The sequence below is a fragment of the Aliiroseovarius marinus genome, assembly GCF_004360145.1.
In the GTDB taxonomy this organism is placed as follows: domain Bacteria; phylum Pseudomonadota; class Alphaproteobacteria; order Rhodobacterales; family Rhodobacteraceae; genus Aliiroseovarius; species Aliiroseovarius marinus.
Genome location: NZ_SAIT01000016.1, coordinates 56,791 through 100,433 on the forward strand (window position 1 = coordinate 56,791; position 43,643 = coordinate 100,433).

Below are 43,643 nucleotides of genomic sequence, written 5' to 3' on the forward strand. Positions count from 1 at the left end.
AACCAGACGCCAAGGGTGCGGTTGGCCAGATCAGCGGGCGAAGAAATGCCCACGTCGCCCCAGCAGGTCAGCATCATGCCGGACGAGGCGAAGGGCTGGGCAATGTTCACCAGCGGAAGGCCTTTTTCACGTGCAGCCAAGGCGGCTGGCATCCATTCGACGACCACATCTGCGCTGCCGCCTGCAATCACCTGTGTGGGGGCGATGTCTGGGCCGCCGGGCAGGATGGTGACGTTCAGGTCTTCATCAGCGTAATAGCCGTTTTCGAGCGCCACATAGTAGCCCGCGAACTGGCCCTGCGTGACCCATTTCAGCTGAAGCGTGACGTCGTCTGCCGCGGATGCCGCGCTGGCGCTGACGGCAAGGGCAGCTGCGCCGATCAGTGATTTAAGTTTCATGGTTCTCTCCTTGTTGAATTCTTTTTTAGTTTGGTTTTGCGGGCTGATTTGCTCAGCCTCGTTGTGATGGGTGCCAGAAGGTCACCTTTTTCTCGATAAATGCGACGATGCCGTAAAAGGCAGTGCCCGCAAGGGCGGCGACGACGATCTCGGCCCAGACCAGATCAATCGACAGGCTGCCGACACCTGTTGAAATTCGGAACCCCATCCCACGGGTGGGCGATCCAAAGTATTCAGCCACAATTGCCCCGATCAGGGCAAGCGTCGCGGCCACTTTCAGCCCGTTGAAGATAAAGGGCATGGCGGCAGGGATGCGCAGTTTAAGCAGCGTTTTGACGTAACCGGCAGCATAGGTTTTCATCAGGTCGCGCAGCATCGCATCGGTCTCGCGCAGGCCTTGCACGGTGTTCACCAGTACCGGGAAGAACACCATGACGACGACCACGGCGGCCTTGGATTGCCAGTCAAAGCCGAACCAGCTGACCAGAATGGGGGCGACGCCGACGATGGGCAGGGCCGCCACGAAGTTGCCGATGGGTAGAAGCCCGCGTGTCAGGAAGGGTGAGCGGTCGATCAGGATCGCGACGACGAAGGCCGCGAGCACGCCGAAGATATAGCCGCGCAACGCGCCTCTCAGGACGGTCTGAACGAAGTCCTCCCACAACATGCCGGTCGAGTTGACGAACCGATCCGCAACGGCGGACGGCGCAGGCAGAATTGCAGGCGAGATGGCGAAGGAGTGGACGACAGCCTCCCACAACACAACGATGGTCAGGCCAAACAGGATCGGCACGGTGTATCGCACCGCCGTCGTATCGGATAGACGCGAGCGGACCAGAGCGACATTGGTGCCCCAGGCGAACACCCAAAAGACAAGGGCAAGGATCATCCAGCTCATGTGCGCATCCCCATTTTGTTCAGCAGAACGTGCTGGATCCGGTCAATTAGTGTGACCAGCACGCCGGCAAGAATGGCCGCGGCAAACAGCGCTGCCCAGATCGCCAAGGGGGTTCCGAACTGATCCCCGATCAGGATCCGCGCGCCCAGCCCACTGATGGCCCCTGTCGGCAGTTCGCCCACGATGGCGCCAACCAGTGCGGCGGCGATGCCGATCTTCAGCGAGGTGAAAAGGTAGGGCAGGGAGGCGGGCACACGCAGTTTCAGAAACTGCTGCTGGCCCGAGGCCGAGTAGGTTTTCAGAAGGTCCAGCTGTTCAGCATTGGGGGCGCGCAGCCCTTTGATCATGCCGACCATGACCGGGAAGAAACACAGATAGGACGCGATCAGCGCTTTCGGAAAGCCGCGCCCCTCGATCCCGATTTGCGAGGACAGGACGATGATCATCGGGGCCAGCGCCACGATGGGCACGGCTTGCGAGATGATGGCCCACGGGACCAGCGACATTTCAAGCACGCGGGATTTCACCACCAACACGGCACCAAGGATGCCGACCGAGGTGCCCAGAAGGAAGCCCCAGAAGGTCGATTGCAGCGTGATCCACCCGTGATAGATCAGCGACCGTTTCGACCATGTGCGACCCTTCAGGACCATCGCACCCGTGGTCTTCCACAGCTCTTGGCCGACCTGTGTTGGGGTCGGCAGGCGCGGACGGTCCAGATCATAACCGCCCGCGATATGGCTGCGGTTGTTCAGAAGAAGCGACAGGGTCGAGGCTTCGCGCCGTTCGACGGCCTCGGCGGGGACGACGTCGCCACCAGCGCGGGCGGCCTGATCCAGCGTGACGCGGATGTTCATCGGTGCCACCGCCAGAAACCAGATCACTAGAATGCCGAACAGCACCGTCAGGACAGGAAACAGCGTTCTAGTCATAGGAATGCCCCGCGCGTAGTCCCTCGCGGACCCGGTGAGCGACGTCCAGAAATTCCTGCGTGTCTCGAATATCCAGCGGGCGTTCGGCGGGCAGGGGGCAGTCGATCACGTCGGAAATCCGGCCCGGACGAGGGGACATGACGACGATTTTGGTCGACAGATACACGGCCTCGGGGATTGAGTGGGTGACGAAGCAGATCGTCTTCTGCGTCTTGGCCCAAAGCTTCAGAAGCTGTTCGTTCAGGTGATCGCGCACGATTTCGTCCAACGCACCGAAGGGCTCGTCCATCAACAAGATGTCGGCGTCAAAGGCCAGCGCGCGGGCAATGGACGCCCGCTGCTGCATCCCGCCGGAAAGCTGCCACGGGAACTTTTTCTCGAACCCGGCCAGATCGACCAGCTCAAGCACGCGCTTGATCCGCTCGTCTTGCTCGGCCTTCGGATAGCCCATGATTTCCAGCGGCAGGCGCACATTGCGCCCGATGGTGCGCCACGGGTACAGCCCTGCGTGCTGGAAGACATAGCCATAGGCGCGCGAACGGCGGGCCTCGTGCGGGGTTACACCGTTAACGGTGATTTTCCCGCCGGTGGGCGTTTCCAGATCTGCCATGCAGCGCAGGAAGGTGGTTTTGCCACAGCCCGAGGGGCCGATGAAGCTGACAAAATCGCCTTTCTTGATGTCCAGCGACACGTCTTTCAACGCATGCACTGGCCCATCATTGGTCTGAAAGGTCAGATCAAGGTTCTCTGCCTTGATTACCGTATCCGAAGTCACGTGTTTTAAACTCCCGTTGCAGGAATGCCTGTCCGTTTGACAGGTTGAGGGGCTGTCAGTTCTTTCCACTTGGAAAGTGCGGTGTTGACGGTTGCATTTGGTTCGCGGGCGACAAATTCACCGTGGCCTTCCTGCGTGCGGATTTCCCCGTCATGCACGGCCACCTGACCACGAGTCAGGGTGAATCGCGGCAGGCCTTTAACCTCGTGCCCTTCGAAGACGTTGTAGTCGATGGCGGATTGCTGGGTGCCCGCCGTAATCGTTTTCGACTTCTCGGGATCCCAGACCACGAGGTCCGCATCGGCGCCGACCAGAACCGCCCCCTTGCGCGGGTAGCAGTTCAGGATTTTCGCGATGTTGGTCGAGGTCACAGCGACAAACTCGTTCATCGTCAGACGACCCGTGGCGACGCCGTGAGTCCACAGCATCGGCATCCGATCCTCAAGCCCGCCGGTCCCGTTGGGAATTTGGGTGAAGTCGCCCACGCCAAAGCGTTTCTGTTCGGTCGTGAAGGCGCAGTGGTCGGTGGCCACGACGGACAACGAGCCCGACTGCAGACCCGCCCACAGGCTGTCTTGGTGTTTCTGGTTGCGGAAGGGGGGCGACATCACGCGACGTGCGGCGTGGTCCCAATCTTTGTTGAAATATTCGCTTTCATCCAGCGTCAGGTGCTGGATCAGCGGCTCGCCCCAGACGCGTTTACCCTGCATACGGGCGCGGCGGATGGCTTCGTGGGCTTCCTCGCAAGAGACATGCACCACGTAAAGCGGCGCACCCGCCATATCGGCGATCATGATCGCGCGGTTGGTGGCCTCGCCTTCGACCTGAGAGGGGCGGGAATAGGCGTGTGCCTCGGGTCCGGTGTTGCCCTCGGCCAGCAGCTTGGCGGACAGCTCGGCGATTACATCGCCGTTTTCGGCATGGACCATCGGGGTCGCGCCCAGCTCGGCCAGACGGCTGAAAGACGAGTAAAGCTCGTCGTCATTTACCATCAGCGCGCCCTTATAGGCCAGGAAGTGCTTGAATGTGTTGATGCCGCGCTCCTGCACAACGGTCTGCATGTCGTTGAACACCTGCTCGCCCCACCAAGTCACCGCCATGTGGAACGAATAGTCACAATTAGCGCGGGTCGATTTGTTGTCCCACCGCTTCAGCGCGTCCAGCAGGCTTTCGCCTTGGTTGGGCAGGCAGAAATCAACCACCATCGTGGTGCCGCCCGCCAGACCGGCGCGCGTACCGCTTTCGAAATCATCCGACGAGTACGTGCCCATGAACGGCATTTCGAGGTGCACATGCGGGTCGATCCCGCCGGGCATGACATAGCAGCCAGTGGCATCGAGCACCTCGTCGCCCTTCAGGTTCGGCCCAATCTCGATGATCTTGCCGTTATCGATCAGGACGTCTGCCTTGTAGGTCAGATCTGCAGTGACGACGGTTCCGTTTTTGATGACTTTGGTCATTTGTTATCTCCCTGTTCAAGGCGCCCGATTTCCCAAGTGCCTTCGCGTTTCCACGCGTAATGGCCGAATTCAAGATCTCTCAAAAACTCAAGGCCTGGTTCCCATTCATAAAGATGTCCTAGTCCGACAATCTTTCCTTCACACTTTCCGTCTCGATGATTGAGGGCGCAAATAGCTTGCGGTCCATCCTCCTCGTTTGCGACGTAGTTCAGCTCTCGTTCGCGATTGAACACGCCTTCACACATAACCAAGGCCGTGTTGTTCGGAAGATCACCGAGTGTAGATTTGGTCACTCCACAATCTCCGCCGTTTCCAACACCGCGTGCAGCAACACATCCGTGCCAGCCGCGGCCCAGTCCTTCGAGATATCCTCGGCTTCGTTGTGGGACAGGCCGTCCACGCAGGGGCACATGATCATTGCGGTGGGTGCGACGTCGTTGATCCAGCAGGCGTCGTGGCCCGCGCCCGAGACGATATCCATGTGGCTATAGCCCAGCTCCTCCGCCGCATCGCGCACCGCTTTCACACAGGTCTCGTCAAAGGCGGGCGGGTCGAAGGTGCCGACCATTTCCCAGCTCATCTCAACCCCGATATCGGCGCAGAGCTTCGGCGCACGTTCATCAAACTCGGCAATCATCGCGTCGATCACCTCTTGCAAGTGCGAGCGGAAATCGACGGTGCAGACCACCTTGCCGGGGATGATGTTGCGCGAGTTCGGGTAGACGTCGATATGGCCGATGGCCCCCACCGCGTTGGGCTGGTGCTTCATCGCGATCTCGTGCACCAGTTCGGTGATCAGCGCCAAACCACGACCCGCGTTGATGCGCATATGCATGGGGGTCGAGCCGGTGTGGCTTTCCTTACCCGTGATGGTCACTTCCAGCCAGTTCAGGCCTTGACCATGGGTGACAACACCGATGTCCCTGCCCTCGGCTTCCAGAATGGGGCCTTGTTCGATGTGCAGCTCGAACATCGCATGCATCTTTCGGGCGCCGACCTCTTCATCGCCAACCCAGCCGATACGTTTCAGTTCGTCTCCGAACTTCTTGCCCTCGGCATCTTCGCGGTCGTACGCCCAGTCTTGCGTGTGCTTGCCCGCAAACACGCCGGACGCCAGCATGGCCGGCGCAAAGCGTGTGCCTTCTTCGTTGGTCCAGTTGGCGATGACAATCGGGTGTTTGGTTTTGACGTTCAGGTCATTCATCGTGCGGACGGCTTCCAGCCCGCCCAGCACGCCAAGCACGCCATCATACTTGCCGCCCGTCGGCTGCGTATCCAGATGCGAGCCCATATAGACGGGCAGGGCGTTCGGGTCCTCGCCGGGGCGGGTGGCAAACATGTTGCCCATCGTGTCGACGCCCATGGTCATACCGGCGGCTTCACACCATGTCTGAAACAGCGCGCGGCCTTCTGCGTCTTCGTCGGTCAACGTCTGGCGATTATTGCCGCCTGCAATGCCGGGGCCGATCTTGGCCATCTCCATCAGACTGTCCCACAGCCGATCCGGGTCAATCCGCAGGTTCTTGCGATTGGTCATATTCATCTCCCTTTGGGTACACATGAATGTGCATGTGGAATTTAGATTCCATCTTTCCCTCAGGCTGGCGGATTTCTGCACGATCGGTCAATGTTTTTCTGAACGATCGTGCGAATTGTTCTGTTTTCTGAGGAAATCTCGTGCGAAAAGGGAAAACACTGCGCGAAAGTTACGCAGAATTAAGGTGTGAAGTGTTGACGTAAGCATGGCGACAAAAGGCATTCAAAGCCGTAACAGGCAGGAAGTTACCGGGCGGATTCTTTCCGCCGCTGAACGTGTGTTCGCCGAGTTCGGATATGCGGGCGCTTCGATCAGTCGGATTGCGGCGCAAGCGGGCATTCCGAAATCCAACGTGGTCTATTACTTCGAGACCAAGGAACTGCTCTATCGTCGCGTGGTGGGCGAGATCTTTGACATCTGGCGCGCGGCGGCGGACAGCATCACTGTCGACAATGACCCGATTCAGGCGCTGGGCGACTATATCGACACGAAGCTCGATCTGGCGCGGACGCGGCCTTATGGCTCGAAGGTTTGGGCGAATGAGATTATTCAGCGCGCGCCCATCGTGCAGGACTATCTGGAAGACGAATTGCGGTCCTGGACCGAGGATCGGATCGTGGTGATCGAGGCGTGGATCGAACACGGAAAGATCCGCCCTATCAGTGCGCGCCATTTGCTCTATGCGATCTGGGCGACCACCCAGCACTATGCGGATTTTACCCATCAAATCACCACGCTGAACGAGGGCGTCGAGCTGACGAACCGCCAGTGGGACGAGACGAAGACGGCAGTGAAAGACCTGCTTCTGCGTGGCGTTGAAAAACACGGTGACGCGTAATGGCGCGAGCAGGGACCACAGCGCGCAAGACGCGCAATCAGATGGAGAAGCGGCAGGCGATTTTTGAGGCTGCTTTGGATGTATTCTCGGAAAAAGGCTTGCGGGGCGCGACGTTAGAGCAAGTCGCCAAGGCTGCCGGGCTGTCTAAGCAAAACGTGGTCTATTATTTCGCTGGCAAGGACGAGATTTACGCTGAGCTTCTGGAGAGCCTGCTGGAAAAATGGGTGCAGCCTCTGCATGACCTGACAGCGGATGGCGACCCTTTGGACGAGATTCTGACCTATGTTTCGCGCAAGGTTCAGATGTCACGCAACATGCCCCGCGAAAGCCGTTTGTTTGCGACTGAAATCCTGCACGGCGCTCCGCGTCTGGGCGAGGTGCTTCCGACGGATCTGAAGACCTTGGTCGACGAAAAAGCGGCCATCATTCAGGGCTGGATGGATGCTGGAAAACTGGCACCGCTCGACCCGCATCACTTGATCTTCTCGATCTGGGCGATGACGCAGCATTATGCCGATTTCGACGTGCAGGTGCGGTCCGTGTTGGGGCCCGAGCGCTCGGCCTCGCGGTTCGAGGATGCCGAGCAGTTCATCAAGGACATGCTGATCAGAACGCTTCGGCCCTAAGCAGCATCAGCAGCGCCAAAAGCGTGGCCAAGACCCCAAGTAGCAGCATCAGCGGCTGGGTTTTGCCATGCAGCAAAAGATCCCACAGCACGACCCAGCTGGGCACCAAATAGGTATAGGCCATGACCTTACCTGCGGGCAGGCGCTGGGCGGCGTATTGCAGCAGGAAGAAGGATCCGGCAGTGGCAGCGACGGCCAGATAGATGATCACCAGCCAGACGGCGGGGCGCAGCGCGGCATAGTCCGTCGCGATCAGGTCCGGGGCGCCATAGATCGCCGTGACGACGAGCGCGCCCAGAATGGTTCCGATCGAGGTCTGAACGGGTTTCACATCATGGGCCAATTTGCGGGCAAGCGCGGGGACCATCGCATGGGCGAAGGCGCCGACGGTGAACAAGGCCTCGCCAAACCCGATTTCAAACCTGAGAAGCGCGTTCAGATCGGCACGGAAAATGACCCAAATCGCGCCCATAGCGCCGATAGTTAGGGCCATTAGGGTCCAGCGGCTGGCGTATTGGCGCGCGATGACATAGCCGAAGCCAGCAGCCATCAGGGGCGTTAGGGTAAAGACAGCGGCGGTGGAGACGGCCGAGGTGACGCGCAGCGCTTCGAACATTGTGATGAAATAGATGGCCATCAGCGCACCCATCAGGCCGAAACGCCAAAAGCGGTGAAACACGGGCGCAATCGGCACCCGCATCACCTTGGCGACCGCCATCAACAGCAGCGCGGCCAAGGCAAAGCGCACGGTGGACAGCGCCGCTGGAGCCATGTCGCGGGCCACGATATGTCCAAAGGTGAAGGACAGCGACACCAGCATCGAAAAGCTGAGCATCGCCACATGGCCCTGCCACGCAGGCGGCAGGGCCGAGGGGTGCTTACTCCGCAGCGGTTGCGCTGGGGTTGTTGGGGTGGGTCGTCCAGTTTGCATACTCATCCGCAACAGGCTTTCCGGTCCGTTCATCCATGGCGCCGGGCGCGATGGTTTCCATCGTGATACAGCCTTCGACGGGGCAGACATTGACGCACAGGTTGCAGGCAACGCATTCGTCGTCTTTCACATCAAAGACACGGTCTTCGGACATGGTGATTGCCTGATGCGAGGTATCTTCGCAAGCAGCAAAGCAACGGCCACATTTGATGCAGTCCTCTTGGCTGATCCGTGCCTTGGTGACGTGGTTCAGGTTCAGATACTGCCAGTCGGTGACGTTCGGAACGGCACGGCCGACAATTTCATCAATCGAATTGTAACCCTGCTCGTCCATCCACTGGCTCAGGCCCGAGATCATCTCTTGCACCACTTTGAAACCATAGGTCATAGCGGCAGTACAGACCTGAACGTTGCCCGCGCCAAGCGCCATGAACTCTGCCGCATCGCGCCATGTGGTCACACCGCCAATGCCCGAGATGGGCAGACCATGCGTACCGGGGTTGCGGGCGATCTCGGCCACCATGTTCAGGGCAATAGGCTTCACCGCCGGACCGCAATAGCCGCCATGCGTGCCTTTGCCGTCGATCATGGGCTCGGGCGACATAGCGTCCAAGTTCACGGACGTGATCGAGTTGATCGTGTTGATCAGGCTGACCGCATCCGCGCCGCCATCCTTGGCGGCCTGCGCCGGGTGCAGGATGTTGGTGATGTTCGGCGTCAGTTTCACGATCACCGGCAGGTCGGTCGCGGCTTTACACCAGCGGGTGACCATCTCGATATATTCGGGAACCTGACCAACCGCGGATCCCATGCCGCGTTCGGCCATGCCGTGCGGACAACCGAAGTTTAGCTCAAACCCGTCACAGCCGGTTTCCGCGATACGCGGAATGATTTCCTTCCACGCGTCCTCTTCACAGGGCACCATGACCGAGGCGATCAGCGCGTGATCAGGATAATCCTTCTTTACGCGGGTCATTTCCTCAAGATTCACTGATAGCGGTCGGTCGGTGATCAGCTCGATATTGTTCAGACCCAGAAGGCGACGATCCGCGCCGTGAATGGCGCCATAGCGCGGGCCGTTCACATTGACGACGGGCGGGCCCTCGGCACCGAGGGTTTTCCAGACAACACCGCCCCAACCGGCCTCGAAAGCGCGGCGGACGTTGTATTCCTTGTCCGTGGGCGGGGCCGAAGCCAGCCAGAACGGGTTGGGAGATGAAATTCCAAGAAAGTTTGATGTCAGATCAGCCATTAGCGTGCTCCCATCAATGTAGCGTGAATATCCATGGCCGCATCGCGACCTTCGGCAACGGCGGTGACGGTCAGGTCATCCCCACCCGAGGCACAGTCGCCCCCGGCCCAGACGCCTGAAACGCTGCTGCGTTGCGCGTCATTGACCTTGATCTTGCCGCCCTCCAGGGTCAGCGCGTCGGGCGTATCGCCCAGCTTTTGACCGATGGCTTTGAATAGCTGATCAGCGGGCAGGGTGAAGGTCTCGTCCAGTGTGACCAGCTTGCCGTCTTGCGTTTCGGTATAGGCGAAAGTGACACCGGTCAGCGATCCATTGCCCTCGACGCCCACGGGGGTCGCGTTGCAGATCAGGGTGACCCCCTTCTGCTGTGCAAGCTCTTGTTCGAATGTCGAGGCCGCCATCGCCTCTTGCCCACGGCGATAGACGATGGTGACGTCTTCCGCGCCCAGAAGCTTTGCCTGTACGCCGGCGTCAATCGCGGTCATGCCGCCGCCGATGACGACGACGCGGCGACCGACGGGCAGGGCGGTTAGATCGGATGCCTGACGCAGATCTGAAATGAAATCAACGGCGTCCGAGACGTTGTCCTTGTCTTCGCCGTCCATGCCCAGAGCATTCACGGCGCTTAGACCCATGCCCAAGAAAACCGCGTCAAAGTCGCTTTGCAGTGCGCCCATGGTGATGCCGTCACCCAGCGATTGGCCATAGCGGATCTCAATTCCGCCGATGGAGAGAAGCCAGTTCAGCTCGCGCTGGGCGAAGTCGTTGGTGGATTTATAGGCGGCGATGCCGAACTCGTTCAGGCCGCCCCCTTTGGCGCGGGCTTCGAACACCACAACGTCGTGGCCCAGCATGGCCAGACGGTGCGCGCAGGACAGGCCCGCAGGTCCGGCACCAACGACAGCGACCGATTTGCCGGTCTTGTCAGCGCGGGCGAACGGATGCGTGTTGGACGCCATTAACGTGTCGGTGGCATAGCGCTGCAGGCGTCCGATTTCGACCGGCTTGCCTTCTGCGGTTTCACGCACGCAGACCTCTTCGCACAAGGTCTCGGTCGGGCAGACGCGGGCGCACATGCCGCCGAGGATGTTTTGGTTCAGGATGGTCTTCGCCGCTGCCTCGGGCGTGCCGGTGGCGATTTGCCGGATGAACAACGGAATGTCGATCGAGGTCGGGCAGGCGGTCATGCACGGTGCGTCGTGGCAGAAATAGCACCGATCCGCTGCGACAAGTGCCTCGTGCCCGTCATATTCCGGGTGAAGGTCGGTAAAGTTGTCGGCTACTTGCGTCGGGTCTAACCGCCCGGCTGCAACGCCGTTTTCCCTGTTGATATGTGCCATAGCTGGTTCCTTGGATTGGCTTTGGTGCAATCAGTAGGGCATAGAATCAAAAGTTTTACCAGATGGTAAAATTAATTTCTGTTCGCGAGGGCTGCCGCGTCTGCGCGGAAACAGGGGGCGCGGACACGAGTGCCCCGCCCGAAAACGAAAAAGCCGCGACGGGCTGTCGCGGCTTTAGCTGTTTGATTTTTAAGTCAGATCAGGCGTTGAACAGGAAGTGCAGAACGTCGCCATCCTTGACCATATAGCCCTTGCCCTCGGCGCGCATTTTGCCGGCTTCTTTCGCCGGGCCTTCGCCGCCCAGCTCGACGTAATCGTCATAGGCGATGGTCTCGGCCCGGATGAAACCACGCTCGAAATCGCCGTGAATCACGCCGGCTGCCTGCGGGGCCATGGTGCCCTCGCGGATGGTCCAGGCGCGGGCTTCTTTCGGGCCGACGGTGAAGTAGGTTTCCAGATGCAGAAGCTCGTAACCGGCGCGGATCAGGCGATCCAAACCGGCCTCGGTCAGGCCCAGCTCTTCCAGGAACATTTCTTGTTCCTCTTCGTCCAGCTGGCTGATTTCTTCTTCGATCTTGGCCGAGATCACCACGGATGCGGCGCCCTGGGCGGCCGCCATCTCTTCCACGGCCTTCGAATAGGCGTTGCCGGTGGCCGCGTCGCTTTCATCGGCGTTGCAGACATAAAGGATCTTCTTGGTGGTCAGAAGCTGCAGCATCTTCCATGCTTTCTTATCCTCTTCATCCACCTCGACAGTGCGGGCAGGTTGGCCGTTTTCCAGCACTTCTTGCGCGGCAGCCAGAAGGCGGTCCTGCTGCTGGGCGTCCTTGTCGTTGCCCTTCAGTTTGCGCACCAGACCGGCGCGGCGCTTTTCGATGCTTTCCAGATCGGCCAGCATCAGCTCGGTCTCGATCACCTCGGCGTCTTCGACCGGGTTCACGCGGCCATCAACGTGGGTCACGTCGCCGTCGTCAAAGCAGCGCAGTACGTGGGCGATTGCGTCGGTTTCGCGGATGTTGGCCAGAAACTGGTTGCCCAGACCTTCGCCCTTCGAGGCACCCTTCACCAGACCGGCAATGTCCACAAAGGTCATGCGGGCGGGAATGATCTCTTTCGACTTTGCAATCGCGGCCAGTTTGTCCAGACGCGGGTCCGGCACGTTAACTTCGCCCGTATTGGGTTCAATGGTGCAGAAGGGGAAGTTGGCGGCCTGCGCGGCGGCCGTTTTGGTCAGTGCGTTGAACAGGGTCGATTTGCCCACATTCGGCAGACCCACGATACCCATCTTGAAACCCATCTCGGCCTCCGTCGTTGAAATACTCGCGCGTTCTAGGGCTTTGACAGGCTGGGCGCAAGCGTGGTCCACTGGGAAGGCATGAATTGGAGGAGGATGACGTATGCAACCTATTCCCTATGTGTTTTTCAAAGACCAAGCCCGCGCCGCCATGACCCGCTATGGCGAGGTGTTCAGCACCACGCCCGAGATCATGTCGTTCAAGGATATGCCCGAAGAAGATCGCGCCCAGATGCCGGGCGTGCCGGATAATGCAGTAATGCACGCTGGGCTGGCCATCGGAGACGGTTGGCTGTTTGCCAGTGACGATCCATCCGGCGAGACACCTGCGATGGCGGGCTGCAACGTCTGTGTGTCCTTGGCAGGCGATGACGAAACCCGCCGCGTGTTCGACGCCTTGGCCGAGGGCGGCGAGGTGCGCATGCCCTTGTCCCCGATGTTCTGGACGTCCCTTTTCGGCACATTGACCGACAAGTTCGGGGTGCGCTGGATGATCATGGCGGACAGTGATTATCAGTGAGCCATTGATTTTCCTGTCCCGCTTGGGCAAACCGGGCGGGACCAAGAAGGGGATCACGCATGACTCGCATTGACGCCAAATTTGCCGCGCTTAAGGAAAAGGGCCAGAAAGCCTTTGTCGCATATATCATGGGCGGTGATCCCGATGTGGAAACCTCGCTTGAGGTGATGAAAGGTTTGCCTGCGGCTGGCGTGGACGTGATCGAGTTGGGCGTGCCCTTCACCGATCCGATGGCAGATGGTCCGACCATTCAGCTGGCCGGTCAGCGTGCGCTGGAAGGCGGCATGACCCTGCAAAAGACGCTGGATATGGCCGCCGAGTTCCGCAAGGAAGACGACACCACACCGATCGTGCTGATGGGCTACTACAATCCGATCTATAATCGTGGCGTGGATCAGTTTCTGGTCGATGCCAAAGCCGCCGGCGTCGATGGCCTGATCGTCGTGGACCTGCCCCCGGAAGAGGATGAGGAACTGTGCATCCCGGCACAGAAAGCGGGTTTGAACTTCATCCGTCTGGCGACCCCGACCACCGATGACAAACGACTGCCCAAAGTGCTGCAGAACACCTCGGGCTTTGTTTATTACGTCTCGGTAACCGGCGTGACCGGCTCGGCCGAGGCGCAGGCCGGCAATGTTGGCCCGGAAGTCGCCCGCATTAAAGCGGCAACCGATATTCCGGTGATCGTCGGCTTCGGCGTCAACACCCCCGAAAAGGCCGAGGCGATTGCAAGCGTGGCAGACGGCACCGTGGTCGGATCGGCCATCGTGTCGAAAATCGGCGCGGGCGAGCCGGTGGCCGATATTCTGGCCTTCGTGAAGACCTTGGCCGACGGCGCACACCGCGGCTAATGGTGATCAGATCACGGCGCTCTCGCCAAAGGGGGTGCCGCTGACGATCCGTTCATACCCAAAAGGTGACAGGTCCATGCTGCGATAGCTGCCATGGACGATCAGCTCGGCCAACCCGCGTCCCATGGCCGGAGCCTGTTGCAGCCCGTGGCCTGAGAACCCATTGATAAAGTGGAAGTTTTCCAGGTCTGGGTGCGGGCCAAGAATGGCGTTCTGATCCAGAGTGTTATAAGCATAATGCCCCGCCCATTCAGTGACGATCTTCAACGCCTCGAACTGAGGGATGCGGGTGGCGACATGCGGCCAGACATGGGTCTCCCAGATGCTGTGATCCATGTGGAAATCGTCGGGCGCGACGGCGATGTCGTCATGGGGGGCTGCGCCGACCATATAGGTTTCCGGCCCGTCCTGACGAACATGGATGCCGCTGGGGTCAACGGTCAGGGGCAGGGGGCGGTCCAGCGGGTTGGCCGCGCTGAACACCCAAGTGAAGCGCTTGCGCGGCTCGATCGGGACGTCCAGCCCAGCCATTTTCGACAGGAACGCAGCCCGCGGCCCAGCCGCATTCACCAACTGGCCGCATCCGATTTGCGTGCCATCCGAAAGCGTGACCGAGGTGGCGCGGGCACCGTTTGAATGAATGCCCGTGACCTCGCCCGACAGGTATTCCACTCCGGCCTCGATGGCTTTACGGCGGAACCAATCGAACAAGGCACCTCCGTCCCAATAGCCTTCGTCGACCGCGCCGTGGCTACCCAAAATGATGTCTTCCAGATCGTAGAACGGATAGGCCTCGGCCAGCTCATCACGGGTCAGGATACGCGTGCCAGCGCCAAGCGCCGCCTGCATGGCCTGCGCGGCTTTCAGTTCCTCGGCGCGCGCTTCGGTATCCGCTAGATAGAGATAGCCAAAATCCTGCACGGCGATGTTTTCGATCCGCTCGTCCCCGCCCATGTTGGCGCGCAGGTCTTTGATGAACTGAAGTGTGAATTGTGAAATCTTGACGTTCAATGCTTCAGAGAACTGCTGCCGAATGCAGGAATTTGTATGGGCGGTCGAGCATTGTGCAAAGCTGGGATCGCGTTCGATCACTAGTACACGCCCATCGAAATCAGCATTTTGCGATAACCACCACGCGACCGACGATCCCATGATGGCGCCCCCGACAATCACGACGTCATAGGTGCTGTGCTTGGGCTGCGTGTGAAAAGACCGCTGGTTCACGGAAGGCTCCTGTCGATGTGGTGAGGTCAGCGCGGCGTGCCACGCGTCAGGGGCACGTTAGCGCCGGGCCATGCGTGTGGAAAGACCTGTGTTCGGCAATTTTCGCCGCGCGTCAGATCACGCGCGGTCGGTCGCGGACAGCGCCCACGCCATCACCGCGTCATGCTCGGGCGCGATCTCTTCGGCTTCACCGACGAAGGCCATGAACGCGTCGCGCGATCCTTCGCTCAGACCGATGATGGCCGGGATGTCTTGCGCCAGGGCTTGACCCACGGCTTCGCGAAAGCCGCGCCCTTCGGCCTCTTGCTTGCCAAATTTATTGACGATCAACAGGTCTGCGCCGTCGCGCAGTCGTTCTTCTGTTTGGCCGACGGCAGTTTCCAGCGCTTCTGGGTTCAGTTTGCAGCCGCGCGCATCGGCGCCAAGATACTGGCTGATGCGGATTTTCGGCCCGTCGGGCAGTACCAACACGTCCATATCGCAGTGATGTTCCTCGGCACGTTCGGTGTCCAGCTGCACAGTGCCGCATAGCTTCAGACCTTTGTCACCCAATGCCTCGGCCACGCCAGCCAGCAGAAGGTTCGTCGTGCCCCGACCGGGCGCAATTACATATGCAAGTTTCATCGGCTGCTCCCTTTGGAACTGACTTGGCAATCCTGAGGGGGCTTGTCAATTGCGCGGAACGCATGTCTTCATGCGATCAGACAATCGGAGAGTTCCATGAAACCCCAGATCCCCGCGCACGTCGCCCCCGCAGATGCCGATGCCCGCAAGGCGGTGAAGCCCGTCATCTGTTACCCGGTCGACAGTCTGCAGGCGCCTGATTTGGAGCTGTACCAAGCCGCGCGCGCGACGGCGCAGAAGGTGGATGAGGTTCTGATTCCCGCCCGCGATGCGCGCACATTCAGCGTGCCCGCCGGACAGTTTTTTCGCATCTCCTCGGTCGAGGGGCCGCAGGTGGGGGATTTGAACCTGTGGAACGCGGATGACCTGAGTGAGCGGTTTTATTCCGGCAAGACCCGCGCCCTGCACGGCACGCATTTGTCGGTTTCGGACCGGATGTGGACCAGCTTTCCCGCCATGCGCCCGATGGCGACCATCATCGACGACACGCTGGATTGGTATGGGTTCGACGAGTTCGGAGGTTCCGTCCACGATGTGATCGGCACGCGCTGCGATCCCTACACCAACAACCTGTTGTCAGGCGGGCAGTATCACCACTGCTGCCATTCCAACCTAACCCGCGCCTTGGCCGACCATCTGGGCTGTTCGCTGGACGCGGCACAGCCGCATGTGCATGACGTGTTGAACGTCTTTATGTGCACCGGCTTCACCCGCGATACTGGCCAGTATTTCATGAAAGCCAGCCCGGTGCGTCCCGGTGACTACCTTGAATTCTTTGCGGAAATCAATCTTCTGGGCGCGCTCAGCGCCTGTCCCGGCGGGGACTGCTCGGACGAGCATAGCTCGGACAGTGCGGCATGCCACCCGCTGCTGGTTGAAGTGTTTGCCCCTCAAGATGGCGCGCTGGGGGATTGGCAGTCTCCGCCGGTGAACGGCTATGACCAAAGCCACGGGCGCTAAGGAAATCCCCAACTTGCATATCGCCCCTCAACCCATAGTGTAGAGGTGTATTGTATAAGGAGTGTGCCATGCGATCCCTCGGCTGGCGTTTCATAATCGTAGGCGTTTTGTGCCTTGTGATGTTCATCCCCCTGATGATGGTGTCGGATATCGTGAACTCCCGGCGTCACTATTCCGAAGACACGATCCGGTCGGTCGGGCAGGAATGGGGCGGCGAACAGACCATTTCCGGCCCGAAAGTGGTGATCCCGGTGAAGGCACGGGTCACCGTGACCGAGCTTCACAATGTGATCGACGAAGCCACCGGGCTTGTCATGCGCGACAAGGAAACGGGTGAGAACCTGCAAAAATTGGTCGAGGTTGAACGGATCGAGACCCGCGAGCCGCTCCATGTCTATCCGGATGTGTTCGGCGTCCAGATCACGACGGAAACCCAGATGCGCCATCGCGGGATTTTTCAGGTCCCGGTCTACAAGGCGCAGGCCAACATCGCGACCGAGTTCCCGTTTGACCGGGTCGAGGCGCAGTTGGAAGAGGACGAATTCGCCGTGTGGGAGGAAGCAAGCTTGCGCCTCTCGGTCAGCTCGAACCGCGCGCTGCGGGGCGAGGCGCGCCTGACTGCAGATGGGCAAGAGATTTTGATGGAGCCGCTGGGCGAGGCCGCGGGCCTGATCGCAGCCCTGCCGGGAGGGAAGGCGCAGACAAAATTTGATCTGGTGCTTGGGCTGAATGGAGCCGCCCAGCTGCGCGTGGCCCCAGTGGGGCGGATCTCGACGGTCGAGATGAACAGCGACTGGCCCGACCCCAGTTTTGGCGGGGCGTTCCTGCCAGATGGGTCCGAAATTTCCGAAACCGGCTTCCAAGCCAAGTGGACCATCCCGCATCTGGCCCGCAGCCTGCCGCAGATCTCGCGTCAGGACTACGAGCAAACCGCGCGCAGAAGCACCGCATTCGGCGTCAGCTTCTACCAACCCAATGATTTCTATCAGAAAGCCTGGCGCGCGGCGCGCTATGGAATTCTGTTCGTGTCGCTGACTTTCCTGACGGTGCTGCTGATGGATATGCAAAGCAGAAAGCCGGTGCACCCGGTGCAATACCTGCTGATCGGCTTGTCTCAGGCGGTGTTTACCCTGCTGATGTTGGCCTATGCCGAGCAGGTGGGCTTTACCCCCGCCTATGTCGGATCGGCAGCGGCTTTGATCCTATTGCTCTTAATGTTCGGCAAGTTCGCTTTGAAGCTTGGATCCCGCACATGGGTCTTGGGTGGGATGCTGGTGCTGCTTTATGCAGTGCTCTACCTGATCCTCTATTCCACCGACTACGCGCTTCTGGCCGGGGCCACGCTGGCCTTCGTGGCGATCGGCGCGACCATGTACGCCACAAGGAACGAGGAATGGTACGGCGAGGAAGGGCCGGGGCCGGGGCTGTTTGCCCGGCGCGCGGCCAAGAAGGCGGAAAAGCCGGTGGCACCGCCGCCCGCCGAACCAAAACCGGGAAGCTAAAACGACAAGAGGCGCCGAACGGCGCCTCTTTTCTTTTGGGGTAGGGGTGGATCAGGCGAAGGCCGCTTCAAGCGCGATTTCGACCATGTCGCCAAAGGTCTTCTCGCGTTGGTCCGAGGGCAGCGCCTCGCCCGTTTGCAGGTGATCGGAGACGGTCATGATCCCCAGCGCCCGCACGCCATAGCGATTGGCCAGCGTGTACAGCTCGGCGGCTTCCATCTCGACCCCCAGAATGCCGTGGCGAGTCATTTCCTTGTTCAGGTCGGGACGTTCGTCATAAAATGTGTCGGACGAATAGATCCCACCCACATGCACGCCAACTTCGCGGCCACGCGCTGCGGCAACGGCAGCTTCAAGCAGGCCGTAATCAGCGCAGGGCGAATAGTTCAGCTCGCGGAAAATGGTGTTCGACGGGGTGCCCACGGTGGTGCAGGTCATGGCAATCACCACGTCGCGGACCTTTACATGCGGTTGCATGCCCCCGCAGGACCCGATGCGGATCAGCGTTTTGGCACCATAATCCCGGATCAGCTCGTTCGCGTAAATCGAGATCGACGGCATCCCCATGCCCGATCCCTGAATGGTCACGCGGTTGCCTTTGTAGGTGCCGGTAAAGCCCAGCATCCCGCGCACTTCGTTGACCAGCTCGGCCCCTTCAAGGAAGGTCTCGGCGGCCCAGCGAGCGCGATAGGGATCGCCCGGCATCAGAACGGTTTCAGCGATTTGGCCTTTCTCGGCCCCAATATGGACGGTCATGGTCGGCTCCTATAATCAGTAAGGGTCGCAGGCAAAGGAGAGCCCCGTGCGCTGGATCGTATTACCATTCTTTATCGTGCCAAGTCTGACCCATGCGCAAGAGGCAGCCGAGGTGACGCTGGTGAAACAGGTCTTCGCCGAGCTTCAGCCAAAGTCCATCCGCTGGAACCGCGAGTATTGCGGATATATCGGCTATGACGCCGACGGCACCCTTGCGGCGTCACGCCCGACACCGGGAAAGCGGGATGCCTGTCTGCCTGACGATCCAGAGGACCTTCAGACCATTGTGGCCTCGTATCACACTCACGGCGCCTTCTCGACCGACTACGCGAACGAGGTGCCGTCGGGCGAGGATATGGAAGGCGACGAGGACGAGGGGATCGATGGCTGGGTCGCCACGCCGGGCGGGCGGCTTTGGTATATTGACACGGAAGACATGGTGACCACGCAGATTTGTGGGATCGGATGTCTGCCGATGGACGATGAGTTTCAGTCAGGTGACATGGGGCATATCGCCCAAAGCTATAGCTATGAGGCGTTGGTCAAAAAGCTGGAAGATGGGGGCGTCTGAGGACACTCAGCGGACGCCGACCCTAGTTGCGCTGAGGCTTGCCTGCCGGGTCTTTCGCATCCCCGAACCAGATCGACCAGAACGTCCGGTACTGTCCCTGCACTTTGGCGCGGCCAAAGCCAATCCCGACCGAGCGCCACGTCTTTCGCCGCCACATGCCTTCGTTCAGGATGACCTTGCGGTGATTGGGCGAATTCAGGAAGCCCCGGATCACGACCTCGGGGTCGCTATAGCCCCACGCGGTGATTTCATAGCCGTTCTTGCGGTACCGCGTGCGCAGGCGTTTGGGCGCATCCCACATGGCTTTCGGGGCGCGGTGATTGGAATAGTAGGGCTTGTCGCTCCAACTGTGGGTATTCGTGCCCGGGATGGGGCCGCCGCGCGGCGCGATATTGCGGGTGAAATCCTCGACATGACGACCGGCGACCAGGGTCAGGCTGGACGAGAGTGGGATCGCAGGAAGTCCGCGCTTTGCGCGCTCGCGCATCAGAATGTCATAGGCCTGTTTTTCAATGTCACTCAGGTGATCATTCGGGGTCGGCTTATAATAATTGAATGACCCGGCTTTCGAGCTAACCAAGATCGGGTCACCCGCCAAAGCGGGTGACTGAAGGGCGAACAGGCCCAGAGCTGCTGTCAGAAGAAGCTGTTTCATATGGACACTCGCCTTTGGTTGAACACAACGCACTACTTTCACGAGATTTACCCGCGAAATGAGGCCGAATTCTGCGCCGAATGGTGCAAAATCGCGTCAATTGTTTCCAATGCGAGCTAGTGCGCGTCTTACTCTGCAGCGATGTCCTTGGGGGCCACCAGCGTCACGATGTCTTCCATGATCGTGTTCAGCTCGAAGTCCTTCGGGGTATAGACCTTGGCCACACCCATGGCACGCAGACGCTCGGCGTCTTCGTCCGGGATGATGCCACCGGCCACCACGGGAACGTGACCCAGACCAGCGTCTTTCATGCGCTCCATCAGCTCTTCCAGCAGCGGGATGTGGCTGCCCGACAGGATCGACAGGCCAACAACATGTGCCTTGGTTTCCTGTGCCGATGCCACCAGCTCTTCCGGGGTCAGGCGGATGCCTTCGTAGGTGATGTCCATGCCGCAATCGCGCGCGCGGGCGGCGATCTGTTCGGCCCCGTTCGAGTGTCCGTCCAGGCCCGGTTTGCCCACCAAGAAGGTCAGGCGACGGCCCAAGGCGTCCGACACGGCGTCGACGCGCGAACGGATCTCGTCCAGCCCTTCGGTGCGGTTCGAGGGGTTCTTCGACACGCCGGTTGGTGCGCGATACTGGCCAAAGGTCTGGCGCATCACTTCGCCCCATTCGCCGGTGGTCACGCCCGCTTTGGCAGCGGCGATCGACGAGGGCATGATGTTCTCGCCCGACTTGGCGGCGGCGCGCAGGTTGTTCAGAGCCTCTTGAACGGCGGCGTCGTCGCGGTCCGCACGCCACTGTTCCAGACGCGCGATCTGATCGGCTTCGGCCTCTTTGTCGGCCACCATGATGGCGCCGTCACCTGCGGTCAGCGGGCTTTCGGCGGCCTCGGTCCATTTGTTCACACCGACCACAGTGGTGTCGCCAACTTCGATCTTGCCGATGCGGGCGGCGTTGGATTCCACCAGACGCGACTTCATGTATTCGATGGCGGCAACCGCGCCACCCATGCCGTCAATCTGGGCAAGCTCAGCGCGTGCGCCGACTTTCAGCTCGGCCACTTTGCGTTCCACGGCGGGGTTTTCGTCAAAGAGGTCGTCGAATTCCAACAGGTCGGTCTCGTAGGCCAGAATCTGCTGCATACGCAGCGACCACTGCTGATCCCACGGACGGGGCAGGCCAAGCGCTTCGTTCCATGCGGGCAGCTGTACTGCACGGGCGCGGGCGTTTTTCGACAGCGTCACCGCCAGCATTTCGATCAAGATACGGTAGACGTTGTTTTCCGGCTGCTGCTCGGTCAGACCAAGCGAGTTCACCTGAACGCCATAACGGAAGCGGCGGAATTTCGGGTCTTCAACGCCGTAACGCTCGCGGGTGATTTCGTCCCACAGCTCGACAAAGGCGCGCATTTTGCACATCTCGGTCACAAAACGGATGCCGGCGTTCACGAAGAACGAGATACGGCCGACCATGGCGGGGAACGCCTCGGCGGGCACTTTTTCTTTCAGGTCATCCAGAACGGCAATGGCTGTGGCCAGTGCGAACGCCAGCTCCTCCTCTGGCGTCGCACCGGCTTCCTGCAGGTGATAGGAACACACGTTCATCGGGTTCCATTTCGGCAGGTGCTCGCGCGTATAGGCAGCAACGTCGGTGATCATGCGCAGCGACGGCTTCGGCGGACATACATATGTGCCGCGCGACAGGTATTCTTTGATGATGTCGTTCTGAACGGTGCCTTGCAGCTTCGAGATATCCGCGCCTTGCTCTTCCGCGGCCGCAATATAAAGCGACAGCAGCCAAGGGGCCGTGGCGTTGATCGTCATCGAGGTGTTCATCTGCTCAAGCGGGATGTCGTTGAACAGGGTGCGCATGTCGCCCAAGTGGCTGAGCGGGACGCCCACCTTGCCCACTTCACCGCGCGACAGTTTGTGGTCGCTGTCATAGCCCGTCTGGGTCGGCAAATCGAACGCGACCGACAGACCGGTCTGACCTTTGGCCAGATTGGTGCGGTACAGTTCGTTCGAGGCCTTTGCGGTCGAGTGACCGGCATAGGTGCGGAAAAGCCAGGGGCGGATGGTATTCGAGGACATGGCAGAGACTCACCTTATGTTGCGCTGCAGCATTTTTAGTTGCGCAAGAAAATTACGCAAGGGGTAAAATGAAGGGAATAAAGTTACGTGGGGTGGCGCGCGCTGGGCGGCGCCCTCGTCAGTTGTAGCTTTGATGCCCGTTTGATTGGCGTCGCGCCTTCTTTACCTTTCCGAAAAATGGTGAGAAGGCTTGAGCATGACGCGCGTTGTGGAACTTCCTCTGTGGTTGCTTGTGTTGATCCTGGCCTTTGCCACGGTGACTTTCGCGTCGCATTTCCTATTCCCTTCCGTGCGTTGGTTCTTTCGTAAGCGGCTAGAGCGCGCGGTTGCCCGGTTGAACGAACGGCTGGAGCGTCCGATCGAGCCGTTCAAGCTGGCCCGGCGCTATGACATGGTGCAGCGCTTGTCCTATGATCCGGAAGTGGCCAAAGCCATTGTAGAGCACGCGCGCAAGGCGGGCATTCCCGAACAGGTGGCGTTTGAGAAAGCCCAGCGTTACGCGCGCGAAATCGTGCCGCGGTTTTCGGCCACCGCCTATTTTGGCTTCGGGATTCGGCTGGCTAAACTTCTGTCGCGCGCCTTCTATCGGGTGCGTCTTGGCGCCTTTGACGAGGCACGGCTGGGCGAGATCGACCCGGACGCCACAGTGATCTTCGTGATGAACCACCGGTCGAACATGGACTATGTCCTGGTCACCTGGTTGGCTGCCGAACGCTCGCACCTGTCCTATGCGGTGGGCGAATGGGCGCGGGTCTGGCCCCTGCGCACACTGATCCGGTCGATGGGCGCGTATTTCATCCGGCGCAAAAGTCGCAACAACCTCTATCGTAAAGTGCTGTCGCGCTATGTGCGCATGGCGACGGACGGGGGCGTGACGCAAGCCATGTTCCCAGAAGGCGGGCTAAGCCTGAATGGCGAGGTCGGCGCACCCAAGCTGGGGCTGCTTAGCTATATTGTGCAGGACTTCGTACCGGGCGAAAGCCGCAACGTTGTCTTCATCCCGGTTGCGATGAACTATGACCGGGTGCTGGAAGACCGCGTGTTGGTGTCTGCGGATATCAAGGGTACCCGACGTTTTGGGCTGCGGTTCAAATATGTGGCGCGCCATGTGGGGCGGCATCTGTGGCAGCGGGTCACGGGGCGGTTTTTCCGCTTTGGCTATGCCTCGGTGTCCTTTGGCGATCCTGTGTCGCTGGTCGACTTTCTGGACGGGAACCCGCCGGAAGACATGTTGGAACCTCTTGGCGACACGCTGATGGCGCGAATTCGCGACGTTGTGCCTGTACTGCCTGTGCCCGTGGTTTCGGCCATATTGCTGGAAGGTGACGGTCAGACCCGCGCCGAAATCGTGGCGCGCTTCGATGCGCTGGTCACCGCGATGGAGGCGGACGGTGCCCATGTTCATATCCCGCGCGGTGACATGTCCTATGCCGCCGAGGTGGGGCTGCGCGAGCTGATGATCCGGAAGATCATTGTCGAAGAGGGCAACGGCGACGCGGCCAAGTTCCATGTGCATCGCCCCGACCGTCTGATCTTGGCCTACTATGCGAACTCGATTGCGCATCTCAGCACGGAATTGGCGCCCATCCATATTTCGGACCTGACCCCGGCCGAGGTCGCAGACGCCTCTGTGCTATAATGCGTGCGGGTCGCGCCGCTTGACGTTAAGGTCAAATCGAGCGCGACATAAAATTACAAAAAATTGCCAATTGGTGTTGCAATCTTACTTTTAGAAAAGTAATGCTGCACTAGCAGCCGCAATTCTGCACTGCGGCAATAGAATCAGAGAACACGCGTAAACAGGAGGCCGCCATGGCTTTGGACACACAAACTGGCATCGCCGAATATGATGCTCCGAAGAAAGATCTTTACGAGATCGGTGAAATGCCCCCGCTGGGCCACGTTCCCGCTCAGATGTATGCATGGGCAATCCGCCGTGACCGTCAGGGTGAACCGAACAAGGCCATGCAGGTCGAGGTCGTAGACACCCCCAAGCTGGACAGCCACGAAGTGCTGGTTCTGGTGATGGCCGCTGGCGTGAACTACAACGGCATCTGGGCCGGTCTGGGCGTTCCGGTCAGCATGTTCGACGTACACAAGCAGGACTATCACATCGCAGGTTCGGATGCCTCGGGCATCGTGTGGGCCGTGGGCGACAAGGTGAAGAACTGGAAAGTCGGCGACGAGGTTGTCATCCACTGTAACCAGGATGACGGTGACGACGAAGAATGTAACGGCGGTGACCCGATGTATTCGTCCAGCCAGCGTATCTGGGGCTATGAAACCCCCGATGGCTCGTTCGCTCAGTTCACCCGCGTTCAGGCACAGCAGCTGCTGCACCGCCCCAAGCACCTGACCTGGGAAGAAAGCGCCTGCTACACGCTGACGCTGGCGACTGCCTACCGCATGCTGTTCGGCCACCACCCGCATGAACTGAAGCCCGGTCAGAACGTTCTGGTTTGGGGTGCTTCGGGCGGCCTGGGGTCCTACGCAATCCAGCTGATCAACGCAGCAGGCGGCAACGCCATCGGTGTGATCTCGGACGAAAGCAAGCGTGACTTCGTGATGGGTCTGGGCGCCAAAGGCGTGATCAACCGCAAAGACTTCAGCTGCTGGGGCCAACTGCCCACCGTGAACACGCCGGAATACGACGTGTGGTTCAAAGAAGCCCGCCGCTTTGGTAAGGCCATCTGGGACATCACCGGCAAAGGCAACAACGTGGACATCGTGTTCGAACACCCCGGTGAGTCGACCTTCCCGGTCTCGAACCTGGTCTGTAAGAAGGGCGGCATGGTTGTCATCTGCGCCGGCACCACCGGCTTCAACTGTACCTTCGACGTTCGCTACACCTGGATGCACCAGAAGCGTCTGCAGGGCTCGCACTTCGCGCACCTGAAGCAGGCCGCTGCTGCCAACAAGCTGATGATCGAGCGCCGCATCGACCCCTACATGTCGGAAGTGTTCCCGTGGGCTGAAATCCCGGACGCGCACATGAAGATGTACAAGAACGAACACAAGCCGGGCAACATGTCGGTGCTGGTTCAGTCGCCGAAAACCGGCCTGCGGACCTTCGAAGACGCTCTGGAAGCCGGCCCTAAATAAGCCGCAATTTCCACCCAATTACGCCAGCCCGCTGCCTTATCAAAGGCGGCGGGCATTTGATTCCGATTCGCGAATCACCCTGCCAAACGGGCGAAACTGTGGGGTTTCCGCTACGGAAGGTGTTTTTTAAGCCTTTCGCGACCTCGCTATTTATGGGGAGTTTTATTCCGCGAGTTAGAAGTGGCAAATACACATGCTAAACTTGAAAAAAGCACCACTGTTCGAGGGTTTTGCCGTGTCTGACAAATGGATTGTTGATGTACTTACCGACCTCATGGCCTATGCTGAGAAAAACGGTCTGAGCGTGACGGCAGAACAGCTTGATGATGCACGACTCATTGCTTTGACCGAGATTTCAAACACGTCTCGCGAGCAGAAGGAGATCGCGCGAACCTATGACGAACCGGCTCGAAGACCTTCTCTCTACCTTGCAAGCGGCGGCCACGCTTGAAGACCTGCAAGCGGTCCTTGAATCGCTGCGGGATCACTACAAAGTCGAGCATACGGTTTACCATTGGGTAAACTCTGTCGGGGAACGTTACGGGGCAGGGACCTATTCGGCTGAATGGGTCGACCGCTATCTCGAAAAAGACTATCTGCGGATGGACCCCGTTATTTTTGTCTGTTTTCAAAGGTTTACGCCGGTCTCTTGGAAAGAGCTCGACTGGTCGTCCAAAGCTGCGCGCGAAATGTGGCAGGACGCGCTGGATCACGGACTGGGAAATCAGGGCTACACAATTCCTATTCGCGGGCCAAACGGGCAGTTCGCGTTGTTCACGCTGAATGCCTCACTCAGCGACGAAGATTGGGCGCAATTCATCGATGATAACGCCCGAGATCTGATGATCCTTGGGCATGAGTTCAACAAGAAGGCGCTGGAATTCGAGCAGTGGGGAGAGGACGGAACCACGCCTGCGCTGTCCCCGCGCGAGCTGGCATCGATGAGCTGTTTGGCGCGCGGAATGAGCCGAGCACAGGCCGCGGCCGAGCTAAATATCTCGGAACATACGCTGCGCGTTTACATCGAAAGTTCGCGGCATAAATTGGGCGCGATGAACACAACCCACGCGGTCGCGCGCGCACTTTCGACCGGGATCATCATAATTTAAACACATTCTACCTCACGATGTATTTGCCATACGTTAACTAAGAAGCGACCATTGTCCTATTAACCACACGGACAAAGGAGCTCCACTCATGCTGCGTTACCTCTATGGCAATGATCTTTCGAAATTCCCTCTGCTGGCTGAAACCATGTTCCAGGATCGGGCTAAACAATTCTCGCACCGTCTTGGCTGGGACGTTTCGGTCGACGAGAAGGGATATGAGCGCGACGAGTACGACGACATGAACCCGCTTTACGTGATCTGGGAACAGGCCGATGGCCGTCACGGCGGGTCCATGCGCTTTCTACCTACGGTCGGGCAAACGATGGTGAATGACCACTTCAGCCATCTGACCGACGGCGTCCATATCGAAAGCCCGCTGATCTGGGAATGCACCCGCTTCTGCCTGTCCCCAAGCGCAGATCGTCGTGCATCGGCGGCTCTTGCACTTGGCGCTGGCGAAATCATGGATACGTTCAAGCTGGAACACTATGTTGGCGTGTTCGATCCCCGTATGGAACGTATCTATCGTCTGATGGGTCTCGAGCCCGACGTCATCGGCATGGGCGGCGAAGGTCGTGACCGTATCGGTGTAGGCCTCTGGTCGATGGACGAAAGCGCGTTCGAACCCACCTTGAAGAAAGTTGGTGTGACACGCGAAGTCAGCCAAGGCTGGTTGCGTTACTCGTTGTTCACGGTCAACCGTGATCCGGCACCACAGACGCTGCCCCGCAGCGCCTGATCAATCCTCAAGAAAAATCGGCGACCAGCGTCTTCGGGCGCTGGTGCTGCCCATGCGCGCGCGATAGGGTCGCGGCATGACCCAACGATCCCCTGTTATCTTCTCGGACGATCAGGCCGAAGCGCATGACCGCGTCTCGGATATGCTGCGCCTGTCGGGCGTCAATCTGGACGATGCGCTTCTAACACCAGTGGCGGATGGCAAGTCGCAGGTAATGGCTGTGATCGGCAAGGCCGGATCCGGCAAGACGCTGCTGCTGGCCGAACTCTACCGCGCGCTGGAAGATGCGGGGGTCGAGGTGATCTCGGGCGATTGGGAGGGCAAGCGCCGCAAGGAACGCCGGACACTGGCCATTCTGGCCCCGACCAACAAGGCCGCAAGCGTATTGCGCAACCGAGGTGTGCCGGCGACGACCATTCACCGGATTCTTTATACGCCCGTCTACGACCCCGAATACGAAAAGATCGCGGAATGGCTGGCCGGGAACGGCGACCGGCCCGAGATCGAGGGACTGACGGACGAGGCGCTGGATCGTGCCTTCTCCTTCTATCAGACCCAGAAATCCATCCCCGGTGCGCTGGCAGCGGCTGGGCTTCGTGGGTCGGACTTTATTACCGGCTGGAAGCGGCGCGATGACCCGCTGGATATCGGTTTTGTCGACGAAAGCTCGATGCTGGATGAAAAGCAGTTCGAGGATCTGCGCGAGATTTTCCCGACCTTGGTCCTGTTCGGCGACCCTGCGCAGCTGGCCCCGGTGGGGCAGTCCGGCAAGATGATCTTTGATGACATCAAGGGTCCAAGAAAGCAGGTTCTGCATCGCATCCACCGTCAGGAAGACGACAACCCCATTCTGGATCTGGCGCACGCCTTGGCGGACGAAACGCTGGATTTCGACGGGTTCGAGCGGATGATCCATCAGGCCGCCGCGCGTGATGACCGCGTCGTGGTGGCGCCGCGTGCGAATGCTGACCTGATGGCGCGCTCGCCCGTGCTGGTCTGGCGCAACAAGACACGTGTGCGGCTGATCCAAGCCTTCCGATCTGCCTTCCACGCCCCCGAAATCGAGCTTCTGCCGGGTGAACCGCTGATCTGCGACGGGATTGAGCTGCCCCTGAAACACCGCAAGAAACGCATCGACCTTGAGGCGCGCGGCCTGATCAAAGGCGCGCAATGTGTCTATCTGGGACCGGGGAAACGGCCGGGGTTCTCGCGGCTGCATGTGTTGGGGGCGGAAGACCCTCAGGTCTCGGCCGCGTCCATCGTGAAGATCGAGAAACCGGACGAGGAAGAGCCATTCATCCCCTTCGCCGCCCGCATGGGCGCGGCCTTCCTGCACGGGGCGGCGGTGACGATCCACAAGGCGCAGGGCTCGCAATGGCCCGAGGTGCAGGTGTTTGCCCCGGATATTGCGGCAGCGGCATGGGCCGGGCGCACTGAGGCTGGATTGCCGCTGTGGAAACGCTTGGCTTATGTGGCGATCACGCGGGCCGAGACGCGTCTGCATTGGGTGACGCGCTATGCGATGGCACGCCCGCAGGCCGAGCTGTCGACCGCAGACCTGCCCGCGAAACCCACCGCCCTGACACTGGAAGCACAAGGAGCACCCGATGCCTAGCATTCTGATCACCGGGGCCAGCGCCGGCATTGGCCGTGCCGTGGCCGAGCTGTTTCTGGCCGAAGGCTGGACCGTTGGCCTGTTGGCACGGCGCAAAGAGGTGCTGGACGAGATCGCAGACGGGCAGGACAACGCGCATGTGCTGGTCGCGGATGTGTCGGACCCGGATGCGGTCAGCGCGGCGTTTGGCCAGTTTGCTGCGAAGGCAGGCCGTCTGGATGTGCTTTTCAACAATGCGGGGCTGTTCACGTCCGCAGCCCCGATTGACGAGGTCTCGGTCGAGGACTGGTTCCGCGCAGTATCCGTGAACCTGACCGGCATGTTTCTGTGCGCCCGCGCGGCCTTTGCCCAGATGCGCGCGCAATCCCCACAAGGGGGGCGGATCATCAACAATGGCTCGATCAGCGCCCATGTCCCGCGCGAGGGGGCCGTGACCTATACCGTCACGAAGCACGGGATCACCGGGCTGACCCGGCAGCTGAGTCTTGATGGGCGCCCCTTTGACATTGCTTGCGGCCAGATCGACATCGGCAACGCGCGGACGGATCTGTTGCAAGGCATCATCGACGCCGCAGTGGCGGAAGGCGATGTGCCACCTCCGTCGATGGATGTGAAAGAGGTCGCAAAATCCGTCCTGCACATGGCGCAGTTGCCGCCCGAGGCGAATGTACAGTTCATGACCGTGATGGCGACCAAGATGCCCTATATCGGGCGCGGTTAACGCGCGGGCTTTCGGTGGCTCACGATGTGAGCCTGAAGGGGCATTGCCCCTCTGCGCTGTGCGCATTCACCCCAAGATACTTGAGACAAGAAAATGGGTGTCAGTTACGCAGGATCATCCGGAAGGCGGCGGACGCGCCCCAGCCTGCGGCGATGGCGATCACCAGCGACAGCAGGCCATAAATCAGCGGCTGTTCATGGGCCAGATTGAAAATCCAGCGCTCAAGCCCGACCTTTTGGACGTTGATGATCGTCTCGTATTCCGAAGTCACCTGACCGCCTCGCGTCAACAGGATCCGCGTGCGGTAGTCGCCCTCGGTCAGGTTGGCGGGCAGGGCGATACGCGTTTCAAAAAGCGTGTCCTGCGCCAGTTTGACAGAGTTTTCCAAACGCTTGTAGAGGCCCGATTTCTCGCGGATGCGGATCAAGGCATCGGTGAATTCGCGCGGGTCGTCGATGTTGAACGGATTATCCGAGATTTGGATCGAACGTTCGACCGAAATCAGGTGCTGGAAGTCGTCCAGCTTCGAAATCGTGTTGTCCAGCGTGTTCGATGTGGCGATGGCGTAGAAACTGGGGGCGGCGGCAAGCTCCATCGCGTCGGTGTTTACCCAGATGCCGAAGCGCTTGTCTTTCTTGCGCACGGTGATGGGGGCGCTCGGACCCTCGACCACAACCACGACCCCAAGCGGACTGTCCTTTGGGGGCGGGCTTTCGCGTTTCACAGCGCCGAAGATCAGGATTTCCGAGCCAACAAAGGTGGCTGTGATCGACACACGGTTTTGGCTGAGGCCCGCGACGATTTCCTCGGCCCGGGTGGGCAGGGCCGATAGAAGGAATAGGGCGATGATGGACAGGAACCGCAGCATCAGTGTCCCCCTGCGGCGCCAAGTTCAAACAGCTCGGCAGGTTGGATCAGCAGATCGAGGCCAAGCTTGCCGCAGACTGCCAGAACCATGATGGCCAAGAGGACGCGGAGCTGTTCGGCCTTCAGGCGCACGCCGATCTGGGCACCGATCTGGGCGCCGATGACACCGCCGATCAGCAGCAGCACGGCCAGCCCCATATCCACGGTGAAGTTGGTGGTGGCGTGCAAGAGCGTGGTGAAGGCGGTGACGAAGATGATCTGGAACAGCGAGGTTCCGACCACAACTTTCGTCGGCATTCCAAGCAGATAGATCATGGCGGGCACCATGATGAAGCCGCCGCCAACACCCATGATGGCCGCAAGGATGCCGACCAGAACACCGACCAAGATCGGCGGAATGACCGAGATATACAGCCCCGAGGTGCGGAACTTCATCTTGAAGGGCAGGTTGTGGACCCATGTGTGTTTGCGCCGCTTTGGCACGCCTCCGCCCTTGCGAGATTTCATAATCGCGCGCAGGCTTTCGACGAACATCAAGGATCCGATGATGCCCAGAAAGACCACGTAGGACAGTTTGACCAGAAGATCGACTTGCCCGATGGCCTTCAACGCATTGAAAAGTTGAACACCAAGCGCCGCGCCGATCAAACCTCCGACCAAGAGCACACAGCCCATTCGGAGATCCACCGTCTTTCGTTTCAAATGCGCGAGCACCCCGGAAAACGAACTTGCAACGATCTGGTTTGCCTCGGTCGCAACAGCGACTGCAGGCGGGATGCCGATAAAGAACAGCAGTGGGGTCATCAAGAAGCCCCCGCCGACGCCGAACATGCCGGACAGGATACCCACAATGCCACCGAGGCCCAGCAGAAGGAACGCGTTTACGGACACTTCAGCGATTGGCAGGTAGATCTGCATAAGGCGGGGTACTCTGGATGTTCAGTCTTGGGATTGGCCCATTAATGGCCCAAATCAGGCGGGCTCGTCACCTGTTAAGTAGCGTCGAACCAGTTTTTCCAGCTTTTCAGCGCCAAGTGGAGCCATTTTTTTGGTGTGTTCGTGGCTAATCGCTTCGTCCGACAGGCCTTGGGCCATGTTGGTGATGGTCGAGAAGCCCGCAACACGCAGTCCAAGGAAGCGCGCCAGAATCACTTCGGGCACGGTGGACATGCCAACCGCGTCCGCCCCGAGGGTGCGAATGGCGCGGATTTCGGCGGGCGTTTCAAACGACGGGCCGGAATACCACGCATAGGTTCCTTGCTGCAGGGCGATGCCTTCGTCTGACGCGATACGTTGGAAATCGTTCGTCATTTCGGGGTCATAGGCGCCGCCCATCGGGACAAACCGCGCGTCGGTCTTTTCCCCGATAAGAGGGTTCAGGCCCGAGAAGTTGATGTGGTCGGTGATCTGCATCAGATCGCCCGGCGGGATGTCGGAGCGCATCGACCCGGCGGCATTGGTCAGGATCAGTCGATCCGCGCCAAGCTCTTTCAAGACCTCCAGCGGCAGGCGCATCGCGTCGGAACGCCCGTTCTCGTAATAGTGTTCGCGTCCGCCAAAGACTGCCACGCGGGTGGTGCCCAGCGTGCCAATGGCAAGGTTCGGGTTGTGGCCCGAGACACCGGCATGAGGGAAACCCTCAAGTCGGCCATAAGGGATGGCAACGCCGTCCACAGCCTCGGCCAGGTGGCCAAGGCCGGACCCAAGGACCAGTCCGACCTCGACCGGGGCGTCGCCGGCGACAGCGCGGATTTGCTCTGCGAGCGCCTTAGCGTTCTTTGACATAGGGTTGCCCCCCGGCTTTAGGGGCGACGGATTTACCAACGAAGCCCGCGAGGATCACGACGGTCAGGATGTAGGGCAGGGCCTGCATGAACTGGACCGGGATGACGAAGCCGCCAAGGTCGATGTTTTGATAACGGTTCGCGATGGCTTCCAAGAGACCAAAGAGGAACGTCGCCCCCAGTGCAGGCACCGGTTTCCACTTGGCGAAGATCAGGGCCGCCAGCGCGATATAGCCGCGCCCGGCGGACATTTCCTTGATGAAGCCCGCGCCAAGGCCGGTCGCCAGATATACGCCGGACAGGCCGCAGAGTGTACCGGCGATGGCCATCGAGGCATATCGCAGCTTGATCACGGACACGCCCGCTGTATCCACGGCGGCTGGGTTTTCACCCACCGCACGCAGGCGCAGGCCGAACCGGGTGCGGAACAGGACGAACCATGACAGGGGCACCATCAGAAGGGCGACATAGACCAAGATCGTGTGGCCCGAGATGAACTCGGAATAGATCTGTTGGATTGGGTTCGCTTGGTCGATCAACACGCGCAGGGGAACACCTGCGGCCTCGGCGTCGGACCGACCTAGGGCGAAGGGCAGTTCGATGGGCATGAAGCGGCCTTCACCCATCAGGGGCGGCGTACGCCCGCCTTGGCTGAACCACGCTTGCGCGGCCAAAACTGTGATGCCCGAGGCCAAGAAGTTCAGCGCCACGCCGGAAATCAGCTGATTGCCGCGGAAGGTGATCGACGCGATGCCATGCACCGCCGAAAAGCTGATCGAGGCGAAAATACCGCACAAAAGGCCCAGCCAGACCGACCCGGTGACGGCGGCAATCGCGGCTGACATGAAGGCCGAGACAAGGATCTTGCCCTCAAGCCCGATGTCAAAAATCCCGGCACGCTCGGAAAAGAGTCCCGCAAGACAGGCAAACAACAGGGGCGTCGCAAGGCGCAGGCCCGAGTCTGCAATCTGGATGATCGTCAGGAAAAGATCCATCTTACGCGTCCTTTCGCTTGGCAGCGGCGATGAACATACGCTCGACCGGCATGCGCACCATGTTGTCCAATGCGCCGGTGAACAGGATCACCAGACCCTGAATGACCACGATCAGCTCGCGGGGGATTTTCGACCACAAGGACAGCTCACTGCCGCCCTGATAGAGGAAGCCGAACAGCAACGCGGCCAGAAGTACCCCGAACGGGTGGTTGCGGCCCATCAGCGCCACCGCGATGCCGATGAAACCCGCGCCTTCGACGGCGTTCAGGATCAGGCGCTCGTGCTGGCCCATCGTGGCGTTGATCGCCATCAGGCCCGAAATGGCACCCGACAGCATCATGGCCACAATGATGATCTTGGTGGGCGAGATGCCCGCATAGACCGACGCCGTCGGGCTTTCCCCAAAGGCACGGATTTCATAGCCCAGACGCGAGCGGTTCATCAGCAGATAGACCACGACGCACATGGCCAGCGCGATAAACAGCGACACGTTGGCGGGTGCGGATTTCGAGAAGCTGATGCCCAATGGGGCCAGAAGCTCGTGCAGCGTGGGCAGGTTGGTCACATCCGGGAAGCTGGCCGAGGCACTTTCCTGCGCGCCTTTCAGCTTCAGGGGACCGATCAGCAGATAGCCCATCAGCGCGGTTGCGATGAAGTTGAACATGATCGTGGTGATCACCACGTGGCTGCCGCGTTTAGCCTGCAGATAGGCCGGGATCAGCGCCCAACCGGCCCCAAAAATGGCACCGGCGATCATCGCGAAGACCAGCGCGATGGTCCAGTGCGGCATCAACACGGTTGGGATGAACAGACAGGCAATGCCAACGCCCAAGCCGCCAATCATCGCCTGACCCTCGCCGCCGATGTTGAACATCGCGGCCTTGAAGGCGATGGACACGGCAAGCCCGGTGAAAATGAAGTTGGTGGTGTAATAAAGCGTATAGCCCCAGCCATAGGTCGACCCAAACGCGCCGTCGATCATGGTCATCAGCGCCTTGAACGGGTTTTCACCGATGGCAAAAATTACCAGCCCCGACAGAACGAAGGCGATCAGCAGGTTCAGAAAAGGAATAAGGGCGACGTCAGCCCATTTCGGCATCTTGTCCATCAGCTGTCTCCTTCCCCGGTGACACCGGCCATCAACAGGCCCAGCTCGCGTTCATCGGTTTGATCGGGCATGCGTTCGCCCATGATATGGCCGTCAAACATCACGGCGATGCGGTCGGACAGCGACAGGATCTCTTCCAGCTCGACCGAGACCAGAAGTACGGCCTTGCCCTGATCGCGCAGGCCGATGATCTGCTTGTGAATGAACTCGATCGCGCCGATGTCCACGCCGCGTGTGGGCTGGCCGACCAGAAGCAGGTCGGGGTTGCGTTCGATCTCGCGTGCCACAACGATTTTCTGCTGGTTCCCGCCCGAAAAGCTCTTGGCCTCAAGGCTCGGGATGGGAGGACGAACGTCGAAACGGTCCATCTTGTCCTGCGCGATCTCGACCATCTTCGCGTTGTCCATCAGAAGCGCGTTCTTTTGGAACTCTTCCGAATGGTGATAGCCGAATGCGATGTTCTGCCACGCGGGGAAGTTCATGATCAGCCCGTGTTCCTGACGGTCTTCTGGCACATGGGCAATCCCGCGTTCGCGGCGCGAGCGTCCGTCCGAATACTTGCCGGTCAGGTCAATCGGGTCGCCATTGATGCGGATTTCGCCTGTGGCCGTCGCATAGCCGCCCAGCACTTCCAATAGCTCCGATTGGCCGTTGCCGGACACACCTGCGATGCCAAGGATTTCACCTGCCCGGACATTCAGGTTGATGCCCTTCAGGCGCTCGACCCCGTGGTCGTCAACCATGCGCAAGTTTTTGATGTCCAACACGTTTTCACCCGGTTGCGCAGGCACTTTGTCGACGCGCAAAAGCACTTTGCGCCCGACCATCAGCTCGGCCAGTTCTTCCGGGTTGGTGTCTTTGGTTTTCACCGTCGCCGTCATCTGACCACGGCGCATCACGGATACGGTGTCGGTGATCTCCATGATCTCGCGCAGCTTGTGGGTGATCAGGATGATGGTTTTGCCCTGATCACGCAGCCCGTTCAGAATGCGGAACAAGTGGTCGGCCTCGGCAGGTGTCAGAACACCTGTCGGTTCGTCCAAAATCAGAATATCGGCTTCGCGATAGAGCGCTTTGAGGATCTCGACACGTTGCTGCGTCCCAACACCCAGATCTTCGATCAGGGCCTCGGGGTTTACGTGGAGTTCATACTCATCTGCAAGTGATTTCAGTGTCTTGCGTGCCTTGGCCAGAGACGGACGCAGCATCGCGCCGTCCTCGACCCCAAGGATCACATTCTCAAGCACCGAGAAATTTTCGACCAGTTTGAAGTGCTGGAACACCATCCCGATCCCGGCGCGAATGGCGGCCTGACTGTCGGGGATCTGGGTCTCTTCGCCGTGGATGAAGATCTGGCCTTCATCGGCTTTGTAGAACCCATAGAGAATGGACATCAGCGTGGATTTACCCGCACCGTTTTCGCCGATGATCCCATGGATCGTGCCCGGCTGTACGGAAATCGAGATGTCCTTGTTCGCCTGCACCGGGCCGAACGCCTTCGAGATGCCGCGAAGCTCGATTGCGGGGGCAACAGTTGCCTGTTGCCCCTCAGTTTTTGCGCCTACCATGGTCGGATCAGAAGTCCAGAACCGGGCAGCTGTCGTCGGACATATAGTCGTGTACGACCAGTTCGCCCGAGATGATCTTGGCAGCAGCTGCGTCCACAGCGGCTTTCATTTCGTCCGACACCAGGGCTGCGTTGTGTTCGTCAAGCGCGTAACCCACACCATCTGCGGCCAGGTTCATGACTTGAACGCCCGGTTTGATATCGGCACCGGCTTTCATGGCTTCATATACGGCCACGTCTACACGCTTCAGCATCGAGGTCAGGACCTTGCCCGGCTGCAGGTGGTTCTGGTTCGAGTCCACGCCGATCGACAGGATGCCTTCGTCGGCTGCGGTTTGCAGAACACCCAGACCGGTGCCGCCAGCAGCTGCATACACGATGTCAGCGCCTTGGCTGATTTGTGCTTTGGTCAGCTCGCCGCCCTTCACCGGGTCGTTCCAAGCTGCCGGGGTGGTGCCGGTCATGTTGGCAATCACGGTGGCGTCCGGGTTCACCGCTTTCACGCCTTCAGCATAGCCACAGGCAAATTTACGGATCAGCGGGATGTCCATGCCACCGATGAAGCCCACGGTGCCCGATTTCGAGGCCGTCGCGGCCATCATGCCGACCAGATACGAGCCTTCATGCTCGGAAAATGCCACGTTCAGAACGTTCGGTGCATCAGACCAGCCGTCGATGGTGACGAAGGTGGTGTCCGGATAGTCGGGGGCCACTTCCGAGATCGGGGTCGACATGGCGAAACCCATGGTGATCACCGGGTTGGCACCGGTTTCCGCAAAGCGGCGCAGCGCCTGTTCACGCTGGGCTTCCGACTGCAATTCGACCTCAAGATACGAACCGCCGGTTTCCTTGGCCCATTTCTCGGCGCCATTGAAGCCAGCTTCGTTGAAGGATTTGTCAAATTTACCGCCCAAGTCGAAAATGATTGCGGGCTCGGCCAGCGCGGCACCTGCGGTCAGGGCCAACGACGCGGCTGCGCCTAGAAAGCTTTTCATCAGGGTCATTTCAATTCTCCCGGTTGTTGTTGTGGGGCCGCACAGACCGCATGTCCGCCGATTCCCCAAAATTCTGCGAGCAGATCGCTGCAAAAGATCATCCGGGATTTTCATGCGAGGGCAAGGGGAGATGCGGAATTTTGTTCGCCGCAGTGCCGCAATTCTTGGGGAAAATCAGAAGGTTCACCTTAGGTAAGGTGCTTTTCCATCAAGATTGCGGTGCAGGTTGTGCCGTCGGATCGCGTGTAATAGGCGGGTCTTTGACCACAGATCGACCAGCCCGCGTTCTGGTAGAGCGCAAGGGCGGCAGCGTTGTCTTCTGCGACCTCAAGAAAGGCACGTGTGGCGCCTCGGTCGGCTGCGGTGCGTTCGAAATCCTGCAGCAATTGGGCGCCGATCCCGTGTCCCTGTGCTGCGGGGGTGACGGCCACGGTCAAAAGCTCGGCCTCATCCACCACAACGCGGCCTATGGCAAAACCGTTGGGGCGGGCGGTGGTGAATACATGGGATGAAGCCTGAAGCTGGGCGATCTCATCCGCGCTCCAACCGCGCGTTTCGACGAAGGCCGCGACATGGATCGCTGACAAGATGTCTGCAGAGGCGTCAGACATGGCAGATCAGGGCAGGATCACCGGCGCCGGGTCGCGCGGGGGCGCTGCGTCGGCAGAGCGGATATAGAGCGGGGCAGGGCGATCAGCGGTTTCACCCGCACGCAGACGTTCGGCGGCGATCCGGGCGATGGCCGGGGCCGGATGTGTCGAGGTTTCGGGACCGATACGGTCCCCGGTCAGGGTTGCAACCTCGTCACCCGTGATCAGGCTGGGCGCGGAGCTGCCATCGTCCGTGAATTGCTGCGCATAGACATGATCCCGTCGTGCGTCGATCAATGACCACACAGGGCGGGGGGCGTCAAAAGCCTGCGCCTCAAGCGACGAGACGCCAATCGCGGGCACACCCAAGGACAAGGCCAACCCGCGCGCGGCCGAGACCGAGATGCGGATGCCGGTGAAGTTTCCCGGACCAATACCTACGCCGATGGCGCTCAGGTCGGACCATGTGACGTTCGCCTCTGCCAGAACCTCTTCCAGCAATGGAAACAGGCGTTCGGCTTGGCCCTTCGCCATCTCCTCGTGCTTCTGCGCGATAATCGTGTCTCCGCACAGCAAAGCGGCCGCGCAATGCGCGGCCGATGTGTCAAATGCCAAGATCACGGGATCAGGCCGCAACGGGGCGTACCTCGACCACTTCGGGGATGTAGTGCTTCAGCAGGTTCTCGATCCCCATTTTCAGGGTCAGGGTCGAGGACGGGCAGCCCGCGCAGGCGCCCTGCATGTGCAGGTAAACAATGCCGCGATCAAAGCCGTGGAAGGTGATGTCGCCACCATCTTGGGCCACGGCGGGGCGGACGCGGGTGTCCAGCAGCTCTTTGATCTGCTCGACGATTTCGCCGTCTTCGCCGGTGTGCTCCGCATGGCCCGAAGCGGCAGCTTCGCCTGCCATGACCGGCTGGCCCGACTGGAAATGCTCCATGATCGCGCCAAGGATGGCGGGCTTGATGTGATCCCAATCCACCGCGTCGTCCTTGGTCACGGTGACGAAATCAGCACCGAAGAACACGCCGGTCACGCCGTTCACTTTGAAGACACGCGCCGCCAGTGGCGAGCCTTCGGCGGCATCGGCCGTCGGGAAGTCAGCGGTTCCAGCGCCCAGAACGTTCTGGCCGGGCAGGAATTTCAGCGTAGCGGGGTTCGGAGTGGATTCAGTCTGAATGAACATGGGCGCACCTTTTTTGTCAGGTTTGATATGGGCCTCACGCGGTCAGGTGTCAACCATCTCGGGCGACCTTCACGCTGATCCGCCAGAGCGCAAATCCGCACGCAAGCGCCAACACCATTCCTAAAAGAGCTGCTTGAAGGGCGTAGTCTGGTACCGCAAATGCGGTATCCAAGATATCGGCACAATCAAGCGCGGCGAGCCACAAGCCGAAGACGGAAAGCCCTAGGCAGAGTAAAAGCACAAGTAGTTCCATACGGGCATATGGCTTCTTTATGCGCATGAGGCGGATGATCATGGGGATAATTAGCGTGATGAACATCACCACCATCGCGTCATCGTCGCCGCCGCTGCTTTTCAATTCACGGCAAAGGAATTCCCCACCGCTGGCGTGAAACCCATGAGAAACCGTGTTCCACATCAAGCCGACAACCGAAATGGTCGCAAGCGAAGCTAGATAAAGCAGGTTTAAAACCGTCTTCACGTGATCGCTTCAAGACGTTCCTTGGTCATCGTGCCGGGCACAATTGTGATCGGGATTGGCAGATCGGCGGCGGCGCGGGTCATTTGTGTGACCAGCGGACCGGGGCCGGCTTTTCCTTCGCCCGCGCCCAAAACCAGCACGCCTACGTCGGGGTTTTCGCGCACATGGGCCAGAATTTCCGGCACGGCTTCGCCTTCGCGGATGACCAGCTCGGGGTCGACATCCTGACGGTCGCGCATCCATTTCGCGAAGACTTCATAATGCACTGTGATCCGCTCGCGCTCTTCCTCGCGCATCAGCTCGCCAACGCCGATCCAGTGATTGAACTCGTCTGGTGGGATGATCGACAGAACCGTGACGCCGCCGCCCGTATGGGCCGCACGCATGGCGGCGAACCGCATCGCGTTCAGGCATTCGCGGCTGTCATCCAGAATTACGAGAAACTTGCGCATAGATGTCCTCCGAAACGGGATTACTCTGCCCGAGCGGTTGGGGAGTGTCTATCGTTTTTCTACGATCCCGCGTCTTAGCCCGCCCCGGAAAGCGCCCAGTCCCAGTACAGCTCGCGCACCCGCTGTGTCACCGGACCGACGTTATATTGCGTGTCTTCAAAGGCGCTGACGGGGGTGACTTTCGACATATTGCCCGAGGTGAACACCTCGTCCGCATTGTGAAAGTCGTTATAGCCAAGAACGGTCTCATGCACGGTGTATCCGTCGGCGCGCAGGTTCTTGATGTGTCGGGCGCGGGTGATTCCAGCCAAGAAGCAGCCATTGGCAATCGGGGTGAAGATCTCGCCGTCTTTGACCATGAAGATGTTGGCCGTTGCGGTCTCGGCCACGTTGCCCATCACATCAAGCGACATGGCGTTGTCGAACCCTTTGGCACGGGCTTCCAGCAGCATCCGAGCGTTGTTGGGATAGAGGCACCCGGCTTTCGCGTTCACGATGGCGCTGTCCAAAGTGGGGCGGCGGAACTGGGTGGTGGTCAGGCGAGACGAGGCCTGCGGCGGAGCCATCGCGATTTCTTCCAGCGAGATGGCAAAGCCGGTGCTGTTTTCTTTTGGCGCCACGCCCATATGGCCACCATCAATGGCCCAGTACATCGGGCGGATATAGACGGCGGCATCTTTCGGAAACAGCGCCAAGCCTTCTTTCACGATCTCGATCATCTGCTCGGTCGTCACGGTCGGCGTGATCATCAGCGCCTCGGCCGAGCGGTTGGTGCGCGCGCAGTGTGCGTCTAGATCCGGGTGAACACCTTCGAAGAATCGCGCGCCGTCGAACACGTTCGTGCCCAGCCACGATCCATGATCCGCGGCTTTCATCACGGCCAGATCTTCATTGTGCCATGTGCCATTGAAATAGGTGCGGATGTTGGTGCCGAGTGCCATGGTGTCCTCCTGAAATCGGCTGGAGGCTAACAGTGATTGAAGGTCGTTCCAAGAGCAACAAATGCGAAAACGCTCTGACGGCGTAGGGGGCTGCCGTCAGAGCGTAGATTGCGTGCGATCGGACCAGACGGGCACGCGGCGTACCATCGATTTTGCCGGGCGGGCATCCGGGAAAATCGGAATCAGGCACGGGGGTAATGTGCGGTCTGGTTGCGAAACTTTTGTGACCGCAGGATCAGCGAATGCCGATTTCCGCCAGCGCCGAGGCCAGTTCGGCGGGCAGCGGCTCTTTATCGGACGGCGCATCGGCTTTTAGATCCCGCGGCGCATCTTCCGCCGACAGATAGCGCCAGCCCTGAAACGCCCGGCGCGGGGTGCTTTCGGTCAGGACGACGTCGTGATCCAGCACCAACCCACAGCGGCGAATACCGTCTTGTCCGATGACTTCGTCTAGGCGTAGAACGCGCTGACGGGCCAAGATTAGCCCCTTGAATACCCAATATAGAGAGCCGCCCGCCAGCAGTTCGGCCTCGCGTTTGGGCCACATGCGGGTGACGTGCGTTGGGTTCGGCAATCCGGTCTGTCCCATGCGCATATTCTGCCACGCGGTCAGATCTTCGACCTTCTCGGCGCCAACGCATAGTTTTACCAGATTTACGTACTTTACCATCTTTCACATCTACATGTAGTGTTCTAGAAGTCCGATCTTACGCGCCCTGTGCGGGATTCGCAATCGCTGCACGTGCCGGTTGCAACGCTCGGAAAAGGTCGCGCGACCATTGACCAAAATGGGCCTCTCACGTATCGTGAAAAGCCCTCCAAGACGAACAGGAACCAATCGTATGAGCCGCTTTGCCGCCCCCATCGCCGAACAGATCTGGGATATGAAATATCGCTTGAAGAAGGCCGATGGGACGCCTCAGGATCAGTCGGTTGAAGACACGTGGCGCCGCATCGCGCGCGCCCTGTCCGCGTCGGAACCCAAGCAGGAAGAGCGGTTCTATAACGCGCTGGAAGATTTCAAATACCTGCCAGCAGGCCGCATTACCGCTGGCGCAGGTACCGGGCGCGCCGTGACCCTGTTCAACTGCTTTGTCATGGGCACCATCCCGGACAGCATGTCGGGCATTTTCGATATGCTGAAAGAGGCCGCGCTGACCATGCAGCAGGGCGGTGGGATCGGCTATGACTTCTCGACCATCCGTCCGCGTGGCGCGGATGTGATGGGCGTCGCCGCAGATGCATCCGGCCCGCTGTCCTTCATGGACGTTTGGGACGCGATGTGCCGCACGATCATGTCCGCAGGCTCGCGCCGTGGGGCGATGATGGCCACCATGCGCTGTGACCACCCGGACATTCAGGACTTCATCACCGCCAAATCCGACGCCGCCCGTCTGCGCATGTTCAACATGTCGGTTCTGGTCACGGATGACTTCATGGAAGCCGTGAAGTCGGATGGCAGCTGGGATCTGAAGTTCAACGGCACCGTCTATCACACGGTTGAAGCGCGTGATCTGTGGAACAAGATCATGAAGGCGACCTATGATTATGCCGAGCCGGGCGTGATCTTCATCGACCGCATCAATCAGATGAACAACCTGAACTATTGCGAGACAATCGCCGCCACCAACCCCTGTGGTGAACAGCCCCTGCCGCCTTATGGCGCCTGTCTGCTGGGCTCGATCAACCTTGCAAAAATGGTCAAGGATCCGTTTGAAGAAACCGCCGAACTGGACGGCGACGCGCTGACCGAGCTGGTTTCGACTGCCGTGCGCATGATGGACAACGTGGTGGACGAAAGCCGCTTCCCGCTGGAGGCTCAGGCGCAAGAAGCCCAAGCCAAGCGTCGTATCGGTCTTGGTGTGACCGGTCTGGCGGATGCTCTTTTGATGCTGGGCCTGCGCTATGGCTCGGACGAGGCGGCTGCCCAGACCGAAGCGTGGATGAAACAAATCGCGCGCGCGTCCTATTTGGCGTCGGTCGAGCTGGCCAAGGAAAAAGGCGCGTTCCCGCTGTTTGATGCGGACAAGTATCTGGCTTCGGGCTCGCTGCAGCATATGGACGACGATGTACGTGACGCAATCCGCAAACACGGCATCCGCAACGCGCTGCTGACCTCGATTGCACCGACCGGCACGATCAGCCTGTACGCGGGCAACGTGTCTTCGGGGATCGAGCCGGTCTTCGCCTACGCCTATACCCGCAAAGTGCTGCAGCCCGATGGCTCGCGCACCGAGGAAGAGGTCGTGGACTATGCCGTGCAGCTGTGGCGCGACAAGTTTGGCGACAAAGAGCTACCGGACTATTTCGTCAACGCGCAGACGCTCGCGCCGATGGATCACGTGAAGATGCAGGCGGCGGCGCAGAAATGGATCGACAGCTCGATTTCCAAGACCATCAACTGCCCGGAAGACATCAGCTTTGATGACTTCAAGGACGTCTACATGGAAGCGTGGGAAACCGGCTGTAAGGGCTGCACTACCTATCGCCCGAACGATGTGACCGGATCGGTTCTATCGGTGTCCGAGGAAAGCGAAAAAGCGCCCGAAGCCGATAGCGGTGCGGACGTGGTCTATATTTCCGAGCCGCTGGACCGTCCGCAGTCGCTGGAAGGTCATACCTACAAGGTGAAATGGCCCGATAGCGAGCACGCGATCTATATCACCGTGAATGACCTGATCATCAACGGCCATCGCCGCCCGTTCGAGGTCTTCATCAACTCCAAAAACATGGAGCACTTCGCCTGGACGGTTGCGCTGACCCGCATGATCTCGGCCGTGTTCCGCCGTGGTGGTGACGTCAGCTTCGTCGTGGAAGAGCTGAAAGCCGTGTTCGACCCGCGCGGTGGCGCGTGGATGGATGGGAAGTACATCCCGTCGATTTTGGCGGCCATCGGCTCGGTCATCGAGCGTCACATGATCGCAACCGGCTTCCTGGAAGGCGAAGGCATGGGCCTGAAATCCGATCCCCAAGCCGAGGTTGTAAACTTGGGCGAGCAACCGCGCGGCAAAGCCTGCCCCAGCTGTGGTCAGTATGACATGCGCATGATCGAAGGCTGCATGACCTGCGGATCCTGCGGCCACTCCAAGTGCGGTTAAGGCCTGCAGCCGAAACCGGGTTTGTAGCCAGCAATCGCTAGAAAAACACGGGCGCGCCTTCTTAGCGAGGGCGCGCTTTTCGTATGAAATGGCGCCGCGAAAGGGCTGCAATCAAGGCCTGCTGGACCGATTCCCCGCAATCGTGCCGCAAAGTCCTGAAAAACAGATGGTTTCCGCATAAAAAACAAGGTTTCGATTGCTTTTTTGCGCAGAATATATAAAGGGCGGCGCAATATTGGACCACGGTAGCGCCGCC

The 43,643-nt window shown here is 59.8% G+C and carries 46 protein-coding genes (1 of these 46 running past the window's edge); 15 read left to right on the forward strand and 31 right to left on the reverse strand.

Features of this window, described 5'->3' with window-relative positions; all coding sequences use genetic code 11:
- The 7 genes in view from EOL43_RS13445 to EOL43_RS13475 are tightly spaced (at most 52 nt apart) and all read right to left on the reverse strand, a layout consistent with a single transcriptional unit that may run on beyond the window.
- A protein-coding gene (locus EOL43_RS13445) for an ABC transporter substrate-binding protein (protein ID WP_133489425.1) crosses the window boundary here: on the reverse strand, nt 1–398 show its 5' end (the start). Its footprint begins 592 nt before the window's first position; 398 of the gene's 990 nt are visible here — the first part of the coding sequence; the start codon lies at nt 396–398; its stop codon lies off the left edge, out of view.
- A gap of 52 nt (nt 399–450) precedes the next feature.
- Nucleotides 451–1,296, reverse strand: coding sequence for an ABC transporter permease (locus tag EOL43_RS13450; protein ID WP_133489426.1), 846 nt, complete (start codon nt 1,294–1,296; stop codon nt 451–453).
- Nucleotides 1,293–2,228: an ABC transporter permease gene (locus EOL43_RS13455; protein ID WP_133489427.1), complete on the reverse strand. Its 936-nt coding sequence runs from the start codon at nt 2,226–2,228 to the stop codon at nt 1,293–1,295. Before EOL43_RS13455 ends, EOL43_RS13450 begins: the two co-directional genes overlap by 4 nt.
- On the reverse strand, nt 2,221–3,003 hold the full coding sequence (locus tag EOL43_RS13460) for an ABC transporter ATP-binding protein (RefSeq protein ID WP_133489428.1): 783 nt from the start codon (nt 3,001–3,003) through the stop codon (nt 2,221–2,223). Before EOL43_RS13460 ends, EOL43_RS13455 begins: the two co-directional genes overlap by 8 nt.
- Before the next feature lie 5 nt (nt 3,004–3,008).
- On the reverse strand, nt 3,009–4,463 hold the full coding sequence (gene hydA / locus EOL43_RS13465; protein WP_133489429.1) for a dihydropyrimidinase: 1,455 nt from the start codon (nt 4,461–4,463) through the stop codon (nt 3,009–3,011).
- Nucleotides 4,460–4,756, reverse strand: a complete 297-nt coding sequence (locus EOL43_RS13470; protein ID WP_133489430.1) for a hypothetical protein — start codon at nt 4,754–4,756, stop codon at nt 4,460–4,462. Before EOL43_RS13470 ends, hydA begins: the two co-directional genes overlap by 4 nt.
- Nucleotides 4,753–6,000, reverse strand: coding sequence for a Zn-dependent hydrolase (locus tag EOL43_RS13475; protein WP_133489431.1), 1,248 nt, complete (start codon nt 5,998–6,000; stop codon nt 4,753–4,755). Before EOL43_RS13475 ends, EOL43_RS13470 begins: the two co-directional genes overlap by 4 nt.
- Nucleotides 6,001–6,205: 205 nt before the next feature.
- Between EOL43_RS13475 and EOL43_RS13480 the strand changes: the two genes are divergently transcribed.
- Together EOL43_RS13480 and EOL43_RS13485 are read left to right on the forward strand one after the other, a co-directional pair.
- Entirely contained in the window at nt 6,206–6,838 is a 633-nt protein-coding gene (locus EOL43_RS13480; RefSeq protein WP_133489432.1) for a TetR family transcriptional regulator C-terminal domain-containing protein, read from the forward strand.
- Nucleotides 6,838–7,464 carry a TetR family transcriptional regulator C-terminal domain-containing protein gene (locus tag EOL43_RS13485; protein WP_133489433.1) on the forward strand — a complete coding sequence of 209 codons (627 nt, stop codon included), beginning with the start codon at nt 6,838–6,840 and terminating at the stop codon, nt 7,462–7,464. The genes EOL43_RS13480 and EOL43_RS13485 overlap by 1 nt, the downstream gene beginning before the upstream one ends.
- Here EOL43_RS13485 and EOL43_RS13490 read toward each other — a convergent pair.
- The 4 genes from EOL43_RS13490 to ychF all read right to left on the reverse strand — a co-directional run bounded on the left by EOL43_RS13490 (nt 7,445) and on the right by ychF (nt 12,284).
- On the reverse strand, nt 7,445–8,395 hold the full coding sequence (locus EOL43_RS13490) for a DMT family transporter (protein WP_240686558.1): 951 nt from the start codon (nt 8,393–8,395) through the stop codon (nt 7,445–7,447). The genes EOL43_RS13485 and EOL43_RS13490 overlap by 20 nt on opposite strands.
- Nucleotides 8,343–9,647, reverse strand: a complete 1,305-nt coding sequence (gene preA / locus EOL43_RS13495) for an NAD-dependent dihydropyrimidine dehydrogenase subunit PreA (protein ID WP_133489434.1) — start codon at nt 9,645–9,647, stop codon at nt 8,343–8,345. The genes EOL43_RS13490 and preA overlap by 53 nt, the downstream gene beginning before the upstream one ends.
- Nucleotides 9,647–10,987 (reverse strand): NAD(P)-dependent oxidoreductase, encoded by a 1,341-nt coding sequence (locus tag EOL43_RS13500; protein ID WP_133489435.1) that lies wholly within the window; start codon nt 10,985–10,987, stop codon nt 9,647–9,649. Before EOL43_RS13500 ends, preA begins: the two co-directional genes overlap by 1 nt.
- 199 nt (nt 10,988–11,186) lie before the next feature.
- Nucleotides 11,187–12,284, reverse strand: a complete 1,098-nt coding sequence (gene ychF, locus EOL43_RS13505) for a redox-regulated ATPase YchF (protein WP_133489436.1) — start codon at nt 12,282–12,284, stop codon at nt 11,187–11,189.
- Between the two features lie 100 nt (nt 12,285–12,384).
- Here ychF and EOL43_RS13510 point away from each other — a divergent pair, with 100 nt between their 5' ends.
- Nucleotides 12,385–12,801, forward strand: coding sequence for a VOC family protein (locus tag EOL43_RS13510; RefSeq protein WP_133489437.1), 417 nt, complete (start codon nt 12,385–12,387; stop codon nt 12,799–12,801).
- A gap of 59 nt (nt 12,802–12,860) precedes the next feature.
- Entirely contained in the window at nt 12,861–13,652 is a 792-nt protein-coding gene (gene trpA, locus EOL43_RS13515) for a tryptophan synthase subunit alpha (RefSeq protein ID WP_133489438.1), read from the forward strand.
- A gap of 6 nt (nt 13,653–13,658) precedes the next feature.
- On the opposite strand, the gene EOL43_RS13520 is transcribed toward trpA, so the two are convergent.
- Entirely contained in the window at nt 13,659–14,876 is a 1,218-nt protein-coding gene (locus EOL43_RS13520; RefSeq protein ID WP_133489439.1) for an NAD(P)/FAD-dependent oxidoreductase, read from the reverse strand.
- A 117-nt stretch (nt 14,877–14,993) separates the two neighbouring features.
- Nucleotides 14,994–15,500: a DUF2478 domain-containing protein gene (locus EOL43_RS13525; protein WP_133489440.1), complete on the reverse strand. Its 507-nt coding sequence runs from the start codon at nt 15,498–15,500 to the stop codon at nt 14,994–14,996.
- A gap of 96 nt (nt 15,501–15,596) precedes the next feature.
- Here EOL43_RS13525 and EOL43_RS13530 point away from each other — a divergent pair, with 96 nt between their 5' ends.
- On the forward strand, nt 15,597–16,460 hold the full coding sequence (locus EOL43_RS13530; protein WP_133489441.1) for an urea carboxylase-associated family protein: 864 nt from the start codon (nt 15,597–15,599) through the stop codon (nt 16,458–16,460).
- Nucleotides 16,461–16,528: 68 nt separating this feature from the next.
- The gene (gene creD, locus EOL43_RS13535) at nt 16,529–17,962 is read left to right on the forward strand and encodes a cell envelope integrity protein CreD (protein ID WP_133489442.1); all 1,434 of its coding nucleotides are present in this window, start codon (nt 16,529–16,531) and stop codon (nt 17,960–17,962) included.
- Nucleotides 17,963–18,013: 51 nt separating this feature from the next.
- Here creD and deoD read toward each other — a convergent pair whose 3' ends face one another.
- On the reverse strand, nt 18,014–18,718 hold the full coding sequence (gene deoD / locus EOL43_RS13540; RefSeq protein ID WP_133489443.1) for a purine-nucleoside phosphorylase: 705 nt from the start codon (nt 18,716–18,718) through the stop codon (nt 18,014–18,016).
- Nucleotides 18,719–18,764: 46 nt separating this feature from the next.
- On the opposite strand from deoD, the gene EOL43_RS13545 reads away from it, so the two are divergent.
- Nucleotides 18,765–19,289 (forward strand): DUF4329 domain-containing protein, encoded by a 525-nt coding sequence (locus EOL43_RS13545; RefSeq protein WP_133489444.1) that lies wholly within the window; start codon nt 18,765–18,767, stop codon nt 19,287–19,289.
- 22 nt (nt 19,290–19,311) lie between these two features.
- On the opposite strand, the gene EOL43_RS13550 is transcribed toward EOL43_RS13545, so the two are convergent.
- Both EOL43_RS13550 and EOL43_RS13555 read right to left on the reverse strand, forming a co-directional pair.
- A complete protein-coding gene (locus tag EOL43_RS13550; protein ID WP_133489445.1) occupies nt 19,312–19,944 on the reverse strand; it encodes a CAP domain-containing protein in 633 nt (210 codons plus the stop codon).
- 128 nt (nt 19,945–20,072) lie between these two features.
- A complete protein-coding gene (locus EOL43_RS13555; protein WP_133489446.1) occupies nt 20,073–22,037 on the reverse strand; it encodes a protein meaA in 1,965 nt (654 codons plus the stop codon).
- Nucleotides 22,038–22,233: 196 nt separating this feature from the next.
- Between EOL43_RS13555 and EOL43_RS13560 the strand changes: the two genes are divergently transcribed.
- The 7 genes from EOL43_RS13560 to EOL43_RS13590 all read left to right on the forward strand — a co-directional run bounded on the left by EOL43_RS13560 (nt 22,234) and on the right by EOL43_RS13590 (nt 29,323).
- Entirely contained in the window at nt 22,234–23,676 is a 1,443-nt protein-coding gene (locus tag EOL43_RS13560) for a 1-acyl-sn-glycerol-3-phosphate acyltransferase (RefSeq protein WP_133489447.1), read from the forward strand.
- A gap of 173 nt (nt 23,677–23,849) precedes the next feature.
- A complete protein-coding gene (ccrA, locus tag EOL43_RS13565; protein ID WP_133489448.1) occupies nt 23,850–25,139 on the forward strand; it encodes a crotonyl-CoA carboxylase/reductase in 1,290 nt (429 codons plus the stop codon).
- A 202-nt stretch (nt 25,140–25,341) separates the two neighbouring features.
- Nucleotides 25,342–25,590 carry a hypothetical protein gene (locus EOL43_RS13570; protein ID WP_133489449.1) on the forward strand — a complete coding sequence of 83 codons (249 nt, stop codon included), beginning with the start codon at nt 25,342–25,344 and terminating at the stop codon, nt 25,588–25,590.
- Nucleotides 25,535–26,248, forward strand: a complete 714-nt coding sequence (locus EOL43_RS13575) for a helix-turn-helix transcriptional regulator (protein ID WP_133489450.1) — start codon at nt 25,535–25,537, stop codon at nt 26,246–26,248. Before EOL43_RS13570 ends, EOL43_RS13575 begins: the two co-directional genes overlap by 56 nt.
- Before the next feature lie 88 nt (nt 26,249–26,336).
- Nucleotides 26,337–26,987, forward strand: coding sequence for an acyl-homoserine-lactone synthase (locus tag EOL43_RS13580; RefSeq protein ID WP_133489451.1), 651 nt, complete (start codon nt 26,337–26,339; stop codon nt 26,985–26,987).
- Nucleotides 26,988–27,063: 76 nt separating this feature from the next.
- A complete protein-coding gene (locus EOL43_RS13585) occupies nt 27,064–28,602 on the forward strand; it encodes an ATP-dependent DNA helicase (protein ID WP_133489452.1) in 1,539 nt (512 codons plus the stop codon).
- A complete protein-coding gene (locus EOL43_RS13590; protein WP_133489453.1) occupies nt 28,595–29,323 on the forward strand; it encodes an SDR family oxidoreductase in 729 nt (242 codons plus the stop codon). Before EOL43_RS13585 ends, EOL43_RS13590 begins: the two co-directional genes overlap by 8 nt.
- 100 nt (nt 29,324–29,423) lie before the next feature.
- Here EOL43_RS13590 and EOL43_RS13595 read toward each other — a convergent pair whose 3' ends face one another.
- From EOL43_RS13595 to EOL43_RS13660, 14 genes are all read right to left on the reverse strand, one after another.
- A complete protein-coding gene (locus EOL43_RS13595) occupies nt 29,424–30,191 on the reverse strand; it encodes a TIGR02186 family protein (protein WP_133489454.1) in 768 nt (255 codons plus the stop codon).
- A complete protein-coding gene (locus tag EOL43_RS13600) occupies nt 30,191–31,108 on the reverse strand; it encodes a sulfite exporter TauE/SafE family protein (protein ID WP_133489455.1) in 918 nt (305 codons plus the stop codon). Before EOL43_RS13600 ends, EOL43_RS13595 begins: the two co-directional genes overlap by 1 nt.
- 54 nt (nt 31,109–31,162) lie before the next feature.
- Entirely contained in the window at nt 31,163–31,975 is an 813-nt protein-coding gene (locus tag EOL43_RS13605; RefSeq protein WP_133489456.1) for a purine-nucleoside phosphorylase, read from the reverse strand.
- The gene (locus tag EOL43_RS13610; protein WP_133489457.1) at nt 31,959–32,969 is read right to left on the reverse strand and encodes an ABC transporter permease; all 1,011 of its coding nucleotides are present in this window, start codon (nt 32,967–32,969) and stop codon (nt 31,959–31,961) included. The genes EOL43_RS13605 and EOL43_RS13610 overlap by 17 nt, the downstream gene beginning before the upstream one ends.
- 1 nt (nt 32,970) lies before the next feature.
- A complete protein-coding gene (locus tag EOL43_RS13615) occupies nt 32,971–34,077 on the reverse strand; it encodes an ABC transporter permease (protein ID WP_133489458.1) in 1,107 nt (368 codons plus the stop codon).
- The gene (locus EOL43_RS13620) at nt 34,077–35,645 is read right to left on the reverse strand and encodes an ABC transporter ATP-binding protein (RefSeq protein ID WP_133489459.1); all 1,569 of its coding nucleotides are present in this window, start codon (nt 35,643–35,645) and stop codon (nt 34,077–34,079) included. The genes EOL43_RS13615 and EOL43_RS13620 overlap by 1 nt, the downstream gene beginning before the upstream one ends.
- A 7-nt stretch (nt 35,646–35,652) precedes the next feature.
- Nucleotides 35,653–36,648, reverse strand: a complete 996-nt coding sequence (locus tag EOL43_RS13625) for a BMP family lipoprotein (RefSeq protein WP_133489460.1) — start codon at nt 36,646–36,648, stop codon at nt 35,653–35,655.
- 179 nt (nt 36,649–36,827) lie between these two features.
- Entirely contained in the window at nt 36,828–37,250 is a 423-nt protein-coding gene (locus tag EOL43_RS13630; RefSeq protein ID WP_133489461.1) for a GNAT family N-acetyltransferase, read from the reverse strand.
- Nucleotides 37,251–37,256: 6 nt separating this feature from the next.
- Nucleotides 37,257–37,844, reverse strand: a complete 588-nt coding sequence (gene tsaB / locus EOL43_RS13635) for a tRNA (adenosine(37)-N6)-threonylcarbamoyltransferase complex dimerization subunit type 1 TsaB (RefSeq protein WP_240686559.1) — start codon at nt 37,842–37,844, stop codon at nt 37,257–37,259.
- 10 nt (nt 37,845–37,854) lie between these two features.
- The gene (locus EOL43_RS13640; protein WP_133489463.1) at nt 37,855–38,415 is read right to left on the reverse strand and encodes a NifU family protein; all 561 of its coding nucleotides are present in this window, start codon (nt 38,413–38,415) and stop codon (nt 37,855–37,857) included.
- A gap of 49 nt (nt 38,416–38,464) precedes the next feature.
- Nucleotides 38,465–38,896: a hypothetical protein gene (locus EOL43_RS13645; protein ID WP_133489464.1), complete on the reverse strand. Its 432-nt coding sequence runs from the start codon at nt 38,894–38,896 to the stop codon at nt 38,465–38,467.
- On the reverse strand, nt 38,893–39,348 hold the full coding sequence (locus tag EOL43_RS13650; protein ID WP_133489465.1) for a universal stress protein: 456 nt from the start codon (nt 39,346–39,348) through the stop codon (nt 38,893–38,895). Before EOL43_RS13650 ends, EOL43_RS13645 begins: the two co-directional genes overlap by 4 nt.
- A 74-nt stretch (nt 39,349–39,422) precedes the next feature.
- Nucleotides 39,423–40,289, reverse strand: a complete 867-nt coding sequence (locus EOL43_RS13655) for a branched-chain amino acid aminotransferase (RefSeq protein ID WP_133489466.1) — start codon at nt 40,287–40,289, stop codon at nt 39,423–39,425.
- A gap of 235 nt (nt 40,290–40,524) precedes the next feature.
- Nucleotides 40,525–40,959: a DUF1489 family protein gene (locus EOL43_RS13660; RefSeq protein ID WP_133489467.1), complete on the reverse strand. Its 435-nt coding sequence runs from the start codon at nt 40,957–40,959 to the stop codon at nt 40,525–40,527.
- Between the two features lie 172 nt (nt 40,960–41,131).
- On the opposite strand from EOL43_RS13660, the gene EOL43_RS13665 reads away from it, so the two are divergent.
- On the forward strand, nt 41,132–43,387 hold the full coding sequence (locus tag EOL43_RS13665) for an adenosylcobalamin-dependent ribonucleoside-diphosphate reductase (RefSeq protein WP_133489468.1): 2,256 nt from the start codon (nt 41,132–41,134) through the stop codon (nt 43,385–43,387).
- On the opposite strand, the gene EOL43_RS15420 is transcribed toward EOL43_RS13665, so the two are convergent.
- The coding region (locus EOL43_RS15420) for a hypothetical protein (protein WP_205669556.1) at nt 43,384–43,643 on the reverse strand (260 nt) is incomplete at its 5' end. The genes EOL43_RS13665 and EOL43_RS15420 overlap by 4 nt on opposite strands.

What these genes read in the sequence shown, in the direction of transcription:
- EOL43_RS13630 (WP_133489461.1), bottom strand. Translation starts at nt 37,250, where the DNA reads ATGTCTGACGCCTCTGCAGACATCTTGTCAGCGATCCATGTCGCGGCC.
- ychF (WP_133489436.1), bottom strand. Translation starts at nt 12,284, where the DNA reads ATGGGTTTCAAGATGGGTATCGTGGGTCTGCCGAATGTGGGCAAATCG.
- EOL43_RS13600 (WP_133489455.1), bottom strand. Translation starts at nt 31,108, where the DNA reads ATGCAGATCTACCTGCCAATCGCTGAAGTGTCCGTAAACGCGTTCCTT.
- trpA (WP_133489438.1), top strand. Translation starts at nt 12,861, where the DNA reads ATGACTCGCATTGACGCCAAATTTGCCGCGCTTAAGGAAAAGGGCCAG.
- EOL43_RS13610 (WP_133489457.1), bottom strand. Translation starts at nt 32,969, where the DNA reads ATGGATCTTTTCCTGACGATCATCCAGATTGCAGACTCGGGCCTGCGC.
- EOL43_RS13510 (WP_133489437.1), top strand. Translation starts at nt 12,385, where the DNA reads ATGCAACCTATTCCCTATGTGTTTTTCAAAGACCAAGCCCGCGCCGCC.
- EOL43_RS13580 (WP_133489451.1), top strand. Translation starts at nt 26,337, where the DNA reads ATGCTGCGTTACCTCTATGGCAATGATCTTTCGAAATTCCCTCTGCTG.
- EOL43_RS13655 (WP_133489466.1), bottom strand. Translation starts at nt 40,289, where the DNA reads ATGGCACTCGGCACCAACATCCGCACCTATTTCAATGGCACATGGCAC.
- EOL43_RS13490 (WP_240686558.1), bottom strand. Translation starts at nt 8,395, where the DNA reads ATGCAAACTGGACGACCCACCCCAACAACCCCAGCGCAACCGCTGCGG.
- EOL43_RS13650 (WP_133489465.1), bottom strand. Translation starts at nt 39,348, where the DNA reads ATGCGCAAGTTTCTCGTAATTCTGGATGACAGCCGCGAATGCCTGAAC.
- ccrA (WP_133489448.1), top strand. Translation starts at nt 23,850, where the DNA reads ATGGCTTTGGACACACAAACTGGCATCGCCGAATATGATGCTCCGAAG.
- EOL43_RS13560 (WP_133489447.1), top strand. Translation starts at nt 22,234, where the DNA reads ATGACGCGCGTTGTGGAACTTCCTCTGTGGTTGCTTGTGTTGATCCTG.
- EOL43_RS13620 (WP_133489459.1), bottom strand. Translation starts at nt 35,645, where the DNA reads ATGGTAGGCGCAAAAACTGAGGGGCAACAGGCAACTGTTGCCCCCGCA.
- EOL43_RS13625 (WP_133489460.1), bottom strand. Translation starts at nt 36,648, where the DNA reads ATGACCCTGATGAAAAGCTTTCTAGGCGCAGCCGCGTCGTTGGCCCTG.
- EOL43_RS13555 (WP_133489446.1), bottom strand. Translation starts at nt 22,037, where the DNA reads ATGTCCTCGAATACCATCCGCCCCTGGCTTTTCCGCACCTATGCCGGT.
- EOL43_RS13590 (WP_133489453.1), top strand. Translation starts at nt 28,595, where the DNA reads ATGCCTAGCATTCTGATCACCGGGGCCAGCGCCGGCATTGGCCGTGCC.
- EOL43_RS13615 (WP_133489458.1), bottom strand. Translation starts at nt 34,077, where the DNA reads ATGGACAAGATGCCGAAATGGGCTGACGTCGCCCTTATTCCTTTTCTG.
- EOL43_RS13500 (WP_133489435.1), bottom strand. Translation starts at nt 10,987, where the DNA reads ATGGCACATATCAACAGGGAAAACGGCGTTGCAGCCGGGCGGTTAGAC.
- EOL43_RS13450 (WP_133489426.1), bottom strand. Translation starts at nt 1,296, where the DNA reads ATGAGCTGGATGATCCTTGCCCTTGTCTTTTGGGTGTTCGCCTGGGGC.
- EOL43_RS13595 (WP_133489454.1), bottom strand. Translation starts at nt 30,191, where the DNA reads ATGCTGCGGTTCCTGTCCATCATCGCCCTATTCCTTCTATCGGCCCTG.
- creD (WP_133489442.1), top strand. Translation starts at nt 16,529, where the DNA reads ATGCGATCCCTCGGCTGGCGTTTCATAATCGTAGGCGTTTTGTGCCTT.
- EOL43_RS13575 (WP_133489450.1), top strand. Translation starts at nt 25,535, where the DNA reads ATGACGAACCGGCTCGAAGACCTTCTCTCTACCTTGCAAGCGGCGGCC.
- EOL43_RS13455 (WP_133489427.1), bottom strand. Translation starts at nt 2,228, where the DNA reads ATGACTAGAACGCTGTTTCCTGTCCTGACGGTGCTGTTCGGCATTCTA.
- hydA (WP_133489429.1), bottom strand. Translation starts at nt 4,463, where the DNA reads ATGACCAAAGTCATCAAAAACGGAACCGTCGTCACTGCAGATCTGACC.
- EOL43_RS13660 (WP_133489467.1), bottom strand. Translation starts at nt 40,959, where the DNA reads ATGGTAAAGTACGTAAATCTGGTAAAACTATGCGTTGGCGCCGAGAAG.
- EOL43_RS13480 (WP_133489432.1), top strand. Translation starts at nt 6,206, where the DNA reads ATGGCGACAAAAGGCATTCAAAGCCGTAACAGGCAGGAAGTTACCGGG.
- EOL43_RS13640 (WP_133489463.1), bottom strand. Translation starts at nt 38,415, where the DNA reads ATGTTCATTCAGACTGAATCCACTCCGAACCCCGCTACGCTGAAATTC.
- EOL43_RS13475 (WP_133489431.1), bottom strand. Translation starts at nt 6,000, where the DNA reads ATGACCAATCGCAAGAACCTGCGGATTGACCCGGATCGGCTGTGGGAC.
- EOL43_RS13525 (WP_133489440.1), bottom strand. Translation starts at nt 15,500, where the DNA reads ATGAAACTTGCATATGTAATTGCGCCCGGTCGGGGCACGACGAACCTT.
- EOL43_RS13605 (WP_133489456.1), bottom strand. Translation starts at nt 31,975, where the DNA reads ATGTCAAAGAACGCTAAGGCGCTCGCAGAGCAAATCCGCGCTGTCGCC.
- EOL43_RS13665 (WP_133489468.1), top strand. Translation starts at nt 41,132, where the DNA reads ATGAGCCGCTTTGCCGCCCCCATCGCCGAACAGATCTGGGATATGAAA.
- preA (WP_133489434.1), bottom strand. Translation starts at nt 9,647, where the DNA reads ATGGCTGATCTGACATCAAACTTTCTTGGAATTTCATCTCCCAACCCG.
- EOL43_RS13585 (WP_133489452.1), top strand. Translation starts at nt 27,064, where the DNA reads ATGACCCAACGATCCCCTGTTATCTTCTCGGACGATCAGGCCGAAGCG.
- deoD (WP_133489443.1), bottom strand. Translation starts at nt 18,718, where the DNA reads ATGACCGTCCATATTGGGGCCGAGAAAGGCCAAATCGCTGAAACCGTT.
- EOL43_RS13485 (WP_133489433.1), top strand. Translation starts at nt 6,838, where the DNA reads ATGGCGCGAGCAGGGACCACAGCGCGCAAGACGCGCAATCAGATGGAG.
- EOL43_RS13550 (WP_133489445.1), bottom strand. Translation starts at nt 19,944, where the DNA reads ATGAAACAGCTTCTTCTGACAGCAGCTCTGGGCCTGTTCGCCCTTCAG.
- EOL43_RS13530 (WP_133489441.1), top strand. Translation starts at nt 15,597, where the DNA reads ATGAAACCCCAGATCCCCGCGCACGTCGCCCCCGCAGATGCCGATGCC.